Source organism: Erwinia aphidicola (assembly GCF_014773485.1).
GTDB lineage: Bacteria > Pseudomonadota > Gammaproteobacteria > Enterobacterales > Enterobacteriaceae > Erwinia > Erwinia aphidicola.
On sequence record NZ_JACXBP010000002.1, the window covers coordinates 1 to 57,671 of the forward strand.

Below are 57,671 nucleotides of genomic sequence, written 5' to 3' on the forward strand. Positions count from 1 at the left end.
AACGTCATAATGAATTTCATTATGTGTTCACTCGTGAGGCTTGATATTTTTTACGTCCGGAGACGTTGATATCAATCCTGCGAGTGCCCACACAGATTGTCTGATAAATTGTTAAAGAGCGTTGCGAGCAGTGCCGAAGCATCCTGTCGCGAGGTGGCGTATATTACGCTTTCCTCCTTCGGAGTCAACTTCTTTTTGAGAAGTTTTTCCGGCGGTTCAGATACTTCCTGAACCTCCTGAGTCGCTGGCCTGTAAGCCGTTGTGCCGTCTCAGTGGTTGCGCATTATAGACAGGCTCTTCGGGAACGCAAGCAGTAATCTTAACTTTTTTACTGCCTGCTGAAAGTTCACGCGAAACGCTGCTTTTTAGCCCTGTTTGATACGTGCCGGCAGCTCTTTCAGGCTATTTAGCACCCAATCGGCTGCGGCTTCGCCTTCAGCAGTGACGGGCTTACCGCTACGCACTAATACTTTTTTACCCACTCCAGCAGCTTTTGCCGCCAGCATGTCTTCAATCTTGTCGCCAACCATATAAGAAGAAGCCATATCAATGTTCAGCTCCTGCTGAGCAGTGAGCAACATTCCCGGCTCTGGTTTACGGCAGTCACAGGACTGGCGTAACTCTTCTACTATTGCTTCGGGATGATGCGGGCAGAAATAGATACCGTCGAGGTCGACATCGCGGTCGGCCAGTGACCAGTCCATCCATTCGGTCAGCTGCATAAACTGATCTTCACTAAACATGCCACGGGCAATACCGGACTGGTTAGTCACCAGCACCAGCGCAAAGCCCATCCTCTTCAGTTCACGCATGGCATCAATGACGCCATCGATAAACTCGAAGTTATCGATTTCAGAGACATAACCGTGATCGACATTAATAGTGCCGTCTCGATCGAGGAAAATTGCGGGGACCTTGTCAGCCACGTAGTAACTCCTGCTACAAAATTTGCCGTAGAGTATCGCATGATTGCCTGAAAAGAGAGAATGGCAGTTTGAATGACTTCGATTGATTTAGACGTCTGGATGCCTTAACATCCACTCGCAATCCCGGAAGCGCGGGATGGATTGATCATTTACGCCACGGATAATTCCCATCACGATAATAAATAACTCAATGATAAAACTTTCAAATATCACCAAAGTGTTCCAGCAGGGTTCACGGACTATCACAGCGCTGTCGGATGTCAGCCTGCACGTTCCCGCCGGACAAATTTATGGCGTGATCGGCGCATCCGGTGCGGGTAAAAGTACCCTGATCCGCTGCGTTAATCTGCTGGAGCGCCCCACTTCCGGTAGCGTGCTGGTTGATGGTCAGGACCTGACTACCCTTTCAGAAGGGCAGCTCACGCTGGCACGCCGCCAGATTGGTATGATCTTCCAGCACTTCAATCTGCTGAACTCACGCACCGTAGCCGGCAACGTCGCGCTGCCGCTTGAGCTGGGAAATCTGTCCAGAACCGAAATTAAAGCGCGCGTCAGTGAGCTGCTGGAGCTGGTCGGCCTGTCAGACAAGCATGACACCTGGCCAGCCAATCTTTCCGGCGGCCAGAAACAGCGCGTGGCCATTGCTCGTGCGCTGGCCACCAATCCCAAAGTGCTGCTGTGCGATGAAGCCACCAGCGCGCTGGACCCGGCAACCACGCGCTCAATCCTCGAACTGCTGAAAGATATCAACCGTCGTCTGGGCATTACCATCCTGCTGATCACCCATGAAATGGATGTGGTGAAACGCATCTGCGACTGCGTGGCCGTCATCAGCAATGGCGAACTGATTGAGCAGGATACCGTCAGTGAAGTGTTCTCCCATCCGAAGACGCCACTGGCGCAGCAGTTTATTCAGTCAACGTTGCATCTGGACATCCCGGAGGACTACCTCAAGCGCCTGTCGCCAGAAGCGAGTGCGACCACCGTCCCTCTGCTGCGCCTGGAGTTTACCGGTCAGTCTGTCGATGCGCCGCTGCTTTCTGAGTCAGCACGCCGTTTTAACGTTAACAACAATATTATTAGCGCGCAGATGGATTACGCCGGTGGTGTGAAGTTCGGCATCATGCTGGCGGAGATCCACGGTGAGGCAGCCGACACCCAGGCCGCCATCGCTTTCCTGCACGAGCATCATGTAAAGGTAGAGGTATTAGGTTATGTCTGAGGCAATGATGTGGTTACTGGGCCGGGGCATTTGGGAAACGCTGATGATGACCTTTGTCTCTGGCTTTTTCGGCTTCGTGTTGGGCCTGCCAACAGGCGTTCTTCTCTATGTCACTCGCCCGGGTCAGATTGTGGCGAATGCCAAACTCTATCGCGTGCTCTCCGCTGCGGTAAATATCTTCCGCTCGATTCCGTTCATTATCCTGCTGGTCTGGATGATCCCGTTCACGCGCATTATCGTCGGCACCTCCATTGGTTTGCAGGCCGCTATCGTGCCGCTGACCGTTGGCGCTGCCCCCTTTATTGCCCGCATGGTGGAAAATGCGCTGCTTGAGCTGCCAACCGGACTGATCGAAGCTTCCCGCGCAATGGGGGCCACCCCATTACAGATCATCCGCAAGGTTCTGCTGCCGGAAGCACTGCCGGGTCTGGTGAATGCCGCTACTATTACTCTGATTACCCTCGTCGGCTACTCAGCAATGGGTGGCGCCGTCGGCGCAGGCGGTCTGGGTCAGATTGGCTATCAGTATGGCTATATCGGCTATAACGCCACCGTGATGAACACGGTATTAGTCCTGCTGGTTGTTTTGGTGTATTTGATTCAGTTCTGTGGCGATCGCATTGTTCGTGCGGTCACCCACAAGTAAACACAACAGTAATTTCTCTCTATTTAAGGAAGGGATATGTCTTTTAATCTTAAAACGTTTGCCGCAGTAGGCGCTCTGATTGGTACCCTGGCATTAGTTGGATGCGATCAGAAAGAGAAAGATCCAAACCACATCAAGGTTGGTGTGATCGTTGGTTCTGAGCAGCAGGTTGCCGAAGTGGCAGCCAAAGTGGCGAAAGAGAAATACGGTCTGGATGTTGAGCTGGTGACCTTCAATGACTACGTACTGCCGAACGAAGCGCTGAGCAAAGGCGATATTGACGCCAATGCCTTCCAGCATAAACCTTACCTCGATCAGCAGATTAAAGATCGTGGCTACAAGCTGGTTTCCGTGGGTAGCACCTTTGTTTACCCGATCGCGGGTTACTCTAAGAAGATCAAATCTCTGGACGAACTGCAGAACGGCGCACAGGTTGCTATCCCGAATGACCCCACTAACCTCGGCCGTTCCCTGCTGCTGCTACAGAAAGTGGGCCTGATCAAACTGAAAGAGGGTGTTGGCCTGCTGCCAACCTCACTGGATGTGGTTGAGAACCCGAAAAACCTGAAGCTGGTAGAGCTGGAAGCACCGCAGCTACCACGTTCACTGGACGATCAGCAGATCGCACTGGCAGTGATCAATACCACTTACGCCAGCCAGATCAACCTGACTCCAGCGAAAGACGGCATCTTTGTTGAAGACAAAGACTCCCCTTACGTTAACCTGATCGTGGCGCGCGAAGACAACAAAGACGCGGAAAACGTGAAGAAATTCGTGCAGGCTTACCAGTCTGACGAAGTCAACGACGCCGCTAATAAAGTGTTTAACGGTGGCGCAGTAAAAGGCTGGTAACCAGCCGCATGCGGGCAGCGCCAGCTGCCCGCAGCTCAATAGATATTGCCAGATGTGCCTGCCTGATGCTCTCCGCTTGTTATTTCCGTTCCAGCTTGCTTCAATAACGCCACTTTATCGATCATGAGGATTTTCCCATGCGTTTTTTACCGCTCTGTTTGTTAGCGCTGACGCTGACAGGGTGTTCGTTATTCCCTAAGCCCTATGAGCCTGTTAAACCTTTTCCGCAGTCAACGCAGACCGATGCTTCCCAGGCGAAACCTGCAGCGCGCCCTGCCCCGGTAAAACTGTATACCGATGCTGCTGACCTGGTGAGCAAGCCTTTCCGTGACCTGGGTGAAGTGTATGGCGACGATTGCCAGAGCAGCTCACAGGACTCACCGCCGAATCTCGCCACCGCGCGTAAACGTATGCAGATTCGGGCATCCGCTATGAAAGCCAACGCTGTGCTGGTGCATAAATGTGAGATCGTCACCGCTGCGCAGGGCTGCTATCGTCAAGCGATTTGCCAGGGCTCCGCACTGAAAGTCAGCAATCAATGAGTGCATTCTCCTTCTCCCAGATTGGTGTGATCCACTCTCCGTGGAAGGAAAAGTTCGCCGTTCCCCGTCAGCCTGGTTTGATTCAGGATGGCGGTGGAGAACTCCACTTCGCAGCGCCGTATAACCACCCGGAAGCCGTGCGCGGCCTGGAAGCGTTCAGCCATCTGTGGCTGCTTTTTGTCTTCCATCAAACGATGGAAGGCGGCTGGCGCCCAACGGTCAGGCCCCCGCGCCTGGGCGGTAATGCCCGCATGGGCGTGTTTGCCACCCGTTCGACCTTCCGCCCTAACCCCATCGGCATGTCGCTGGTCGAGTTAAAAGGTATTCGCGTTGAGAAGCAGCAGGTGATCCTCGAACTCGGCAGTCTGGACCTGGTCGACGGCACGCCGATCGTCGATATCAAGCCGTACCTCCCCTTCGCTGAGGCGCTGCCCGATGCTCGCGCCGGATTTGCCCAGCAGGCTCCGCAGGCGGACATGCCGGTGAGCTTTACGCCTGAAGCGCAGCAGCAGCTGGCTCTGCATCTGCGCCACTATCCCCACCTTGAGCGTTTTATTCAGCAGGTACTGGCGCAGGACCCACGTCCGGCCTATCGTAAAGGGGAAGAGCCCGATCGCGAATACGCCGCCTGGCTGCTGGAGTTCAACGTGCGCTGGCGCGTTACGCTTAGCGGCACCGAAGTAATTGCCATCGACCCACGTTAATTTCTTCCGGCATCTTTTGAGTCACCTGTCACGCTGGTACACTAGCGTCCACGTTTTTTTTGGCTCTCTGCGTTCATATGGAATCGTAACTCATGCGTACTACTCAATATCTGCTCTCCACACTTAAGGAGACACCTGCCGACGCTGAAGTGATCAGCCACCAGCTGATGCTGCGCGCCGGGATGATCCGTAAACTGGCTTCCGGCCTGTATACCTGGCTGCCGACGGGGTTGCGCGTGCTGAAAAAAGTCGAAAATATCGTGCGCGAAGAGATGAATAACGCCGGTGCGATTGAGATTTCCATGCCGGTGGTGCAGCCCGCGGATTTATGGCAGGAGAGTGGACGCTGGGAGCAGTACGGCCCGGAACTGCTGCGTTTTGTTGATCGTGGCGAGCGTCCGTTTGTTCTCGGCCCAACGCACGAAGAGGTGATCACCGACCTGATCCGCAACGAGCTGAGCTCTTATAAGCAGCTGCCGCTGAACCTGTTCCAGATCCAGACTAAATTCCGTGATGAAGTGCGCCCGCGCTTTGGCGTGATGCGTTCACGTGAATTCATCATGAAGGATGCCTACTCGTTCCACACGACCCAGGAGTCGCTGCAGGAAACCTACGACGCCATGTATCGCGCCTACAGCCAGATCTTCACCCGCATGGGTCTGAATTTCCGTGCGGTGGATGCCGACACCGGTTCGATTGGCGGCAGCGCTTCTCACGAGTTCCAGGTGCTGGCACAGAGCGGTGAGGATGATGTGGTGTTCTCTACCGAGTCAGACTACGCGGCAAATATGGAAAAAGCGGAGGCCGTTGCTCCTGCTGCTGGCCGCGCTGCTGCGACTCAGGAGATGACGCAGTTCGCTACGCCGAACGCCAAAACCATCGCTGAGCTGGTTGAGCAGTATAATCTGCCGATCGAAAAAACCGTGAAAACGCTGATGGTAAAAGCCACCAAAGAGAGCGGCCATACGCTGGTTGCCCTGCTGCTGCGCGGCGACCACGAGCTGAATGAAATCAAAGCTGAGAAGATTGATATCGTTGACGCGCCGCTGACTTTCGCCACGGAAGAAGAGATCCGTGCGCTGGTCAATGCAGGTCCAGGTTCACTCGGCCCGGTCGGTCTGAATATGCCGATCGTTGCGGACCGTACCGTTGCGGCAATGAGCGACTTCAGCGCGGGTGCCAATATTGACGGTCAGCACCTGAAAGGCATCAACTGGGAACGCGACCTGCCATTACCACGCGTGGCCGATCTGCGTAACGTGGTTGAAGGCGATGCCAGCCCGGACGGAAAAGGCACGCTGCTGATCAAACGCGGTATCGAAGTGGGCCATATCTTCCAGCTCGGGACGAAGTATTCCGAAGCGATGAAAGCCTCGGTACAGGGTGAAGATGGCCGTAACCAGATTATGACCATGGGCTGCTACGGTATTGGTATTACCCGCATCGTGGCCGCTGCCATTGAGCAGAATCACGACGAGCGCGGCATCATCTGGTCCCCGGCGCTGGCACCTTTCCAGGTAGCTATCCTGCCAATGAACATGCAGAAGTCGTTCCGCGTCAAAGAGCTGGCGGAAGAGCTGTACAGCACGCTGCGTGCCAAAGGTATTGATGTGATTCTGGATGACCGCAAAGAGCGTCCGGGCGTGATGTTTGCCGATATGGAACTGATCGGCGTGCCGCACACCATCGTCATCGGCGACCGTAATCTCGACAGCGAAGAAGTGGAATACAAATCACGCCGTGAAGGTGAGAAGCGTATGATCAAAACCAATGAAATCGTTGATTTCCTGGTGAGCGAGCTGGCGGTTTAAGATTCCCCCCCGCTGAGCCACACGTTCAGAGATAAAAAAGCCACCGCATGCGGTGGCTTTTTCTTTTTAGCTGAGCGCTGTCAGAGCCTGGTCTTGCTCCTGTAGCGCCCGCATCGTCTGATGGCGCTGCCAGTAGTGACTCAGGGTGTATTTAAACACCTCAATATCCTTCTTCAGGCCAGGCAGACGGATCTCACTGCGTTTTTTACCCGCTGCATTAGGCTGAACGTGTTGCAGGTACAGCACGTCAGTGCCAAAGCGGCGAATCACATTGATATTTTTGATGTTATCCCACGGCAACAACTCGGCGGTCAGTGGCTTTATAATCCCCTGATATGCGATCTCAATCTGGCTACCATCTTTCAGCGTCCAGGCAACCGGCGGGAAATGCTTCAGCACCAGCGCCGTCTCTTCCTCTCCCTCAGGCAAATAACGCCATGCCAGGCTGACTTCATGGGCGGAAGAGAAGTCACGCTCATATTTCTGCCACAGATGTTGCTCAATCTCTGCCGCTACCGGCATCAGGTCAACCCAACTCTCCGTCGGTAATTGCGCCGCGATCGCGGCGTAGCCGGTTTCATCCACCGTATAGCCGACGTTGCGCATACGCTCTGCCAGCGGTGGGTGTGAATCAAACGGGTGCGGCACATTCTGTTCACGCATCATGCCGATAAAATCCGGTGAACTGACGTGCTGTGGCAGGCCCTGAGCAATCGCTTTGCTGATACCCAGTTCATTCTGATGCAGGGTTTTATTATCAAACAGGGTCTGCTCAACTTCGCTGCGATAGCTGGCATAAGCAGAGATTTTAATCAGGGACTCAACAATCGCCGCAGGGGCAATCAGGCTGGCGGCATTACGGTCGGCAACGAATTCACGCTGGCGGCTGTTGCGCTGCCACGCCAGTTCAAACAGCATGCGATAGAGGCAAAGGGGATAATAGACCACCACCGTAGAGATATCTTTTCTCATCAGATGGAGGTACTGATCAAAACGATGGAGCTTCGGCCCCAGTAAGGCACCTGATGCCGTATCGCCTGCATGCAGATGGGTTAACTCATGCACCATGACGCCATCAGCCTGCGCGGTAGTCAACTGGCGCAGCAACGGGATGCTGACATACAGCTTGCGGCCGTCAAGGGCCTCTCCTTCGAGGCTCAAAGGCGCTTCGGTCACATAAAAGTTGGTATCGATACCGGCAATAATATGGTCCGGTGGTGCCGTTCCGACCTGCGAGGCCAGCGTATCAATGCGCGCCCACAGGGCCGGCGCTGCCTCACGCGTCACCACATCGCCTTCAACATCCTCTTCCGGCGGCAGCTTTTTGAAGATGCCCCTGATCATATAGTACATCGCGACCAGCACCAGCAGCCCCATCGCCATCACCAGCTTCGGATAATAGGTTTGGGTAAAGAATGCCGTTCCCCAGAAGGAGAGCCAGACCAGCATTCCCCCCTGAACCAGCACTTCCAGTGCACTCGCCAGCATCAGGAACGGACGTGCCAGCGTCAGGCTTTGCAACTGACCCTGACGACTTTTAAATGCCAGCATGCTGAACAGCACAATCATGCCCAGCATGACGACGCCGCCCACCAGCGTCCAGAAGGCCACTTTATCGATCATCCAGAACTGCCACAGCTCTGATTTCTCCGCACAGACGGCACTCTTATAGTCGAGCAGATCATCCGGCACTGGGCCACACGCGCTGGACGGCGGGTTCTGTTGCAGGAAAGTGGTGAGTTTATTGACGTCCTGGCCCTGACCACGTGCATCATCAATAAAGAGCGCACTGTATTCCTGATCCAGTTGACGCGTGCCATATTCGGCAAACAGCAGCGTAATAGTGGGGATGAGAAAAAGCGTGACTAAAAGCCAGAGGAATACCCGGGTATATCCTTTTTTCAATGCCGTTAATTCGTTCAAGATAATAAACTCGCAATTTGTGTGTTAAAAGAAAAAGCTGCTTATATCAGGCAATAGCGAAAGAGAGATCTCTCTGCAGAATGAAAAATGGCGTGAGATCCTTCTCTGGTCATGCGTCAGCTATATTAAAACTTAGGGGAGTCAACACGACCATAAGACAATATTTTAACAGGTGCAACAAGAGGTTAACGTTGCTTTAGGATTATTTACCTGGCGCAGGAAAACAGTGCCGTTGCAGAACGGGGAATACTCTGCAACGGAGGAGATTAATTTGAGTTAATTACAGATAAGACCTTTTAAATCACCCGGTATTATTGGCGGAATACCGTTCCGGCATTGACAGTAACTTGCGGTTATTCGCCGTCAGATGATTGAGAACAGCAGCTTTCAGCGTCGCTGCGGCAAAAAAATAAACAACTCAGTCGCCGCGCACTTTGCCGCGCAGCGATTTGGTCGAAGCTTTGCGTGCTTTGCCTTCCAGCCGACGTTTTTTGGACGCCATCGTCGGGCGCGTTGCCCGGCGAGTCTTCTCCACCACGGTGAGTTCAACAATCAGATTTTCCAGCCTTTTCAGCGCGGCTTCACGATTCATCTCCTGGCTGCGATACTCCTGGGCCTTAATAATCACCACCCCTTCCGGGGTGATCAGATGGTGGCTAACCGCCAGCATACGCTGCTGATAAAACTCAGGCAGGCTGGAAGAGCGAATATCGAAGCGCAGGTGGATCGCCGTCGAACTCTTATTCACGTTCTGGCCACCGTTGCCCTGCGCTCTGATCGCGGTGATCTCGATTTCGGCATCCGGAATAGTGACGTTACGTGATAAAACAATCATGTGCGCTTTCCGGCATCCAGCCACTGCTCGAACTGAATTTCCAGATGATGACTGTTATCTGACAACCAGATAGTGCCATCCTGAATAGTGGCCTGCAGCGTCATCGAACGCGAGGCCAGCTGCACCAGGGCGCTGAGCTGCTCGTCGCTGATATAGCGAATGGTCAGGTTATCATGCTGGGTCAGCTTATTCTGGTTCTGCTGCCACCACGGCTGAGCGGCGCGACCGTTGTAGGTATACAGCCAGACGTGCTGCGAGCGGCTACAGGCCTTTTTGATTCGGCGCTCTTCCGGCAGGCCGAGATCAACCCAAACATCAATGCCGTTATGGTCGTTCAGCTGCCAGATTTCCGGCTCATCTTCCGCGCTCAGGCCGCGGGTGAAGGTCAGGCGTTCGTTGGCATGAACCAGCCATGCCAGCAGGCGCAGCATCAGCCGCTCTTCCGTTTCCGAAGGGTGACGTGCCAGCGTCAGCGTGTTGTCGATAAACACGTTACGGTCCATGTCGGCGACATTGACGGTAGCTTTATAAATCGTAGCTTTAAGTGCCATGAGGTTCCTTATTTCAATTCGCGCCTATTGTAACCTGATGAGTGAGCAAATCACCCGCTTGCGGGCTGATTTCCGATAAATGGCTGTGCTATAGTCGGATAATCGCCAGAGAAAACTCTGAAGGAGGTGCATGTGCCAAAGTATTGTGAGTTAGTTCGCCAAAAATATGCCGAGATAGGCAGTGGCGATCTGGGATACGTGCCGGACGCATTAGCGTGCGTGTTGAAAGCACTTGATGAGGTAGCGGGTAATCCTGAGCTACACTCTTCCATCAGGGAACAGGCAGCCTTTGCTGCCGCAAACTTATTGGTGAGCGACTATGTTGACGAACGAAGCGTATAAACCGATCAACTGTGATGACTACGACAATCTGGAACTCGCCTGCCAGAACAGCTGGCCCCTGTCGCTGACGCTGAAAAATGGCGAACAGCTGACGGCCAAAGCTAAAGATATGGTGTCGCGCAAAAACGTTGAATACCTCAGCATTGAGATCAATGGCGAGGAGCGCCAGCTGCGCCTCGACCATATCGACACCTTTAGCCACCCTGACCTGGGTACTGTAAAGGTCAGCGAGTCCGATTAAGCCCCGTTTTAGCCTGGCGGATCGACGATCCGCCTCTTCATCCTAAGGTTTCAACCCCGCGTAATACGCCGCCAGATCGGCTATATCCTTATCGCTTAGCCCGGCAACGAAGGCCTTCATGACTTCCGCCTGCCCGCCGCTGCGCGCACCGCTTTTGTACGCCTGTAAAGCCTGTTCAAGATACGCCTCATGCTGCCCGGCAAGGTTGGGATAGACTGGCGCAGCCGCTTTGCCGTCGGCGCCGTGGCACGCCATGCAGCGGGCTGATTTCTCCTGCCCGGCGCTGCTGTTGCCCGCGCCGAGCGCAGGCAGGCTGCACGCCAGCAGCATCAGCGCCAAAAGTCGGGTACTCATCATTGATCTCCAGTCAGTTATTTTAGCGGCACCAGTGCAGATGCCAGCAGGCTTCATTTTCCAGCGGCGCGCCCTCGCGGGTGACAAACACGCCAATGGCGGCAATCAAACGATCGCCATAAAAAAGTAACGGGGTGCGCTCACGCAGCCAGGGCGCAACGGCCAGCTCCTGCCACAGCTTTTTCAGCGGGCGGCTGCCTGCACGCCCCTGGATGTGAAAAGCCCCCTGCGCCTGAAAACGGATAGTGACCGCTTCAGCGGGCTGCGGCGCACGCAGCGCAATGCCATGCGCCCCCAGCTGCAGCTGGCCCAGCCCGTCGGGCAGCGCTAATGGCTGCCACGGTGCCGGCCAGTTCAGGCGGATCTCACGCAGCGGCGGGTAAAGCGGTAGCCAGTAGAGGCGATCGCGGAAGCGGCGGATTTGATGGCTGCCCAACCGCAGGCGCGGCTCTGCATCCTCACGGCTGCATGCCACTTCCTGCCAGAGCCGCTGTAATGCCTCGCGCGACGGCATGCTGGCATGATGAGTGGCGATCCAGCGCCGCAGCAGCGCTGCCCGCCGTGCATCGCTGATCTCCAGCAGCGGCGCAATCGACAATGCCCCCTGCTCGTCCATCAGCAGGGCCAGCGATTCGGCCAGCAGCTCGTCAAGCAGCTGCTCCTGCTCGCCGCACAGCGCGGCGCTGCGTGCCACGGCGCTGGCAAAATGCGGCCAGCGGTCATTGAGTAACGGCAGCACCTTTAAACGCAGAAAGTTGCGGTCATAGCGCGGGTCCTGATTGCTGTCATCCTCAATCCATGACAGCTGGTGATGCTGCGCCCACGCTTCCAGCTGGCTGCGGCTTACTGCCAGCAGCGGCCGCAGATGGCGATGTTGCCCCAACCAGTGCTGCTGGGGCATCGCGGCCAGACCCGCCGGGCCGCTACCGCGCTTCAGGGCCAGCAGCACCGTTTCACTTTGGTCATCAAGGTGCTGGGCGGTCAGCAGCGCCTCGTCCGGCAGCAGCAGCTGGCTGAACGCGTCGTAGCGCGCGGTGCGGGCCGCGGCTTCGATCCCGCCTGCGCGCGCATCAATCTGCACTCTCACCACCTCAAGCGGCACCTGCCACTGCGCGCACTGCTGCTCACAGTGTGCCACCCAGCTATCCGCCAGCGGATTCAGCCCGTGATGGATATGAACCGCCCGCAGCTGCAGCTCCGGCCGCTGGTTTCTCAGCAGCACCAGCTGATGCAGCAGCACGCTGGAATCCAACCCACCGCTGTAGGCCAGCAGCACAGCAGGCTGTGACGCAAGTGCGCGTTCAAGATGGGCGATGGCAGACATGGGCGTTCCTGCAATAATGAAAAGGCTTAAATTACCGAATAATTGGCGCCCCTCGGGGGCCGACTTTGGCTGCAGCAAGGCAGCAAGTCAATGACAAATCGGTCAGGAACGGATTTGAACAGCACGGGTGCTGCCCGCAGGGTCAGCCCCAGGGAAGAGGCTTATTCATCTCCGGGAGCTTACGCCAGTGAGTGACCGGGTTGAATGCACGCAGCTAACGCAGCTGCGGCTTCAAGAATGACGGCTATTTTAAGCCTGGTAGAGCTCCAGCGGCAACCCATCCGGATCGTTAAAAAAGGTAAAACGCTTATCGGTCAGTGGGTCGACGCGGATCTCCTCACAGCGCACGCCGTGAGTTTCCAGATACTGCTTTGCGGCGTCAATATCATCGACGCTGAAGGCCAGATGGCGCAGACCACAGGCTTCCGGCTGCGTCGGGCGCGCGGGCGGCTGCGGGAAGGAGAACAGCTCAATCGTATAGTCACCGTTCAGCGCCAGATCCCCTTTCCACGAATCACGCGCCTCACGGTAGACTTCTTCCATCAGGGTAAAACCGAGGATATTGCAGTAAAAATCGCGGCTGGCCGGATAATCCCGCGCAATAATCGCGATGTGGTGCACTTTTTTTAACTGTAAACCTGACATACCTGCTCCTGTTAAACACTTCTCCGTCACGTTATCCGGCCCCCTTCGATAGCGCAATGGCATGATTCTGGAAAGCGATATCAGATAATGGCGTCCGCTTTCAGCACACGCACCAGATACTGCCCCTCGTCGGTCAGCGTCGCGCCGTGAATATCGGTTTCAAAGCCCGGATAGTGCTGCCCAATGGTACAGAGCATCAGCAGGAAATCGAGCACCGCCCGGCTCTGTTCGGTAATCACCTCCCCTGGCATTACCACAGGCACGCCCGGCGGGTAAGGCAGGATCATATTGGCCGAGATGCGCCCGACCATTTCGCTCAGCGGCACGGTCTCAACATTGCCCTTCACCTGCTGCTGGAAAGCCTGATGCGGCGTCAGCTTCATCTCCGGCAGCGTGGCAAAGGCCTGCAGCATCAGGCGCGGCAGATCGTGCTGGCGGATCAGGCTATGGATCCCCTGCGCCAGATCCTGAATGCGCGTATGACGGTAGAAGTCCGGATCCTCAGCATACAGATCCGGCAGCATATTCTTCACCCGCAGGTTGAGATCGTACGCGCGTTTGAACTCGGTCAGCCCGCGCAGTACGCTCATTGCCTTGGTTTTATCAATGCCGATGCTGAACAGGAACAGCAGATTGTACGGCCCGGTTTTCTCCACCACCACGCCGCGCTCATCGAGGAACTTCGCCACCAGCGCCGCCGGGATCCCCTGTTCCGCCATCTCGCCCAGCTCGCTCATACCCGGCGTCAGGATCGTCACCTTGATCGGGTCGAGGTACATATGGTCGGCATCAGCATCGCGGAAGCCGTGCCACTCCTCTTCACCGGGCTGAATAGGCCAGCATTCCGGTTCATCAACCCCTTCCGGCTGCCAGATATCAAAGAACCAGCCGTCCGACTCTTCACGCAGGCGCTGTACTTCGCGGCGGAAATGCAGCGCCCGCTCCACGGAACGGTTAATCAGGCGCTTGCCGGGATTGCCGCGCAGCATCGCGGCGGCAGTCTCTATCGAGGCGACAATCGCATAGTTTGGCGAGGTGGTGGTGTGCATCATGTAGGCTTCATTAAAGGTCTGTTCGTCGTACTCGCCTTTAATGTGGATCAGCGAAGCCTGCGAGAACGCCGCCAGCAGCTTATGCGTCGACTGCGTTTCGTAGATCACCTTGCCCGGCGTGCGCTCGCCGCTCATGCCGCTCAGCCCCTGATAGATCGGGTGGAAGTTGGTGTACGGCACCCACGCAGAATCGAAGTGGATCGACGGCACGTCCAGCGTCTCTTTAATGTACTGCGTGCTGTACAGCAGCCCGTCATAGGTGGAGTTAGTGATTACCGCATGCACCGGCCAGCTGGCGCGCGGCGTTTGCGCCACTTTCAGCGCGATACTCTCTTTGGTGAATTCGCGTTTGGGGATGCCGCCGAGGATGCCGAGCGCGTTACGCGTCGGTTTTAGCCAGATAGGAATAATGTCGCTCATCATTAGCAGATGAGTCAGTGATTTGTGGCAGTTGCGATCCACCAGCATCGTGCTGCCCGCCGGAGCAGCGTACATGCCGACGATTTTGTTCGACGTTGAGGTACCATTTGTCACCATATAGCTCTGCTCCGCGCCGAAGGTACGGGCAACATACTCCTCAGCCTCAAGATGCGGGCCGGTATGATCGAGCAGCGAACCCAGCTCGGTGACGGAAATAGAGATATCTGCTTTCAGCGTGTTCGCGCCAAAAAAGTCATAAAACAGGCTACCAACCGGGCTTTTCTGGAAGGCCGTTCCCGCCATATGCCCCGGGGTACAGAAGGTGTACTTGCCCTCTTTGACATAGGTAAATAGCGCTTTGGTCAGCGGTGGCGTAATGGTATCGATATATTCATCGGTATAGAGGCGGATACGCTGCGAGATCTCTTCGGCGGCGCTCAGCGCATACTCGAAGAACCACAGGGTCATGCGCATTTCGTTAATGCTGACGTCCATCGTCGAATGAGTATTGATAAAGGCATACAGCGGCAGGTATTCATTTAGCTGGTTGATTTCGCTGCACAGTTCGAGGCTGTGCTCGTCCCAGTCGAACACCACGCCGCAGATACGCGGATTATGCTCAATCAGTTTTAGCAGGTCGCTGGCATCGTGCGGATAGATGGTCTGAAAGCCCTGGAGTTTTAATGCGGCGTCAAGCTCTCGGATGGGTTCATCTTTATAAAAGGCGTTTTGCGGTCCCACGATCGCGATAATATTCAATGCTTATCTCCTGCTGTAGGGACGAGGCACGCCTCGTCCGATACATAATCAAAACATAAGCATAGCGGATTTAGCCCTGCGGGTAAGCCTTCGCAATGTTTGCCTGCGCACTCATCGCCAGCTGGGCGGCGACATCCTGCAGCACATAGAGGTCGCGGCGACGCGTCCAGCTCTGGTCAGAGTGCACATCGTACCAGGCTGGCAGGCCAATGCCCCTCGGAGCAAACCCCTTCACCTTGCGCCCGGCACAGGTGAGAATGCAGCGCTTAACGTGGTCGCGATGACCGATCACTGCGGCCTTGCCCATCGAAGCCGGATCGTTGTGGTAATACTTCTCGACGATCTCCTGCACCACGCCGTCAGTGCTCAGGTACACCAGCTTGCCTGTGTCATCCCAGTAGGGTTCGATCGAGATAATATCTTTACGCGGGATGTACGAAAACTCCGGCTCATACAGGCAGCGGGCAATTTCCCACTGCACAAACATCGGCAGGTGTTTTTTATGCCAGACGGCAGCACAGCAGCGCGCCAGCTCTCTATTCATCGGCCCCGGCAGCGCCAGCTTGTCAGGATCATGCTCGGCGTTTGGACGGTTACCAAAGGCAAAAGCAATCAACAGGCTGGCCTCATGAATAAAGCCTGAAGGCGGGGTCATATTAAAACCGGCATCGGTGATAAACGGCGCCAGAATCTCTGCGGTACGGCGATCGCACAGCTGCTCGCTAAGCTTATGGATGGCCTCGTGTTCAAAGTTAGCGCACTGAGAGGCACAATGGGTGAGAGGTTGATTTTCCATCTTATGTTTCTTCCTGTGGTTGAGAGGAAACCTAAGACTAAAGTAAGGAGGGGCAGGCAACCACGCGCCAGGAGATGGCACAACGTAAAGCAGGGGCGCGGTGTGCCGCGCCCCACAGAATCAAGCGTAACCGTAGCTCATCAGACGCTGGTAACGACGGTCCAGCAGTTCGGCTTTGGTCAACTTATCCAGCTCGGCCAGGTCGGACAGCAGCTGAGCCTTCATCGTTGCGCCAATCGCCAGCGGGTCGCGATGCGCGCCACCTAATGGTTCAGGCAGCACGGTGTCGATCAGCTTCAGCTCTTTCAGGCGCGGGGCGATAATGCCCATCGCTTCCGCCGCCAGCGGTGCTTTATCTGCGCTTTTCCACAGAATAGAGGCACAGCCTTCCGGCGAGATCACCGAGTAGGTGCTGTACTGCAGCATGTTGACTTTGTCACCCACGCCGATAGCCAGTGCACCACCGGAGCCGCCTTCACCGATAACGGTACAGATCACCGGAACCGTCAGGCCAGACATCTCACGCAGGTTACGGGCGATGGCTTCAGACTGACCGCGCTCTTCTGCACCGACGCCAGGGTAAGCACCCGGGGTGTCGATAAAGGTGATGATCGGCATGTTAAAACGCTCGGCCATCTCCATCAGACGCAGCGCTTTACGGTAGCCTTCTGGCGCTGGCATACCGAAGTTACGACGGATCTTCTCTTTGGTTTCACGCCCTTTCTGATGACCAATGATCATCACCGGACGGCCTTCCAGACGCGCAATACCTCCGACGATAGCTTTATCATCAGCGTAGGCACGGTCGCCCGCCAGTTCGTCAAAGTCGGTAAACACATTGCGGACATAGTCCAGCGTATACGGGCGCAGCGGATGACGCGCGAGCTGCGCGATCTGCCAGGCACCTAAATCGGAGAAGATTTTACGTGTCAGCTCCACGCTTTTATCGCGCAGACGCTGAACTTCTTCATCCAGATTAATATCCAGTTTTTCATCGTGACGGCCAACCGACTTAAGCGAATCGATCTTCGCTTCAAGTTCTGCGATTGGCTGTTCGAAATCCAGGTAATTAAGACTCATAATAATCCTGTTTTAGTCAAACTCCAGTTCCACCTGCTCCGATCCTATCAACGACCGAAGATCGTTCAGCAAACGATCGCTCGGCGACACGCGCCAGGTTGCACCGAAGCGCAACTTCGCCCGCGCATCCTCTCTCTGATAGTAGAGATGTACCGGAATTGTCCCCGAACGATGGGGTTCCAGGGATTGACGGAGACGGTTCAAAAGCTGGTCATCAATTTGCCTGTCCGTCAGCGAGATAGCAAGCCCGCGCGCATATTTTTCGCGTGCTTCATCAATGTCCATCATATCGCGGGCCATCATTTTAAGCCCGCCGTTGAAGTCATCGAAGCTGACCTGCCCGCTAACGATCAGGATACGGTCCTTCTCCAGCATATGCTGGAACTTATCTAACGCATCTGTAAATAACATCACTTCCAGACGACCGGAACGGTCATCCAGCGTGCAGATGCCAATACGGTTGCCGCGCTTTGTCACCATTACGCGGGCCGCCACCACCAGACCGGCTGCGGTGGTCATTTTACCACGCTCGGTCGGGTGCATGTCTTTCAGGCGCTGTCCACCGACATAGCGCTCAATCTCTTTCAGATACTGGTTGATGGGGTGGCCGGTCAGGTAAAGCCCTAACGTCTCACGCTCCCCATCCAGCTGAATCTGTTCCGGCCACGGCGTGACGTCGGAATAGGATTTCTCGACCTGCTCTGGCGCTTCGGCCAGCACACCGAACATATCGGCCTGGCCAATCGCTTCCGCTTTCGCGTGCTGATCGGCGGCTTTCAGCGCATCGGGCAGCGCACTCATCAGCGCCGCACGGTGCGGGCCTAAGCGGTCAAACGCCCCGGACATAATCAGCTTTTCCAGCACCCGCTTATTCAGCTTTTTGGTGTCGGTACGCGCACAAAGGTCAAACAGCTCGCGGAAATAACCGCCTTCGTTACGCGCTTCGATTATTGCCTCGATCGGGCCTTCACCGACGCCTTTAATTGCGCCGATGCCGTAAACAATTTCGCCGTTCTCGTTGACGTGGAACTGATACTGCCCGGAGTTAATATCCGGCGGCAGCACCTTCAGCCCCATGCGCCAGCACTCATCCACCAGCCCGACCACCTTCTCGGTGTTGTCCATATCGGCGGTCATTACCGCTGCCATAAACTCGGCCGGGTAGTGCGCTTTCAGCCACAGCGTCTGATAAGAGACCAGCGCATAGGCGGCAGAGTGCGATTTGTTAAAACCATAACCGGCGAATTTCTCCACCAGGTCGAAAATCTTGATCGCCAGCTCACCGTCGATGCCGCGCGCTTTCGCGCCGTCTTCAAAGCCGCCACGCTGCTTAGCCATCTCGACCGGGTTCTTTTTACCCATCGCACGGCGCAGCATGTCCGCACCGCCCAGGCTGTAACCCGCCAGCACCTGAGCAATCTGCATCACCTGTTCCTGATACAGGATAATGCCGTAGGTCGGCTCCAGCACCGGTTTCAGCGACTCGTGCTGCCACTGAATGTCCGGGTAGGAGATCTCTTCACGCCCGTGCTTACGGTCAATAAAGTTATCTACCATGCCCGATTGCAGCGGACCGGGGCGGAACAGGGCGACCAGGGCGATCATATCCTCGAAGCAGTCGGGCTTCAGGCGTTTGATCAGATCTTTCATGCCGCGTGATTCGAGCTGGAACACCGCTGTGGTTTCCGAGCGTTGCAGCATATCGAAACTTTTTTTATCTTCAAGCGGAATCGCCGCGATATCGATCGGCGGCTCGCCCTCTTTTTCACGCCTGGCGTTAATCATCGCCAGCGCCCAGTCAATGATGGTCAGCGTTCGCAGCCCCAGGAAGTCGAACTTCACCAGCCCGGCATATTCCACATCATTTTTATCAAACTGGGTAACCGGATGATTACCGTTTTCGTCACAGTAAAGCGGGGCAAAATCGGTAATTTTAGTCGGCGCGATCACCACGCCGCCGGCGTGTTTACCGGCGTTACGCGTCACGCCTTCCAGCTTGCGCGCCATGTCGATCAGCGCCTTAACCTCTTCATCTGCCTCATAAATTTCCGGCAGCTGTGGTTCAGCAGCAAAGGCTTTTTCCAGCGTCATGCCCGGGTCAGGCGGCACCAGTTTCGAAATGCGGTCGACGAATCCGTACGGGTGCCCCAGCACGCGCCCTACGTCGCGGATGACCGCTTTCGCCGCCATGGTCCCGAAGGTAATAATCTGCGATACCGCCTGGCGACCGTACATATCGGCCACGTGCTCAATCACCAGATCGCGCTTCTCCATGCAGAAGTCGACGTCAAAGTCGGGCATCGAAACACGTTCCGGGTTGAGGAAACGTTCGAACAGCAGGTCAAACTCCAGCGGGTCGAGGTCGGTAATTTTCAGTGCGTAGGCCACCAGAGAACCGGCACCGGAACCACGTCCCGGCCCCACGGGCACGTCGTTATCCTTCGACCACTGGATGAATTCCATCACGATCAGGAAGTAGCCCGGGAAGCCCATCTGGTTGATCACGTTAAGCTCAATTTCCAGACGTTCATCATATTCTGGCCGCTTTTCGCGGCGTACCTGCTCGTCCGGGAACAGGAACGCGAGGCGCTCTTCCAGCCCCTCGCGCGATTTCATCACGAGGAAATCTTCGGTGCTCATTTCCCCGGTCGGGAACTGCGGCAGGAAGTATTCGCCAAGGCGAATGGTGACATTGCAGCGGCGGGCTATCTCAACGCTGTTTTCCAGCGCTTCAGGGATGTCCGAGAACAGCTCGCACATCTCCTCTTCCGTGCGCATATACTGCTGCGGGCTGTAGCTGCGCGGGCGTTTCGGGTCGTCAAGAGTGAAACCATCATGAATGGCAACGCGTATTTCATGCGCGTCAAAGTCTGACTCCTGCAGGAAGCAGACCTCGTTGGTGGCCACCACCGGGATGCCGTTGGCAATCGCCAGCTCCACCGCGGCGTGCAGATAGGTCTCTTCGTCCTGACGACCGGTACGGATCAGCTCAAGGTAGTAGCGATCGGCAAAATGTTGCTGATAAAACGCCAGACAGTCGGCAACCAGCGCCGTGTTGCCGCGCAACAGCATTTTGCCAACATCGCCACGACGCCCGCCGGACAACAGAATAATCCCCTGCTGATGTTCAACCAGCCAGTCGCGATCGATCGTTGGGCCTGCCGGACCATAGCCGCGCTGGTAGGCGCGCGAGATCAGCAGCGTCAGGTTTTGGTAGCCTTCGTTATCCGCTGCCAGCACGGTGATATGCGACAGCTCGTCACCCATCGCTTCACTGGCAACATTAAAATCAGCGCCGATAATCGGCTTCATGCCCTGGCCGTGAGCGGTGCCGTAAAACTTCACCAGGCCGCACAGGTTGGTGAAGTCGGTAATCGCAATCGCCGGCATTCCCAGTTTCGCTGCGTTTTTCACCAACGGGCCCGTTTTGGCTAGCCCATCGATCATGGAGTAGTCGCTGTGAACGCGTAAATGAATAAAACGAGGTTCGGCCATCTGGGATTCCGTTAAAACTAGGGATGAAAATTACAGCGTGCGGACTACCGACGCGCTGACTTCGGCATCCAGCAGCGCATTGCGCACCGGGGCAAAACTGCGGCGATGCTGCGGAGTCACGCCATGCTGCGTCAGTTTTTCCATATGCAGAGCGGTTGGATAACCTTTGTGCTGAGCGAAGCCATATTCAGGATACAGCAGATCGAGCTGTGCCATCTCACGGTCGCGCGTCACTTTTGCAATAATCGAGGCGGCGCTGATTTCGCGCACCAGACTGTCGCCCTTCACCACGGCCTGGCTCGGCATCGGCAGCGGTGGGCAGCGATTGCCGTCAATCAGCACAAAGTCCGGCGTCAGGTGCAGCCCGGCAACCGCACGCTGCATTGCCAGCATGGTGGCGTGCAGGATATTGAGCTGGTCAATCTCTTCCGGCTCGGCACGGCCCAGACTCCAGCTTAACGCTTTCTCGACGATCTCATCAAACAGCGCCAGACGGCGTTTTTCCGACAGCTTTTTCGAATCGGCGAGCCCGATAATCGGACGAGCCGGATCGAGGATCACCGCGGCGGTGACCACGGCGCCCACCAGCGGACCACGCCCTACCTCATCAACGCCGGCAATCAGCGCAGCATTAGGGTAAATAAATTCACTCACGGGCATAACTCCAGTACGGCGGCGGCTGCCTGTTCGTCGGCATTCCAGCGGATCTGGTGGTGCAGCTCGGCAAAGGTTGCCAGCAGCCGATCGCGCGTTTCACCGGCAGCCAGCAATGGCTCTAACGCAGCGGCCAGCTGCTCAGGCTGGCACTCATCCTGCAGCAGCTCTTTCACCAGTTCGCGCCCGGCCAGCAGGTTCGGCAACGAGACATAATCGGTTTTCACCAGACGTTTCGCCAGCCAGAAGGTAAACGGCTTCATGCGGTACCCCACCACCATCGGGCATTTTGCCAGCATGCACTCCAGCGCGGCAGTGCCGGAAGCCAGCAGTGCGGCATCGCTGGCCACCATTGCGGCGCGGCCTTTGCCGTCCAGCAGGTGCATGGGCAGATCGGGGGCAACTTCGGCTTTAATCGCTTCAAACTGCTCGCGCCGCTTAGGGTTCACCAGCGGCACGACGATCTCCAGCTGCGGATATTTCGCCCGCAGCAGCATCGCCGTCCGCAGGAAGTCAGCGCTGAGCATTTCAACTTCTGCCCCGCGACTGCCCGGCAGCAGAGCCAGGCATACTGCATCTGACGCAATCCCCAGCTCGCGGCGTGCCGCCTGTTTATCCGGTTCAATCGGCATCGCATCAGCCATGGTATGGCCGATAAAACGACAGGGAACGTTGAAGCGATCGTAGAAGGCTTTTTCAAACGGCAGGAACGCCAGCACCAGATCGGTGGAGCGGCCAATTTTGAACACGCGCTTCTGGCGCCACGCCCAGACCGAAGGGCTGACGTAATGAATGGTACGAATACCCTGCTGTTTCAGCTTCCCTTCGAGAGTGATATTGAAATCAGGGGCATCAATGCCGACGAAAACATCCGGCTTCAGGGCGGTAAAGCGGCGGGTCAGGTCGCGGCGGATGTGCAGCAGGCGACGCAGACGGCCCAGCACCTCAACGATGCCCATAACCGCCAGCTCTTCCATCTCATACCAGGCTTCACACCCTTCGGCCTGCATCAGCGGGCCGGCAACGCCGACAAAACGTGCGTCAGGATGCTTCTCTTTCAGCGCGCGGATAAGACCGGCACCAAGAATATCGCCGGAGGTTTCTCCGGCGACAAGGGCAATCGTTAAGGGATGCTTTGGCATGAGTTAACGAATCAGACCCCTTGTGGAGCGGGCAAAAAAGTCATAAAACGGCTGAACTTCCGGATGCGCTTTGGCGATTTCAGCAATCTCCGGCTTCACTTCATCCAGCGTCTTGCCGCTGCGGTACAGCAGCTTATATGCTGCAGTAATCGCATGCAGTGCCTCTTTGCTGAAGCCACGGCGCTTCAGGCCCACCAGGTTAACGCCGAACGGCGTGGCATGGTTGCCCTGAGCAATGACGTAAGGAGGAACATCCTGCGCCACACCGGAGCAGCCGCCGACCATCACGTGCGCGCCGATAACGCAGAATTGATGCACCGCCGTCATACCACCAATGATGGCATGATCGTCCACTGAAACATGGCCCGCCAGCGTCGCGTTGTTGGCCAGAATACAGTGATTACCCACCACGCAGTCGTGCGCCACGTGCGCATTCACCATCAGCAGATTGTCGTTGCCGACTTTCGTCAGCCCTTCAGCCTGTGAGGTGCCACGATGAATGGTCACGCTTTCACGAATGCGGTTACGGTCGCCAATCTCAACCCGGGTAGGTTCACCCGCGTATTTCAGATCCTGATTAGCTTCACCGATCGAAGCAAACTGGTAGATGGTGTTGTCTTTACCTATTGAGGTGTGACCATTGACCACTACATGAGATTTCAGAACGGTGCCTTCACCGATCGAGACGTTCGCACCCACGGTACAAAACGGACCAATCTGGACACCCGCACCAATAATGGCGCCTTCTTCTACGATCGAGCTGGGATGAATTACGGCGGTGCTATCAATCACGAATTAAGCCTCCCGGCTGCGGGCACACATCATCGTTGCTTCGCAGACAATTTTTCCGTCAACGGTGGCCACGCCTTTAAAGCGGGTTACACCACGGCGGGTTTTCTCGAAGGTGACTTCCATGATCATCTGGTCGCCAGGTACCACCGGGCGCTTGAAGCGCGCTTCGTCGATACCGGCAAAGTAATAAAGTTCGCCCGGTTCCAGTTTTCCAACGCTTTTAAACGCCAGAATACCCGTTGCCTGTGCCATTGCTTCCAGAATCAGCACGCCCGGGAAAATCGGTTTACCAGGGAAATGGCCCTGGAAAAACGGTTCGTTAACCGAGACGTTCTTTACTGCACGCAGAAACTTGTTTTCTTCGAAATCAAGTACGCGGTCGACCAGCAAGAACGGGTAACGGTGCGGTAAAAGTTCAATAATCTCTTCAATCTGCAGAGTATGAGTTTCAGTAGTCAAAATACTCTTCCTGTCCTAAAAATTCTGATGGCATCAATAACACGGCCTGCAACAATCTGTCGATCGTCTGCAGGCCGCAAATCATGTTCTGTACGCTTAGCTTTAGCTTTCCCTGCTAGCATATTGTATTTATGAAAGCCGGGCAGCGTGGTGCGATCGCTTAGTCTTTACTGACTTTACGCTCGATGGCTTTTAAGCGTTTGCTTATTTCATCGATGCTCAGCACCAGAGCTGCAGTTTTGCGCCAGGTTTTGTTGGGCTGTAACGGAATGCCGGAGGAGTATACTCCAGGTTCAGTGATAGGTCGCATCACCATTCCCATCCCTGTGACGGTAACTTTGTCACAAATTTCCATGTGGCCATTAATCACGCTGGCCCCACCAATCATGCAGTAGCGGCCAATTTTAAGACTGCCCGCCATGATGACGCCACCCGCAACCGCGGTATTGTCACCAATCACGACGTTGTGTGCAATCTGGCATTGGTTATCTATGATAACACCATTCCCGATTTGGGTGTTATCCAGCGCACCGCGATCGATGGTCGTGCAGGCGCCAATCTCAACGCGGTCACCAATGATGACGGTGCCAAGCTGCGGGATCTTCACCCAATTGCCACGATCGTTAGCGTAACCGAAGCCATCAGCGCCGATCACTGTGCCTGACTGGATCAGACAGTCGCGACCAATCTGCACTTCATGATAGACAGAGACGTTGGCCCACAGGCGGCTGCCTGCGCCAATCTGCGTCTTTTTACCGATGAAGCAGCCCGGGCCAATAACCACGTTATCAGCAAGTACTACATCAGATTCGATCACCGCGTTAGCGCCAATCGAGACGTTACTCCCCAATTTTGCGCTCGCATCAATCACGGCACTTGGGGCAATGTTTTGGGCTGGCTGCGGCGTGGTGTCCAGCAGTTGCGCCATACGGGCGTAGGTCAGATACGGGTTTTTAACCACCAGCGCTGCGCCAGGGAAAAATTCACGGTCCGCTTCAGAGAGCACCACAGCGGAAGCCTGACAGGCTGCGAGCTGCTCACGGTAACGGCTGTTTGAGAGAAACGTGATCTGACCGGTTTGGGCGGATTGCATAGAAGCAATGCCGGAGATGGCGATATCGCCATCTCCGTGCAATTCTGCATCCAACTGCTGGGCTAAATCAGCCAGTCGAATTGAAGGCATGGCTTATTTAACCTGTTTCAGAACATCAGCAGTGATGTCTTTAGATTTAGCAGCATAAGCAACCGCGTTCTGATCGATAACAACGTCATAACCTTCGTCATCAGCAACTTTCTGCACGGCGTCCTGGATACGGCTCAGGATTTTATTACGCTCTTCCATCTGACGACGGCGGTTGTCCTGCTCGAAAGCCTGAGCTTTCGTGGAGAAGGCTTCACGCTGTGCCATCACGTCTTTTTCCATCTTGCTGCGATCGCTCGCCTTCATGGTCGAGCCGTCACGCTGCAGACGCTGCATTTTGGCTTGCAGATCGCGTTCCATACCCTGCAACTCGGTTGCACGGCCTTTGAACTCGTTTTCCAACTGTTTCGCAACGGTCGCACGCGCTGGTAACTGTTGGAAAATGCTGGAAACGTTCACCACTGCAATTTTATCAGCAGCCTGAGCACCGGCGGAAACCGCCAGAGCAATACCCAGACCTGCGGCACACAACAACTTTTTCACTATAAAACTCCTTACCATCAACGTTTGTGTCACGGACACATGTGTTGCGCTTTATCGTGGCCCGCGTACGGGCCAGGATTAAACAGCGCGATACTCTCTTGCTACGCTTCCGTGCAAAGGCGAATTACCAGGTTTTACCAATGTTAAACTGGAACTGTTCGGCCTTATCTCCGTCATACTTTTTGAATGGCTGAGCGTATGAGAACACCAGCGGCCCCAGCGGCGACATCCATTGCAGTGCCAGACCGGCTGACATACGGATGTTGCTTGGATCGCTATAGTCTGGGATACCCGCCGCACGAGTTTCGGCAGTGTTTTCCCATTTGGTATCCCAAACGGTACCCGCATCAACAAACAGCGAGGTACGGACTGAGTTAGCATACTTCTCACTCAGGAACGGCGTTGGTGTAATCAGCTCGGCGCTGGCAACAGCCATCGCGTTACCGCCGATAGCATCATCGGAATTACATACCGGGCTGCTGCCAGAACAATCGGAAGAACCGTTGTTCAGGTAAGCCGCTTTCGGGCCGATGTTGTTAGAACGGAACCCACGTACGGAGCTGGAACCACCGGCGTAGAAGTTCTCGTAGAACGGCATCTCTTTACCGTTCAGACCATCGCCATAGCCTACGCGACCACGTCCCAACAGCACCCAGGTACGATCCTGATTCAGCGGCAGATACTGTTGTGTATCCAGCGTAGCCTTGTAGAAGGCATTATCAGAACCCGGAATAGTCACTTTACCATTCAGGTTAGTACGGTTACCTGACGTTGGGAAGAATCCGCGGTCAAGGGTGTTGTACGTCCAGCCGTAGTTAAAGGTGAAGTCATCCGCCGAGAAATCTTCATCGCCGGTCAGCGATGGGTTTTTCCCGACAGAGCGCAGGTAACGCCACATGGCGATCTGCGGCTGCATGTTGGAGAGGCTGTTATGCACATAGCCCAGACCCACACGCAGGGTGTTATTTTCATTGACCGGGAAGCCCAGCGTGCCGTCTACACCGTAACTCTTGTTGGTATAGTCAGACAGATCGGCATCATCCGCTTTAAAGTCGTTATAGAAAACACGACCGCCCAGGCTGACACCGTCGACCGTGAAGTACGGGTCGGTCAGTGAGAATTCAGCATAGGTCTGATAGTCATTCTTGGTTCCGCTGATGCCAACGGTATTACCGGTGCCGAGCCAGTTATCCTGGGTCACGCCAGCCTGGAAGCTGACGCCGCTTTCGGTACCGTAACCGACGCCGAAGTTCAGCGTACCGGTGTTACGCTCTTTCACCTTGTAGACCACGTCAACCTGGTCAGGTGAACCCGGCACACGCTGGGTTTCGGTATCAACGGTTTCGAAGTAGCCGAGGCGATTCAGACGTTCTTTACCCTGCTCAACCAGATTGCTGCCTAACCAGGCACCTTCCATCTGGCGCATTTCACGGCGCAGTACGGAATCTTTCGAGGTATCGTTGCCCTCAAAGCGCACTTTACGCACGTAGTAACGGTTACCGGCGTCCACGTTGATACGCAGTTTAACGGTCTTGTTCGCGTCGTCGATTTCAGGCTGCGTCTGTACGCGTGGATACGCGTAGCCGTAACGGCCCAGCAGCTTCTTGATATCGTCTTCAATGCGCGTCACTTTCGAGCCGTTGTAAAGCTCACCCGGGGTGATTTTGCTCAACGTTTCGATTTCGGCAGAGTGCCCCGCCAGGTTACCGCTAACGGTCACACCTGAAAGCTTGTACTGATCGCCTTCGTTGATGTTCACCGTGATGTAGATACCCTTTTTGTCCGGCGTCAGGCTGACCTGCGTCGAATCAATGTTGAAACGGGCATAACCGCGGTCCAGATAGAAGCTGCGCAGAGTTTCAAGGTCACCGGCCAGTTTTTGCTTCTGGTACTTACGGTCACCCACCACGTTCCACCATGGCACCTCATCACGCAGCTGGAAGCGGGAGATCAGTTCATCGGAGCTGTAGGCCTTGTTACCGACGATATTGATCTGCTGGATCTTCGCAGAAACCCCTTCGGTAAACACCAGCTTCAGGTCAACACGGTTACGCGGCAGCGGAGTAACAACGGCTTTGACGCTGGCGCTGTATTTACCCACGCTGTAGTAGAAGTCTTCCAGGCCTTTCTCAATGGAGGAGATCGTGGTGCGATCCAGTGCTTCACCCACGCGCACGCCAGAGGCTTCGAGGTTCTGCTTGAGCATATCTTCTTTCACCGCTTTGTTGCCGGAGAAAGTGATGCTGGCAATCGTTGGGCGCTCTTTCACCTGAACGATCAGCGTGCCGCCGTCGCGCAGGACCTGAACATCCTCAAAATTCCCGGTCGCAAACAGCGCGCGAATGGTGTTACTGAGATCTTCATCGGAGACAGTGTCCCCAACGCGGACGGGCATACTGAGCAATGCCGCACCGACGGCGACTCGCTGCAGGCCTTCGAAATGAATATCCTTCACTACGAATCCGTCTGCACCGTATACGGTAGCGCTGCTAAGCAGCAGCGACGCTATGAGCAACTTTTTCATCGCCATCGTGTTTATGCATTCTTCCTAACTGGTTCTCGCGAATAGTTTGCCTGCTGGCAGACTATAGCCTTGAGAAATCATTGAATAGCGCAAGCCCCATTAACAGCACCAGCACAATCGAGCCGATACGATAACTGAAGTCCTGAACTCGCTCGGACACCGGCCCTCCCTTGATCTTTTCGATCAGCAGGAACAGCAAATGACCACCATCTAACACCGGCAGTGGGAACAGATTGATAATCCCCAGGTTCACGCTAATCAGAGCGAGGAACATCAGGTAGTAAATCAAACCATATTCCGCTGACATCCCAGCTCCCTGCGCGATCGAAATCGGGCCGCTGAGATTGTTCAACTTCACATCACCGACAATCAGTTTGCCTAGCATGCTTACCGTAAGCTTCATCAGCTGCCAGGTTTTTTCACTGGCCTCACCGATTGCTGCAAACGGGCCATACTGACGCACCGTTCTGTACTCATCTGGCAGAGGGACAATGCGCGGGATAACGCCGGCAAACCCTTCTGCTTTGTTACGAGGATTTACGTCCGGCGTCAGCGTCAAATCGACGGTGCTGCCCTGACGTTCTACCTCCAGCGCAATTTCTGTACCTGGATTGTCACGCACGGTGGCAACAAAACTTTGCCACTGGTCCAAAGGCTGACCATCGACTTTAACGATCCTGTCGCCCGCTTGCAAACCTGCCTTGCTGGCAGCGGAGTTCTTCTGCACCTGCGCCAGCACCGATTCGATCTGCGGGCCGCGCGGCTGGATGCCCAGTGAAGCCACCGGATCCTGCTTGTCTGGCTCAAAGTGCCAGTTGCGCAGGTTCACGGTTTTATCACGGGTCTGCTCGCTGCCAAATGGGGCGACGGTAACGACGGTACTCTCGTCGCCAATTCTCGCCACCAGCGCCATGCGCACAGCATCCCAATCAGGCGTTTCGATACCGTCAACGGCTTTAAGTTCCGTTCCTGGCGCAATTTGAGCTTCTGCGGCAGGTGAACCGCTCACTATTTCGCCAACCACCGGGCGCACGCCAGGTACGCCGATGATAAACACCAGCCAGTAAGCAAAAATGGCAAAGATGAAATTCGCTATCGGGCCAGCGCTGATAATCGCGGCACGTTGCAAAATGGTTTTATTGTTGAAGGCCTGATGGCGCAGTTCCGGCGGCACGCTCTCGACGCGCTCATCCAGCATCTTGACATAGCCGCCGAGCGGGATCAGTGCGATAACATACTCGGTACCCTGCTTGTCAGTGCGCCGCCACAGCGCTTTGCCAAAGCCAATCGAAAAACGTTCGACTTTTACGCCACAGCGGCGGGCCACCCAAAAGTGGCCGAACTCATGCACGGTGATTAAAATCCCCAGCGCAACGATAAATGCAGCAAAACTCCAGAGTACGCTCAGCATAGTGTTTCCCTACAGCGTCCCAAAGACCAGCAACAGCAGGCAGGCAAATACCGGTACCGCAGCGGTGAGGCTGTCAATACGGTCGAGAATGCCGCCATGCCCGGGGATCAGGCTCCCGCTATCTTTGATGCCCGCTTCACGCTTGAACATACTCTCGGTCAGGTCACCCAGCACCGAGGCCAGCGCGGCGATAATCGAGCAAATCAGCAGTGTTGCAAGCGATACCTGCAGCGGGGCAAACACGCTGAACAGCCAGGAGATCAGTGCCGACGTCGCCAACCCGCCGAGGAAGCCTTCCCAGGTTTTGCCCGGTGAGACTTTTGGTGCGAGTTTGTGCTTGCCGAACAGCTTGCCAAACATATAAGCACCGGAGTCCGCTCCCCATACGAGAACCATCACGTACAGCAGCCACCAGGCGCCGGCAAAGTGGTCTTCCTGGTAGTGATACTGGCGCAGCGCCAGCATGCCCCAGAAGAACGGCACGATAGTCAACAGACCGAATATCAGGCGAATGGCGCGTGAATGGCGCCAGAAGGTAGCAGAATGGGGATAGAACAGCACCAGCGCCAGCGCGACGATCCACCAACCGAGGGAAGCCCAAAGTGGGCCGCCAATCTGTGGCAGATGCACGGAGTGCTGGTAAGCAGGCAGTGTGAACAGCATAAAGGCCAGCAGCAGTCCGCACAGCAGCGCCAGCCAGACGCGCTGTGAGCGCGCTGCAAAGCCTGCCAGCTGGCCCCATTCCCATGCGGCCAGCATGCAGATCGCTAACAGGGTGATGGCAAACCCTAACGGCGGCAGCAAGAACAGCGCTGCAATGACGATGGGAATCAATATAAACGCGGTAATCAGGCGAGACTTTAACAAAGATTACCCCCAGTGCGCTTATGCGCCGCCGGGTGCTGCGCCGCCAAACCGGCGCTCTCGTTGTGCAAACGCATTCAGTGCACCTTCAAAAACTTGTTCATCAAAATCAGGCCAAAGAGTATCGGTAAACCAAAACTCTGCATAGGCGACTTGCCACAGCAGGAAGTTACTGATCCGATGCTCTCCCCCGGTCCTTATTACCAGATCCACAGGCGCCAGTTCATTCAGGCAGAGATGCGGTGCCAGGCTCTCTTCTTCGATCTGATCCGGTCGAAGAAGCCCTTCCTGGACCTGCTCTGCAATTTTTCTGACGCCATGGATAATATCCCAACGACCGCCATAATTTGCGGCTATGTTGAGCGTTAGTCCATTATTTTGTTGAGTAAGTTCCTCAGCACGGCGAATACGCTCCTGTAAACGAGCATTAAATCGGCCGATATCGCCGATAATTTTCAACCGGACATTGTGCTTGTGCAGACTTTTAACTTCGCTGTCGAGTGCCCAGACGAACAACTCCATCAGCGCTAAAACTTCCTGCTGTGGACGATTCCAGTTTTCGCTACTGAAGGCATAAAGCGTGAGCGCATCCAGCTTATTGCTGACGGCAAAACTCACGGCGCGGCGCACGGATTTCACTCCCGCTTTATGACCAGAAATACGCAGCTTGCCCTGGTTTTTAGCCCAGCGGCCATTGCCATCCATAATGATGGCCACATGGCGGGGACCGTTCCCCTGCTGGTCATCGGTTTTTAATTGATTTTCGGACGACATAACGCGTAACTATTTCCTTATTCAGAAATACAACGGCTTCTGAAATATCTCACCCGCCCGGCGCAAATGAACCGTACAAATACGATTCGCTTATCCGCTTTATCACGTCGCTGGCTCTGGACGGTGGGGCAAGACTATACCACCTCCGCCCAGCGCTCACAAATGGCGGCGCGTTAAAACGCGCTGACTCGCCCTGCCGCAAAACGTGGCAGCAGCGCTGTCGCTGCTGCGCGTGCCTCGCCGTCAATGGCAATCACCGCCTCAACGCTTTGCGGTTCATGACACTGCAGCGTTTCCAGCACCGCCACATTCAGCGCGGCGATATCGGTAAAGCGGATTTCAGACGCGAGGAAAGCGGCCACCGCAATCTCATTTGCCGCATTCAGCGTGGTGGTCGCCGCCTGCCCGGTGATACTGGCATCAATCGCCAGCTTCAGGCAGGGGTAACGTGCGTAATCAGGTTCAGCAAAGGTCATTGCCGACATGCGCGTAAAATCGAGTGGTTGGGCACCTGAGTTTACGCGCTGCGGCCAGGCCATGGCATGAGCGATTGGCGTACGCATATCCGGCGAACCGAGCTGGGCAATGACGCTGCCATCACGGTAGCGCACCATCGAATGGATCACCGACTGCGGATGCAGAATGACTTCCATCTGGGCGTCTGTGGCATTAAACAGCCAGCGGGCTTCGATATATTCCAGGCCTTTATTCATCATGGTGGCCGAATCAACGGAGATTTTTCTCCCCATCGTCCAGTTAGGATGCGCACACGCCTGGTCGGGCGTCATATGGCTTAATTCAGCCAGCGGCGTGTCACGAAACGGGCCACCTGACCCCGTGAGGATAATGCTATCAATGCCATTATCCTCCAGAGAAGCGTACCCTAACTGCTGCTGGAGGGAAGCAGGCAAACTCTGAAAAATGGCGTTGTGCTCGCTGTCGATGGGCAACAGCTGGGCGCCGGAAGCGCTCACCGCCTCCAGAAAAAGGCGGCCGCAGGTGACAAGCGACTCTTTATTCGCCAGCAGCACCTGTTTTCCCGCGCGAATTGCGGCCAGGGTAGGCAATAATCCTGCCGCGCCGACAATTGCCGCCATCACCTGGTCAACATCATCCAGCGCGGCCAGATCGCAGACCGCCTGCTCGCCGCTCATGACTTCGGTCGCCAGATTGAGCTCTTTCAGACGAAGTCGCAGAGCGGCGGCCGCCCCGCTGTCTGACATCGCGGCATAAGTCGGGCGAAATTCAACGCACTGTTCAACCATCAGTTCGACGTTACGCCCGGCAACCAGTGCTTTAATGGCGAACAGATGGGGGTTAGCGCGCACGACGCCAAGCGTACTGGTACCAATAGATCCGGTTGAACCGAGGATGGTCAATTGCTTCATGAGGTTGCTCTGTATAAACCCGCTCAGGAGAAGAATCACCCTCTGCCGGGAAAGTTAACAAACGCAAAACGCCGCCAGACTGACCCTTCATACGAACGGTAATCTGTGCGGCGTTTCATCGGATTATGATGGGATCAGAAGTCCATCAGCTCCGCTTCTTTCTCTGCCAGCGCAGCATCAATTTTCTTGATACCGACGTCGGTCATTTTCTGGATCTCTTCCTGTGAGCGACGATCGTCGTCTTCACTGATCTCTTTGTCTTTCAGCAGCGCTTTCACTTTGTCGTTAGCATCACGACGCACGTTACGCACGGATACGCGGCCCTGCTCGGCTTCGCCGCGCACGATCTTGATCAGATCTTTACGACGCTCTTCGGTCAGCGCTGGCAGCGGGACGCGAATATCGGTGCCCGCTGACATTGGGTTCAGGCCCAGGTCGGAAGACATGATCGCTTTTTCAACTGCGTTGCTGATAGAACGGTCAAACACGTTGATTTTCAGCGTGCGGGAGTCTTCTACCGTGACGCTTGCCAGCTGGCGCAGCGGAGTAGCAGAACCGTAGTAATCAACCATGATACCGTCGAGGATAGCCGGAGATGCACGGCCAGTACGGATCTTGCTGATGTTGTTTTTGAATGCTTCTACGCATTTTTCCATGCGTACTTCTGCATCTTTCTTGATGTCGTTAATCACGTTGAAACCCTTGGATTCTGTTTGATCCACCAGCTTTCGACAGTGCCGAAAGCCGTTCAAATGCATTTAAAGATAACTCTGAGAGGCAGTATACTCTAAATATTTCGAGTCCCCTCATGGGGCCTACTGTTGGTGCAGGAAGGCGGCAAGTTCGTGAATCGCCAGCAGCATAGATCACTATGTGACTGGGGTGGACGAGCGTAGCCAACGCACATGCAGCTTGAAATATGACGAGTAATATACCTTATTTTAACCGCAGACTGATATCAATGCGTAATCAGCGTGCCTTCTTTTTCACCCATCACAACGCGACGCAGTGCGCCCGGCTTGTTCATATTGAACACGCGGATAGGCAGTGAATGGTCGCGAGCCAGCGTAAAGGCGGCCAGATCCATCACTTTCAGCTCTTTTTCCAGCACTTCGCTGTAGGTCAGCTGTTCGTGCAGGGTTGCATCCGGGTTCTTCACCGGGTCGGCAGAGTAAACGCCGTCAACCTTGGTCGCTTTCAGCACCACATCGGCTTCGATTTCGATGCCGCGCAGGCAGGCTGCGGAGTCAGTGGTAAAGAATGGGTTACCGGTACCGGCGGAGAAAATCACCACGCGGTTGTTGCGCAGCAGGCTAATAGCTTCAGCCCAGCTGTAGTTGTCGCACACGCCGTTCAGTGGAATAGCGGACATCAAACGGGCATTGACGTAGGCACGGTGAAGTGCATCACGCATCGCCAGGCCATTCATCACGGTTGCCAGCATACCCATGTGGTCGCCGACAACGCGGTTCATGCCTGCCTGCGCCAGGCCAGCACCACGGAACAGATTACCACCACCGATCACCACACCTACCTGAATGCCCAGCTCTACCAGTTCTTTGACTTCCTGAGCCATGCGATCCAGCACGCTGGCATCGATGCCAAAGCCTTCAGCGCCTTGCAGGGCTTCGCCACTCAGTTTCAGAAGAATACGTTGATATACAGGTTTTGCATTGGTCGCCATGGTTTTTTTCCTGGAAGCTATGTCGAAAAGGGGTGTTGACTGTGTGCGGTATCATCCTAAAAGCGCCAGAGAAATGCTATTGGGATGAGACTGAAAATGCGCTGTCGAAAGACAGGCAAAAAAGAACCGCCGTTTGGCGGTTCTTTTAGAGCAATTAAGACTGCTTGGACATCGCCGCAACTTCTGCTGCGAAATCGGTCTCAGCTTTCTCAATGCCTTCACCCACTTCGAAGCGGATGAAGTTAGTGACGTCTGCATTTTTCTCTTTCAGTGCCTGACCCACAGTTTTTGATGGGTCAATAACGAAAGGCTGGCCAGTCAGAGAAACTTCACCGGTGAATTTCTTCATGCGGCCTTCAACCATTTTCTCAGCGATCTCTTTTGGCTTACCAGACTGCATCGCGATGTCCAGCTGAACCTGGTACTCTTTCTCTACCACTTCAGCAGACACGTCTTCTGGCTTAACGAATTCTGGCTTGCTCGCGGCAACGTGCATAGCCAGCTGCTTAACCAGCTCTTCATCAGCATTGGTAGCGGCAATCAGAACGCCGATACGCGCGCCGTGCAGGTAGGTACCCAGCAGGTCGCCTTCCAGGCTTGCAACGCGACGAATGTTGATGTTCTCACCGATTTTAGCAACCAGTGCAACACGCTCTTCTTCGAACTGGGCTTTCAGCACTTCAACATCAGTGATTTTACCGGCAACAGCCGCGTCCAGCACTTTGTCAGCGAATGCCTGGAAACCAGCATCTTTAGCAACGAAGTCAGTCTGGCAGTTAACTTCCAGAATCACACCGTAGTTGCCTTCGATTTTGGTTTTGATCACGCCGTCAGCAGCCACGTTGCCTGCTTTCTTAGCCGCTTTGATTGCGCCAGATTTACGCATGTTCTCAATGGCCAGCTCGATGTCGCCATTGGCTTCAGTCAGCGCTTTCTTACAATCCATCATGCCAGCGCCAGTGCGCTCGCGCAGTTCTTTTACCAGAGCAGCGGTAATATCAGCCATTCTCTAATCCTCGGTTAGCTCAGCATCTGCAATTACAGAAGCCTTAACGGGAAACATTCTGCCCCGCTGAATTTTCTTTCAGCAAAGCGAACTCGAAAAAATAAAGGGGCCACAAAGGCCCCTTACAGATTCACATCTGATTTTTAAGGGCTCTTAACAGAGCAAGCCTTATTACTCAGCTTCAGCGAAGGTTTCTTCTGCCTGCTGAGCCAGGTCCTGAGAGCGACCTTCACGTACAGTGGTAGCCACTGCAGTCAGGTACAGGCTAACAGCACGGATTGCATCGTCATTACCTGGGATAATGTAGTCAACACCGTCTGGATCAGAGTTGGTATCAACGATAGCGAACACTGGGATACCCAGGTTGTTTGCTTCTTTGATAGCAATGTGTTCGTGGTCTGCATCGACAACAAACAGTGCGTCTGGCAGGCCGCCCATGTCTTTGATACCGCCCAGGCTGTTTTCCAGCTTGGCCAGTTCACGAGCGCGCATCAGCGCTTCTTTCTTAGTCAGTTTGTCGAAGGTGCCATCCTGAGACTGAGTTTCCAGATCTTTCAGACGTTTGATTGACTGACGAACGGTTTTCCAGTTAGTCAGCATACCACCCAACCAGCGGTGATTAACGAAGAACTGGTCGCAGCTCAGAGCGTGCTCTTTTACCGCTTCGCTTGCAGCGCGCTTAGTACCAACAAACAGAATCTTACCTTTACGGGAAGAGATCTTGCTCAGCTCAGCCAGGGCTTCGTTGAACATTGGTACAGTTTTCTCAAGGTTGATGATGTGAACTTTGTTACGCGCGCCGAAGATGAATGGCTTCATTTTCGGGTTCCAGTAACGGGTCTGGTGACCGAAGTGTACACCGGCCTTGAGCATGTCGCGCATGGAAACAGTTGCCATGATTACCTCTATAGATATAGTTTGGGGTTAAGCCTCCACGTATCCCGTACAACCGACCCATCGGCTCTTTCGAACCAGCAAGGCACCCCGGCGTAGGTGTCGATACGTGTGTGTTATTTACACATAGTGAGATTTATGCGTTTCTCAATCTGGCGAAGAGACTCACCGAACAGAGAATCGTCGGCGCGCTTTATACCATAAAGCCGCAGCTGTAGCCAACTATTGTTACCCTTGCGGCCCGAATTAAATGACTGCCGCAGGCCACAGCATGGCTGAGACCACAAACTGCAATTGGCAGCGTCGGGGCAGGCTGATACCATTGCAGCACTTTCTTTATATTATTGTCGACAATGACGACAAATGTGGACCGAATGAATGGCTATCTCAATTAAAACCCCTGAAGAAATCGAAAAAATGCGCGTTGCCGGTCGCCTGGCGGCTGAAGTGCTTGAGATGATTGAAGAGCACGTCAAGCCTGGCGTCAGCACCGGTGAGCTGGACCGTATCTGCCACGATCACATCGTCAACAAGCAGCATGCGGTCTCCGCCAGCCTCGGCTATCACGGCTTCCCGAAATCCGTCTGTATTTCGGTCAATGAAGTGGTGTGCCACGGTATTCCGAGCGACGAAAAAATTCTGAAGGATGGCGATATCGTCAATATCGACGTCACCGTAATCAAAGATGAGTATCACGGCGATACCTCAACCATGTTTATCGTGGGTAAACCGACGATTCAGGGCGAGCGCCTGTGCCGCGTCACCCAGGAGAGCCTCTACCTGGCCCTGCGTATGGTGAAGCCGGGTATCCGCCTGCGCACTATCGGTCGTGAGATCCAGAAGTTTGTAGAGGCGCAGGACTTCTCCGTCGTGCGTGAGTACTGCGGCCACGGTATCGGTAAAGGCTTCCACGAAGAGCCGCAGGTACTGCACTACGACGCAGATGACGGCGGCGTGGTGCTGCAGGCCGGTATGGCCTTTACCATCGAACCGATGGTTAACGCCGGTGATTACCGTATCCGCAGCATGAAAGATGGCTGGACCGTAAAAACCAAAGATCGCAGCTTGTCCGCACAGTACGAACACACTATTGTGGTAACGGAAAACGGCTGCGAAATTATGACGCTGCGTAAAGATGACACCATCCCGGCGATTCTGGTTGCGGAATAGTTACAGGGGCTGACCTTCTTTTCCCGGTTAGCCCGCATGCAGAATACCAGGCCGGCGCAAGCCGGTTTTTTTATGTCTTAGGGGCGGTGAAATGAATAAAGATGTAACTGAAGCCAGCATCCTGAAAAAGCTCACCAAAGCGCCACGACGCTGGGAAGACCGCGAGCTAAATCGCGATACGCTGAAGCATCACCTTGATGTTTTCCAGCAGCATCTGGCCGCCGCGTTCGACGCCGGGCAGGACGTGGAAAGCCTGATCGATGCGCGCACCCTGTTTATTGACCGCCTGCTGCGGCGGCTGTGGCGCTTCTTTGGCTTCCCGGAAAAAGAGGGCGTCGCGCTGGTCGCCGTTGGCGGCTATGGCCGTGGCGAGCTGCACCCGCTCTCCGATATTGACGTACTGATCCTCAGCCGCAAACCGCTGTCAGACGAAGATGCCCAGCGCACCAGCGATCTGCTAACCCTGATGTGGGACCTGAAGCTGGAAGTTGGCCACAGCGTGCGCACCCTCGAAGAGTGCCTGCTGGAGGGGCTGTCCGACCTCACCGTCGCCACCAACCTGATTGAATCGCGCATGCTGACCGGCGACCTTGCGCTATTCCTCGAGTTGCAGAAGAACATTTTCAGCGATGGCTTCTGGCCTTCTGACCGCTTCTTCGCCGCCAAAATCGAAGAGCAGCAGGAGCGCCACCAGCGCTACCACGGCACCAGCTACAACCTGGAGCCGGATATCAAAAGCAGTCCCGGTGGCCTGCGCGATATCCACACGCTGCTGTGGGTCGCCCGCCGCCACTTCGGCGCCACTTCGCTTGACGATATGGTTGGCTTTGGTTTCCTGACCGAAGCCGAGCGTAATGAACTCAACGAATGCCAGAGCATGCTGTGGCGTATCCGCTTCGCCCTGCACCTCACCCTCACCCGCTACGACAACCGCCTGCTGTTTGACCGCCAGCTCAACGTGGCCCAGCGTCTTAACTATCAGGGTGACGTCAATGAACCTGTCGAGCGCATGATGAAGGACTTTTTCCGCGTCACGCGCCGCGTCGGTGAACTCAACCAGATGCTGCTGCAGCTGTTTGATGAGGCTATCCTCGCGCTCGGCACCGACGAGAAACCGCGGCCGATGGATGAGGAATTCCAGCTGCGCGGCACCCTGATTGACCTGCGGGATGAGACCCTGTTCGCCCGGCAGCCGGAAGCGATCATGCGCATGTTCTGGGCGATGGTGCGCACGCCGAAAATTACCGGTATTTACTCCACTACCCTGCGCCACCTGCGCCACGCGCGCCGCAATCTGACGCAGCCGCTCTGTACCATCCCGCAGGCGCGTGAGCTGTTCCTGTCGATCCTGCGGCACCCAGGCGCGGTGAGCCGGGCACTGGTGCCAATGCACCGCCACAGCGTGCTGTGGGCCTACATGCCGCAGTGGAGTAACATTGTCGGCCAGATGCAGTTTGACCTGTTCCATGCTTATACCGTTGATGAGCACACCATTCGCGTGCTGCAAAAGCTGGAAAGCTTTGCCGACGAACGCACCCGCCCGCGCCACCCGCTGTGCGTGGAGCTGTGGCCACGCCTGCCGCAGCTGGAGCTGCTGCTGATGGCGGCACTGTTCCACGATATCGCCAAAGGGCGCGGCGGTGACCACTCGATCCTCGGCGCGCAGGACGCGCTGGAGTTCGCCGAAATGCACGGCCTGAATTCACGCGAAACCCAGCTGGTTGCCTGGCTGGTGCGCCACCACCTGCTGATGTCGGTGACCGCCCAGCGCCGCGATATTCAGGACCCGACGGAGATCCAGCAGTTCGCTGAAGTGATGCAGAACGAAAGTCGCCTGCGTTACCTGGTGTGCCTGACGGTGGCGGATATCTGCGCCACCAATGAAACGCTGTGGAACAGCTGGAAGCAGAGCCTGATACGCGAACTGTTCTTCGCCACCGAGAAGCAGCTGCGGCGCGGCATGGAGAACAGCCCCGACCTGCGCGAGCGCGTACGCCACCACCGCCTGCAGGCGCTGGCGCTGCTGCGCATGGACAACATCGATGAAGAGGCCCTGCACCGTATCTGGGGCCGCTGCCGCGCAGACTATTTCCTGCGCCACACGCCTAACCAGCTGGCCTGGCATGCGCGCCACCTGATGAATCACGACCTCAGCAAGCCGCTGATCCTCGTCAGCCCGCAGGCGACACGCGGCGGCACCGAGATCTTTATCTGGAGCCCGGATCGTCCCTACCTGTTTGCCACCGTAGCCGGGGAGCTGGATCGCCGTAACCTCAGCGTTCACGATGCGCAGATCTTTACCAGCCGCGACGGCATGGCAATGGATACCTTTATCGTGCTGGAGCCGGACGGTAGCCCGCTGGCGCCGGATCGCCATGAGATGATCCGCCAGGCGCTGGAGCAGGCGATCTGTCAAACTCACTGGCAGCCGCCGCGCATGCGCCGGCAGTCGGCAAGGTTGAAGCATTTTAGCGTTGATACCGCGGTGAATTTCTTACCCACACATACTGACAGACGAACGTATCTGGAATTAGTGGCGCTCGATCAGCCCGGGTTACTGGCACGCGTTGGCGAAGTGTTTGCCGACTTAAACGTGTCGCTGCACGGCGCGCGCATCAGCACCATCGGCGAACGCGTCGAGGATTTATTTATCCTCGCCAACAGCGATCGTCGGGCATTAGACGCAGATTTGCGCGAAGTGCTGCAACAACGGTTGACAGAGGCCCTTAATCCAAACGATAAAGTGTGACCCAGATTTACTTTTTATCAGTGCCAGCGCGTGATTCTGCCGCAGCGGAATCGTTTTCGTTGAATATGCGTCGGCAAAACCAGGAAGAGACTAACTATGCAACAGTTACAGAGTGTTATTGAGGCTGCTTTCGAGCGCCGTGCGGACATTACCCCAGCCAACGCGGATACCGTTACCCGTGAAGCGGTTAACCAGGTTATTGCCCTGCTCGACAGCGGTGCCCTGCGCGTGGCTGAGAAGATCGACGGTCAGTGGGTGACTCACCAGTGGCTGAAGAAAGCGGTGCTGCTCTCTTTCCGCATCAATGACAATCAGGTAATGGAAGGCGCTGAAAGCCGCTACTACGACAAAGTCCCGATGAAATTCGCCGACTATGACGAAGCGCGCTTTAAGAAAGAGGGCTTCCGCGTGGTGCCACCTGCCGCCGTGCGTCAGGGTGCATTTATCGCCCGTAACACCGTGCTGATGCCTTCTTACGTCAACATTGGTGCCTATGTTGATGAAGGCTCGATGGTGGATACCTGGGCGACCGTGGGCTCCTGTGCGCAGATTGGTAAAAACGTGCACCTGTCCGGCGGCGTGGGCATCGGTGGCGTACTGGAGCCTCTGCAGGCCAACCCGACAATCATCGAAGACAACTGCTTTATCGGCGCCCGTTCTGAGATCGTTGAAGGCGTGATCGTGGAAGAAGGCTCGGTGATCTCAATGGGCGTTTATATCGGCCAGAGCACCAAAATCTTTGACCGCGAAACCGGCGAAGTCCACTTCGGTCGCGTTCCGGCGGGTTCAGTAGTGGTTTCCGGCAACCTGCCATCCAAAGACGGTACCTACAGCCTGTACTGTGCGGTGATTGTGAAAAAGGTTGACGCCAAAACCCTCGGCAAAACCGGCATCAACGAACTGCTGCGTACCATCGACTAATCTCGTCTGCGGGCTGCCACGGCGGCCCGCCCTCTCCTGTAACGTTAACTTTACGTTTCTTCTACGAACTACCTCTTTCACGCCGCGAAACAAGTGATGCTATTGCGCACAATCTGAGCCATAATCCGCGCCAGAAAAATCCTGTTCTTAAATTAACCGATCCTTTTCCGTTTTTCGGATAGCGACTACATTGATCGCATCTGGATCGAGTGTCTCCTTAAAGGAAAATGCTATGTACGATAATTTGAAAGGTCTGGGCATTGCAACGCCGGAAGATATCGACCGTTACAGCCTGCGTCAGGAAGCGAACAACGACATCCTGAAAATCTATTTCCGCAAAGACAAAGGCGAGTTCTTTGCCAAGAGCGTGAAATTTAAATATCCGCGTCAGCGTAAAACTGTGGTGGCTGATAATGCCAGCCAGGGTTACAAAGAAGTGCAGGAAATTAGCCCTAATCTGCGCTATGTGATTGACGAACTGGATCAGATTTGCCAGCGCGATCAGGTAGAAGTCGATCTGAAACGTAAAATTCTCGACGACCTGCGTCATCTGGAAAGCGTTGTTTCAAATAAGATCGCAGAAATTGAATCAGACCTGGATAAACTGACCCGCAACGGTCGTTAAAATAAATAAGGGGTGACCAGAAAAAAGGTCTCCCCTTACGCTTAAAGTCCAGTGTAAGGGCGGCCCCTCTTTTTCGGTCCGCCCTTTTCGACATCATTTACTGCATCAGCAGGTAAATGCTGCTGTCGCCACGCTGAATATTCAGCGCCAGTACCGATGGCTTAGTATCCAGGATTTTGCGCAGCTCACCCAGATTAGCAATTGCCTGCTGGTTAACGCCCAGGATCACATCGTCTTTCTTCAGACCGATGCGCGCCGCCGCAGAACCGGCCTTCACGCTATCCACCTTCACGCCTTTGGTTCCCTTCGCATCGTAGTTGCTCAGGTTAGCGCCTTCAATACCGGTGTAGATAGTACCGGAATCGACCTTGGCTGCGGTGCTCTGCTGCAGCGCCACGTTAACCTTCATCGGCTTACCGTCGCGGATCAGGCCCAGCTCCATTTTGGTGCCAACCGGCAGCGAGCCGACTTCAGCACGCAGCGCCGCAAAGCTGGAAATTGGCTTGTTGTTGAGAGAAACGATCACGTCCCCGGCTTTAATGCCCGCTTCCGCAGCGGAAGATTTAGGCAGCACCTGGCTGACAAATGCACCGCGCTGCGCGTCGACCTTCATCGCTTTCGCCAGCTCAGAGTTCAGCTCGGTGCCCATAATCCCCAGCTCGCCGCGTTTCACTTGGCCATACTCAACCATCTGACCGGTCAGGTTTTTCACCATGTTACTTGGGATAGCAAAGCCGATACCGATGTTGCCGCCGTCTGGCGCCAGGATCGCGGTATTAATCCCGATCAGCTCACCGTTCAGGTTCACCAGCGCACCGCCGGAGTTACCGCGGTTGATCGCCGCATCGGTCTGGATAAAGTTTTCGTAGTTTTCCACATTCAGGCCGCTGCGGCCAAGCGCAGAGACGATCCCCGAGGTGACCGTTTCACCCAGGCCGTACGGGTTACCGATCGCCACGGTGTAGTCACCCACGCGCAGCGCATCTGAATCGGCAATTTTAATCGCGGTGAGACCTTTGGCATCTTTCAGCTGAATCAGTGCGATATCGGAACGCGGATCTTTACCAATCACTTTGGCGTCAAATTTACGCCCGTCGCTCAGCTGCACCTGAATTTTGGTGGCGTTATCTACCACGTGGTTATTGGTGACCACATAGCCTTTAGCGGCATCAATCACTACGCCAGAGCCGAGCGCTTTGAATTTCTGCTGCTGGGTATCTGCTCCGCCGTTGCCTTCCGCCCCGCCGCCCTGACACATTGGTGAGGACTGGAACGGCGAACCGTCCTGACAGAATGGCGAGTTGTCGCCGAAGAACTGCTGGAACTGCTGCGGCATACGCTGCGTGCGCACCGTGGTGCTGCCTTCAACATTGATACTGACCACCGACGGCATCACTTTTTCCAGCATCGGTGCCAGGCTTGGCAACTGCTGAGTGGGCGTAGAAGATGAGGCGGTTTCAGCAGCGCTGGCAGATAACGGGCTCATTGCCAGCCCAATGCTCATGGCAAGGGCACTTAATACTAACGTGGTTTTTTTCATTAGATGGATTCTCAAGTATTCAGTTAAATAACCATTGCTGTGGTTGTGATGATGAGATTAACTTTTTAGCGCTAAGTTCATGTTTAAATATTAGGGAAAGGTAAAAAAGTATTGGCTCCCTTTACAAAACTCAGCACAGCTTATTCCACGGCCATCAGACGCCGATACTCATCCCAGGCGTACAGATCGGTCATCCCGCTAATGTAATCCTGTAACAGGCGCGCGCGATAATAGTATTCCCAGATAGCCTCTTCGTTTGGCGTTTTATCCAGTTTTTCCACGGCTTCACTGTAGGCGAGGCGAAAACGCGTTGAGAGTTTGTGAAACAGCCGCGTTTCAATCGGATACCCCTTCAGATAATCCTTCTCATTCAACTCGCTAAATTCTTCGCGCGTTAACAGCAGCAGCGGGCGGTATATATCCAGCAGGCCGCTGATAACCCGATACCCCTGCAATTCCAGCTGCTCAACTTCCGGATGATTAAATACGTGGCGGAAGGCGACTTTTTTGAAAATATCCAGCAGCAGGCTGTGAGGACTGCCATCTTCCAGCAGCGCCTCGTTGAAATCACCATGATAGACCGCGGGCAGATGATCGATGAAACGGCTGGCGGCGTGCGGCACGAGCTCCGCGACAGTATTGACGCGCAGATACATAAAGAACTGATCCTCGCGACTGAGGTTGGTCTGGCGGCTGCGTGATTTCTCCAGCGCGGTGGTCACCACCGTGGCAAACAGATCGCCCTGCTGATGATTCGGCCAGAGCTGGGACAGATGTTCATACAGCTGCTCAACGCTGAAGATTTTTTTCTCCACGGCATCTTCCAGATCCGCCACGCAGTAGGAGATATCGTCGGCCGCTTCCATGATATAGGTCAGCGGAAAACGGCTGTGCGGCTGCAGATCCAGCTGCTCGCGCAGGCGGCTGACATACTCCTCTTCCGCCAGATAGTAGCCGGGCTTTTTCATTAAATAGCTGTGGCTGTCCGGAACCGGACCGCTGTGCCAGGCCGGGCGAGTGTATTTCAAAATGCAGCCCACCTGCGCCCAGGTCAGATTCATCTTCATCAGCGTGTGCACCATGCGGATCGCCTGCGCATTGCCCTCGAAGTGCGACAAATCCTGACGAATATTTGCACGCAGCTCGTTCAGCCCATCGTCGCAGTGACGCAGCACCTCGGGCACACAGCGGTCGGGGCGCTGGCTCTCCGGCTGCCAGCCCGCATCCAGCTGCTGACGGAACCAGTCGTTGATCGCCGACTCGCCGAAATGACCAAACGGCGGATTGCCGATATCGTGCATCAGGCAGGCCATCTCGACGATGCTTTCAAACGGCGCGGTCAGCTGCGCCAGCCCCAGCGCGGCCAGCTGGCCCTGCTCCTGCAGGCGCGTCAGCACCTCTTTGGCGATATAGCGCCCAACCTGCTGCACTTCAAGCGAATGCGTCAGCCGGGTACGCACGGCGGCATTGCGCTCCAGCGGGAAAACCTGGGTTTTCTGCTGCAGGCGGCGGATCGCCGCAGAGTTGATAATCCGCCCGCGATCGCTCTCAAATATGCGCAGAATTTCATGCTCATCCTTCGGCCCCTGATACGGACGATAGCGACGCTGCCAGTTAATTTTCGTGCGAAAGTCTATCGCGCTCATGCCTGTTCCCTCGGGTTAACGGTACGCATCACCGTCAGACGGATTATCACTGTAATGCTGCCATGATAGACTATGCGCCGAAATCATTGGCAAATTCTACAATTTTAGCGGGTATCCCTATGAAAGCAGGCATTATTGGTGCGATGGAACAGGAAGTTACGCTGCTGCGTGACAAAATTGAAAACCGTCAGACTCTGACCCTGGCGGGCTGTGAAATTTATACCGGAACGCTGAACGGTGTTGACGTGGCCCTGCTGAAATCCGGCATTGGTAAAGTCTCTGCCGCACTTGGCACTACCCTGCTGCTGCAGCTGTGCAAGCCGGACGTGGTAATCAATACCGGTTCCGCCGGTGGTCTCGCCTCCACGCTGAAAGTGGGCGATATCGTGGTGTCAGACGAAGTGCGCTATCACGATGCCGACGTGACCGCCTTCGGTTACGAGCCAGGCCAGATGGCCGGCTGCCCGGCGGCGTTTAAAGCTGACGACAAGCTGATTACCGCCGCAGAGCAGTGCATTGCTCAGCTGGGCCTCAACGCCGTGCGCGGCCTGGTGGTGAGCGGTGATGCCTTTATCAACGGCGCTGCCCCGCTGGCACGCATACGCAGCACCTTCCCGCAGGCGGTGGCCGTGGAAATGGAAGCGACCGCCATCGCCCACGTCTGCCATCAGTTCAACACGCCGTTCGTCGTGGTACGCGCCATCTCTGACGTAGCCGATCAGGAATCCCACCTCAGCTTTGACGAGTTCCTGGTGGTCGCCGCTAAGCAGTCTTCATTAATGGTGGAAACCCTGCTGGCCCAGCTGGCTCGTGGCTAAACGCGTTCTCCCCCTGCTGCTGCTGTGGCTGGCCTGTGCCGCCACGGCAGCGCCGCGCGTGGTTACGCTGGCCCCCAACCTGACCGAACTGGCCTTTGCAGCGGGCATTACTCCGGTTGGCGTCAGCGCATTCTCTGATTATCCGCCTGCGGCGCAGCAGATCCGCGAAGTGGCAAACTGGCAGGGGATCAATACGGAGAAGCTGCTGGCGCTGAAGCCCGACGTGGTGCTCGCCTGGCGCGGCGGCACGCCGCAGCGCCAGGCTGACCAGCTGCAGTCGCTGGGGGTGAAGGTGGTGTGGCTGGCGCCGGACTCTATCGCTGAGCTGGTCTCCAGCCTGCGCCAGCTGTCGGTTTACAGCCCGCAGCCACAGCAGGCCGAACAGGCGGCAGATCGCCTGCAGCAGCAGTTTGCCGATCTACGCCTGCGCTATGCCCGGCAGCAGCCAAAGCCGGTTTTCATGCAGTTTGGCATGCGACCGCTGTTTACGGCAGCGGGCCATACTTTGCAAAATGAAGTACTGCAGCTGTGCGGCGGGGAGAATATCTTTGCCGATGCACGAGTGCCGTGGCCGCAGGTCAGCCGCGAACAGGTTTTAGTCCGCCAGCCGCGGGCAATTGTCATCCCCGGCGATGAGGCACAGGCGCAGCAGGTGGCGCAGTTCTGGCGCCCGCAGCTTGCGGCAACGGTGATTGCTATCAATGATGACTGGCTAAGCCGCGCCGGACCGCGTATGATTCTGGCTGCGCAAAAACTGTGCAGCCAGCTATCGCTAGCCGGCAAGCCCGGAGAACGAAAAATCACCGCTATGCGTGATTAAAGATCCGGCAATATTGGCCGTTAACTAAATAACGAGGCAGCGAAATCCGTACATAATCCGCCGCCCGTTTTATTGCTTTGAGTTAATTCCCCGGTTTACACCACCAGGAAATCGTCATATGAAATCCGTTTATCTGGCTCTCGGGCTGATGATGACGGGTCATGCCTTTGCCGCTTCAACAACCGGCAGCATTGGCGTGAAATTAACCATCTACACGCAGTGCCGCGTTGATGGCAGCGCTGTTTCTGCCAGCCGCCAGCCGGATATTGCCTGTGGAGTACAGCCTGATGCCCAGCCGAAAATTACGCAAAACGTAGTTGAGGACAGTGCGGCTCAGAAAGTAAGGTTAGTTACCGTCGAATGGTAAAATTATCGAATGTAAAAAAAAGCCTCCCGGATGGGAGGCTTTCTTTAAGCGGGATCAGATGCTGAAGGAAGAACCACAACCACAGGTGGTTTTCGCATTGGGGTTGGTCACGATAAAGCGTGAACCCTCCAGCCCTTCGGTGTAATCCACCGAACCGCCCACCAGATATTGCAGGCTCATCGGGTCCACCACCAGTGCCACGCCCGATTTCTCAATCGTCATGTCACCGTCGTTAATCTTGTCGTCAAAGGTAAATCCGTACTGGAAACCGCTGCAGCCACCGCCGGTGATATACACACGCAGTTTCAGCTCCGGGTTGTCCTCATCGGAAATCAGGTTTTTGACTTTACTGGCCGCCGCATCGGTAAATTGCAGGGGCAGTGCTACATCGTCGCTCATGTGATACTCCAGTATGCTTTCAGGCCGGGTGCCTGACAGGTCACAAATCGACCATAATTGTTGTCATTATCTTACACACGGGTAGAGCAATCAAGCTCAGGCTGTACCACCCTGTGCGGTGGCATTGGCCGCTTCCTGTTTCTGCTGCTTAGCCAGAGTGCGGGCAAGCAGGGAGGAATACAAGGGCTGGCCGCCAAGAAACTGCGCCAGCAGCGTCGCCCCCAGGCAGGTAATAATCATCGGCAGGATCAGCTGGTAGTTGTCCGTCATCTCCAGCACCAGCACAATGCCGGTCAGCGGTGCGCGCACCGACGCAGCAAATAGCGCCCCCATTCCGGCAATAGCGAAGGTCGCCGCCTGCAAGTGATACTCCGGCAGCAGGGCCGCGCTGACAAGGCCAAACGCCGTGCCAAGCACCGTGCCGAGCGCCAGCATCGGGGCAAAAATCCCGCCGGGCGCGCCGGAGCAGAAACAGAGCAGCGTGGTCGCCAGACGAATGATAAAAATAAACAGCAGCGTTCCGGCGGTGTAATTTCCTGCCGCCACCAGCGGGATCAGCCCGGAGCCGCCGCCGGAAGCCGCAGGCATGACCAGCCCCAGCACGCCGCAGATGCCCCCCAGCAGCGCCCCGATCAGCAGCACCTTACTCATCCTGCCACCGTGCAGGCGTTGAAACAGATCCTGAATGCGAAAGATCAGCTGATTAAACGTCACGCCCACCACGCCAATGACCATCCCCAGCAGCAGGTAGAGCCACAGCGTATTCACCGGCGCATCCGACAGCCGCCCCACTTCGATCACCGCCCGGTCGCCGTTAAACACCCGGAACACGATGCTCGACATAATCACCCCGATAAACACCGCCTTAATCGAGATCAGGCTATAGCGAAACTGCAGGCGCATCTCTTCGATAATAAACAGGATACCGGCCAGCGGTGCGTTAAACGCCGCCGACAGCCCCGCCGCCGCCCCCGTCGCCAGCAGCGAGTGCCGCGCTTCGGTACTCTTCATGCGGAAGATATCCAGCAGCATACGGCCGATATTGCCACCCAACTGCACCGTCGGGCCTTCCCGACCCAGCACCATCCCGGCGCCGAGCGTCCCCATCCCGCCGATAAACTTCACTGGAATGACCCGCCACCAGCGCACCGGGCGCAGCTCCTCCAGCGCACCTTCGATTTCCGGGATCCCGGAACCTGCGGCTTCAGGGGCGAACGCGCGCACCAGACCATAGCCAACCGCCGCCAGCAGGGCGGACATGATAAACGCCAACGGATACATCACCAGCGGATGCTGGCTGAATGACGCCAGCAGCCCGACGCGCTGGCCGATAATCCAGTTCACCGCGTGTTCAAAGCCAACGCCGACCAGGCCGGTCAGCGTTCCGGCAATTCCGGCCATCACCAGCACCGCCAGCGGCGTTTTATCGCGCCGCAGCAGCAGGCGCAGAAAATCGCCGCGCCGGGCAGGCACCACGTGCAAATCATCAGTTGAGGTGGAGTGCTGAGTCATAGGCCATTCATTTTATTGTAAAGATTGGTCAATATCTTACCTGTTCTCGCCAGTAAAGCCCGCGCTTAATTTCTCTCTAATCGTGTCAGAATCAGCAACAGCCTTTGGCTGACTCGCGAAGTTACCTTAGAATAGACGGGTTTTTTAATGAATGATCAGGAGCGGTTCCATGAGTAAGTCTGAAAACCTGTACGCTCAGGCGCAGCAGTTAATTCCCGGCGGCGTCAACTCGCCAGTGCGAGCCTTTAACGGCGTGGGTGGCGTACCGCTGTTTATCGAACGCGCTGACGGGGCTTATCTGTTTGATGCAGACGGTAAAGCCTATATCGACTATGTCGGCTCCTGGGGCCCGATGGTACTGGGGCACAACCACCCCGCCATCCGCAACGCGGTGATTGAAGCGGCTGAACGCGGCCTGAGCTTCGGCGCTCCCACCGAGATGGAAGTGAAAATGGCGGCGCTGGTCACCGAGCTGGTGCCGACCATGGATATGGTGCGCATGGTGAACTCCGGGACTGAAGCCACCATGAGTGCGATTCGTCTGGCGCGCGGCTTTACCCATCGCGATAAAATCATCAAGTTCGAAGGCTGCTACCACGGCCACGCTGACTGCCTGCTGGTAAAGGCGGGTTCCGGCGCCCTGACTCTCGGCCAGCCTAACTCCCCTGGCGTGCCGGCGGACTTTGCCAAACATACGCTGACCTGCACTTACAACGACCTCGACTCCGTACGCGCGGCCTTTGAGCAGTATCCGCAGGAAGTGGCCTGCATCATCGTTGAGCCGGTCGCCGGCAACATGAACTGCATTCCGCCGCTGCCGGAGTTCCTGCCGGGCCTGCGTGCGCTGTGCGATGAGTTTGGTGCGCTGCTGATCATCGATGAAGTCATGACCGGCTTCCGCGTAGCGCTGGCGGGGGCGCAGGCTTATTACGGCGTGGAGCCGGACCTGACCTGCCTCGGCAAAATCATCGGCGGCGGCATGCCGGTAGGTGCCTTTGGCGGCCGTCGTGAAGTGATGGAAGCGCTGGCGCCTGGCGGCCCGGTTTACCAGGCGGGTACGCTGTCCGGCAACCCGATCGCCATGGCCGCAGGCTTCGCCTGTCTGACCGAAGTGGCGCGCACCGGTACGCATCAAACCCTGACCGAGCTGACCACCCGGTTGGCTGACGGCCTGCTGGCGGCAGCGAAAGAGGAGAATGTCCCGCTGGTGATTAACCACGTTGGCGGCATGTTCGGCCTGTTCTTCACCGACGCCGACAGCGTGACTCATTATGCCGACGTGCAGAAGTGCGACGTTGAGCGCTTTAAGCGTTTCTTCCATCTGATGCTGGAGGAGGGAGTTTATCTGGCCCCGTCCGCATTTGAGGCCGGCTTTATGTCGCTGGCGCACAGCCCGGAAGATATTCAGCGTACCATCGACGCGGCACGTCGTAGCTTCGCGAAACTGTAAACCACAATGCCATGGGCCGCTGGGCTCAAACGCTAATCTCCGGGCGGGGCATGCTCCGCCCGGACAACATCCGAAAAGGTCAGGCAGCCTGACCTTTTTTTATACCTTGCGCAACAGATAGATAAAGTAAGGCGCGCCGATAAAGGTCGCCAGCAATCCGGCCGGGATCTGATCCGGGAAGGAGAGCATCCTGCCGCACCAGTCTGCCGCCACCATCAGTCCACCTCCCAACAGCGCCGCCATCACCTGCTGCGGCAGCGCCCGGCGGAAGCCGAGCATGCGCGCAATATGCGGGGCCATCAGGCCGACGAAACTCAGCGGACCGATAGTCAGCGTGGCCGCCGCCGTCAGGCAGGCCGCCAGCAGCAGCAGTGCCAGGCGCGAGGGCGTCAACGCCACGCCGACAGCGCGTGCCGTCGCCCCGCCAAGCGGCAGAATGGTCAGCCAGCGGCGGCACAGCGGCACCAGCGCCAGCAGGATGGCGGCAATGATCAGCGTTCGCTTCGCCTGCAGCGCATCGATTTGATAGGTCGAACCGGAAATCCACGTCAGCAGGCCAGCCATCCGCGGGTCGCCGCTTGCCAGCAGCAGCATCAGCAGCGTGGCAAACGCCGTGCTCAACGCCATCCCGGCCAGCAGCATGCGCTCGGGGGAGAAACCGCCGCGTCCGGCGGCAATCGAGATAATCAGCAGCGTCACTGCCGCGCCGAGGCTACCGGCCGGCAGCAGCCAGCCAAAGGCATCACCCGGCACGATAAACAGCATAATCACCACGCCAAACGCCGCGCCGGAGCTGATGCCCAGCACTTCCGGGCTGGCCATTGGATTACCGGTCAGGCGCTGCACCACGCAGCCCGCCACGCCCAGCATCATCCCGGTGGCCAGCGCCGCCAGCATACGCGGCCCGCGCCACGGCAGCAGCTGATGCCACAGTTCCCCGCTCGCCCACACCCAGCCGTGCGCGTCGCGGCCAAAGCTCAGCGCCACCGCACTCAGCAGCAGCAGTACGCCGCCGCCCAGCAGCGCCCACCACAGCACGCGGTGGCGCTCGGCAGGAACGTTATCACCCTGATTCATCGCCGGCGGCAGCGAAGCGGTGCGCAGGCGCGGCAATAGCCACAGCAGCAGCGGCGCCCCGATCACCGCCGTCACCGTGCCGGTGGAGATCTCGCCCATTTTATCCGCCAGCCACAGCACGCTCTGGTCCGCCAGCCACAGCAGCAGCGCACCAATCAGCGGCGCCACCAGCAGGCGACCAATCAGACGGCGGAAGCCGAGCATTTTCGCCAGCAGCGGCGAGAAAAGGCCGATAAAGCCGATAATCCCGGTGGCATTAACCAGCGAGGCACTGATCAGGATAGCCAGCGCCAGCACCGCAAAGCGCGCCAGCGAAATCCCCAGGCCAAGATTTTTCGCCACGCCGTCGTCCAGCCCCATCAGGGTCATCGGGCGCAGCAGCAGCAGCGTCAGCAGTACACCGCCCAGCAGGCGCGGCCAGAGGAACTCGACGTTGCTCCAGTCCATCTGATTCAGCGATCCGGTGCTCCACAGAAACATGTTTTGCAGCTGGTCATGATTGAAGATAGCGAAGATCTGATTCACCGCGCCGCAGTAGAGAGACAGCACCAGCCCGGCGAGGATCAGCGTTACCGGCGACATCCGTTTGCCCCACGCCACACCAAACACCACCACGCCAACCGCGATGGCACCAAAGGTCGCCGCCAGCTGCTGCGTCAGCATGCCGCCCGGCACGCTCCACAGCGTCACCACGGTAATGCCCAATTGCGCCCCGCTCGCCACGCCCAGCGTCGCCGGTTCCGCCAGCGGATTGCGCAGCACCTGCTGGAACAGCAGCCCCACCAACCCCAGCCCGGCGCCGGCCAGCAGCGACAGCGACAGGCGCGGCAGCAGGCTGTAGTGGAATACCATCTGCTCGATATTGTTCATATCCGGCGCGCGCAGCGCCGTCAGCCACTGTTCGGCAGGAAGCTGATGTTGCAGGTTGGTGAGCGTCAGCGCCAGCGCGGCGATAAACAGCAGCAGCAGCAGCGCGATCGGTAAACGGTACTGGCGCATCACTCCCCTCCCAGCACGCGGTCAAGCGTGTAGAGCAGCTGCATCGCCGAGAGCGTCGCGCCATAGAACCAGACGCGCGGCACTTCGGTGAAGCGCTGCGCGCGCACAAAGGGCATCGAACGCCACAGGTCGGAGGCGGTCACCTGTTTCATCAAATTTGCATTGCCGTGCTCGAAGCAGATCGCCTCAACATCGTGCTGATCTGCCAGTCGTTCAATTCCAATCACCGCACTTCCCCAAAAGGTGGTCTCCCCCTGCCATGCATTCACCAGCCCCAGCGCATCCATCACCTGCTGGAACAGGCCATTGGCGGTGAAGACAATCGCATGACGCGGGTCGAGAATAGACATCAGCAGCAGCGGCCGCTGCTGCCGGCGGGCCAGGCGGGCCTTCACGCGCTCGATCAGTGCATCCAGTTCGGCCAGATGGGCTTCAGCCTGCGGCACGCGGTTGATGCGCTGCGCCAGCGCCATCAGCGACTGACGGGCGCTGGTCAGCGGCTTGCCGTTACCGTCGTTAAAGGTGAAGCCCATGCCCGGCGCGATGCGCTGAAAACGTGTCGGATCCGGGCCATAACCTTGTGAAAAGAGGATCAGCGAGGGCTTCAGCTGAGTGATTAGTTCAAGGTTAGGTTCGCTACGCAGCCCCACATCCACCACCGACGGCGGCAGGACCGGCTCCCCCACCCAGTTGCGATAACCGTGCAGTTCAGACGCGCCAGTGGGCGTCACGCCAAGCGCCATCAGCAGCTCGAGCGGTAGCCACTCCAGCGCAATAATGCGCTGCTCATCAGCAGCATATGCAGAGCGGGGAAGCTGGGCCAGCAGCGGGGAACAGGCCAGTGCCGTCAGCAGACGGCGACGCGAAATATCCGGCATCACAACATCCAATCCTTAGTAAACAAAACTCACCGGCGCGCCGCCATTCGGGTGCGGTAAAATACCCATCGGGATACCATAAATCTCCCCCAGCACGTCACCCTGCATGATCGCCTGCGGCTCGCCCTGGGCGATCATCTCACCGTGGCGCAGCGCCACCATATGATCGCAGTAGCGGGCCGCCATATTGAGATCGTGCAGCACCGCGATCACCGTCAGGCCCCGTTCACGGCTGAGACGCTGGATCAGCGCCAGCACGTCAACCTGATGGGCGATGTCCAGTGCCGAGGTCGGTTCATCCAGCAGCAGACAGCGGCTGTTCTGCGCAACCAGCATGGCAATCCATGCGCGCTGACGCTCGCCGCCGGAGAGACTGTCGACCAGACGGCTGGCCAACGGTTTCAGGCCGACCAGCGCAATCGCTTCATCAACACGCTGACGATCCTCCGCGCCATAGCGCCCTAGCGCGCCGTGCCACGGATAACGTCCAATCGCCACCAGCTCGCGTACCGTCATCCCTTCCGCAGCGGGAAGCTGCTGCGGCAGATACGCCACTTCTCGGGCAAAGGCTTTACTGCTCCAGCTGTCGAGCGGCTGCTGGTTAAGTCGCACCTGCCCTGCTGATGCCGCATGGTGGCGACCGAGCATTTTTAACAGCGTCGATTTTCCGGAGCCGTTATGGCCGATCAGGCCACACACTTTTCCGGCGGGAAAGGCCAGCGACAAGGGCTGTAACAGGGTTCTGCCCGGTACGGCAAAGCTGACGTTATCCAGGGTGAAGGTGGTTTCTGTAGCAGACTGATGTGGCATGGTTTTCTTCTGATTGGCGGGCGCAGCGTACCGCGCCCGATGAGAGAGTTAGAAACGGAAGGTGGCGGTACCCACAATCTGACGTTCCGCGCCCCAGTAGCAGGCGTGCTCGCGGTAGCAGCTGGCCACATACTCGCGGTCAAACAGGTTATTGACGTTAACCCCCACCGATGAACCCGGCAGGCCAAAGCGTGCCAGATCGTATTTCACGACCGCATCCACCAGCGTATAGCCCGCGACGTCGAAGTTCTGATCCTGGTTAGCACCGTTGCTCTCCTGGTGGCGATACAGACCTTTGCTCTCACCGACGTAACGCAGACCGGTACCCAGCGTCAGGCCGGAGAGCGCCGTTTCGTGGAAGGTGTAATCACCCCACAGTGACGCCATATGCTTCGGCACCTGCACCGGGGTTTTACCACGCAGATAGTTGTCTTCGGTGTATTCCGCATCGGTATAGCTGTAAGAAGCCGTCACGTTGACGTTGGCATTGACGGCGGCCTTGGCTTCAAATTCAAAGCCGCGTGAGCGGATTTCGCCCCCCTGTACGCTAAACAGCGGTGCGGTCGGGTCACCCATCAGATTGTTGTTTTTGGTCAACTGGTAGATCGCCCCGGTCAGCACAATCGGGCGATCTTTCGGTACGTATTTCACCCCGGCTTCATACTGTTTGGCGCGCGATGGCTGGAAAGTTTCGCCGCCGAGCGTGGTGCCGGTATTCGGGATAAATGACTCGCTGTAGCTGAAGTAAGGGGCAATGCCGTTATCGAAGACGTAGTTAACGCCGCCGCGCCAGGTGAAGGCCTGGTCGTGGGTTTTATTCTCGCTGCCGTTACGGTCAAAGGCGGACATGGTGAGGTAATCGTAGCGCCCGCCCAGCGTCAACACCCAGCGGTCCCACTCCATCTGATCCTGCGCGTACAGACCGGTCTGTTCCTGTTTGTTCAGATACTGGTACGGGTTATACAGCGCCGTTGGCTGGTCGTTACCATACACCGGATTGAGCGCATCCAGCGGGGCAGCAGCGCCAAAAATGGCATCGATATCGTTACGCGAACGCTGGTAATCCACGCCCATCAGCAGCGTATGCTCCAGCTGCGCGGTAGCAAACTTCGCCTGTGCCTGGGTATCCACGGCAAACTGGTTCAGCTTTTCCTGCGAATGTGCGTAACCGCGGTCGATAGTGTTGTTTGCCGTATTCAGGCCGTTGCCATAGATGCTGAGGTAATCAGTTCGCATCTGTGCGTAACGCAGGTTCTGGCGCACGGTCCAGGTATCGTTGAACGCGTGGTCAAAGCTGTAGCCCACCATTTTGGTGTTGCGCGAGATTTTATTGCTCGCTTCACCCTCATCAAAATCGGTTGGCAGCTTATGCTGATTGCCGTTGGCATCGGTAATGGGCACTACCGTGCCTTCACGCGGCAGCCAGCCGTAGTAGCCGGTTTCCGGCTCGTTCTGGAAATAGCTCAGGAAGGTGAAATGGGTGTTTTCATCCGGCTGCCAGCTAAACGATGGCGCAATGGTGTAGCGCTTCTCTTTGTTCATCTGCTGCTGCGCATCGGCGCTGCGCGCCAGGCCGGTCAGGCGGTAAGAAAACGCTTCGTTATCATCCAGCGCACCGCCGAAGTCAAAGCCGGTGGAAAACAGGTTATCGCTACCCATCTGGAACTGCACTTCACGCAGGGTCTCCGTGGTTGGCCGCTTGCTGACCATTGCCACGATACCGCCCGGGTTACTTTTTCCGTACAGCACCGAGGTCGGTCCGCGCATCAGCTCGACGCGCTCAAGGAAGTAAGGGTCAATGGCAAATTCAGAGTAGTTATCACCCTGCAATTTCAGGCCGTTCAGATACTGGTTGGTATTGGTTTCGCTAAAGCCGCGAATAGAGAGCGCATCAATCACGTTGGAGGCACCGCGGTTACCCACCATTACGCCGGTGGTGTAGCCCAGCGCTTCTTTCACCGACAGCGGCTGATGCGTCTGCATCTCCTGGCTGGTGACCACGGAAACCGACTGTGGGTTTTTCTCAATTGGCGTCGCAGTTTTGGTAGCGGTGGCGCTGGTTTTAGCGGCGATGGTTGGCGCTGGCCCCCACGGACTCTCCTGCGGCGCGCTGCTGGCATTAGCGTTTACGGTAATGGTGTCGTCAGCGGCAAAGGCAGCGCCGCTGGTCAGGGACAAGGCAACCAAGACTGCCAGCTGGCGTTTCGCCGTCTTTACGGTATTGAAATCAGTGGAAAAATTGCGCGTGTTGGCCATTGAGCTTTCTCTGAACAAGGATTGTTGAATGTGAAACGAAACGATAATTATTATTATAACGCTCGGATAATATGCGAAACGAAGCAGCTTTCGCAAGGGAAAAGCCACGCCCGGCGCGGCTGCGGGCAGAGTTTACCCGTCAGCGGCACGCGGAATTTTGCGCAAGGTCAGGAATTATTTAATAGCGGAAGGTCATGGTGGCGATGATACGGCGGTCTCGACCCCAGTAGCAGGCATAGCCAGACATGCAGCTTGCCACATAATGACGATCGAGTAAGTTATTAATATTTAACGCTACATTTGAACCCGGTAAGCCAACACGCGCCAGATCGTAGCGCATTACCGCATCCACCAGCGTGTAGGGTTTAACCTTGAAGCTGTTGGCCGTATCGCCCCAGCTGCTGCCGACATAACGCACGCCGCTGCCCAGCGTCAGGCCGCTCAACGCCGTCTGATGGAAGGTATAGTCAGCCCATAAAGAGGCCATATTGGCGGGTATCTGATACGGGCGGCGGTCTGACTGCTCGCTGCCGTCTCGCGCGTAGCGCACGTCAGTAAAGGTATAGGAGGCGCTCAAATTGAGGTTGAGGTTTACCGCCGCTTTAGCCTCAAGCTCCAGGCCGCGCGATCGCGTTTTACCCGCCTGCTTGCTGAAAGACCCCATCCCCATTCCGGCACCGACGCTGGTATCCACCACCAGATTTTTATTTTTCACCAGCTGAAACAGCGCCGCCGTCAGCACAATCGGGCGATCCTGCGGCACAAACTTCAGGCCGAGCTCATACTGCTTGCCGCGTGAAGGTGAAAAGGTCTGATGATGGACATCGCTGCCGGATGTCGGTTGAAAAGACTCGCTGAAGCTGAAGTAAGGTGCAATACCGTTATCAAACAGATAATTCACGCCGCCGCGCCAGCTAAACTGCTTATCGTGACGACGGTTGGTGCTGCGCGCAACTCTGTCAAAGGCTGAGGTCATTGCCCAGTCATAACGTCCGCCTAACGTCACCACCCACCGTCGCCACTGCGCCTGATCCTGCGCGTAGATCCCGGTTTGCTGCTGGCGATCCAGCGTTTTTTGCGGCATCCGCCCAAATTCCGGGATGGTGTCATCGCCATATTGCGGGTTGAGCAGATCAAGCGGATCGGCGAGACCGTAAAATCCGTTAATATCATCGCGCATATGCATATAGTCGATGCCAAACAGCAGGCGATGATCCAGCGGACCGCTGGCTAATTTCCCTTCCATCTGGGTATCGACATCAATATTGCTCAGCCGCTCGTCAAAATGCGCTGAAGAGCGCATCAGGGTCTGCGGCGCAATATAACCTATGCCGTTGAAGCCGGTGCTGTGCGAGTCCAGATGCATATAGCGCACATTCTGCCGCACCTGCCAGCTGTCGCTGAGATCGTGTATCAGGCGATAGCCAGCCAGGTTCTGCGTATGCTGATAGCGCCCGCTGCGCTCGCCATCGCTAAAGCGGGTCGACAGTTTATGCTGCTTACCATCCGCAGTGACAAACGGGTCCACCGTGCCCTGACGGGGCAGCCAGCCGTTATACCCTGACTCGGGTTCATGCTGAAATTGGGTTAACAGCGTCAGGCTGGTGTGCACATTTGGCTGCCAGCGAAAGGAAGGCGCAACCGCATAGCGCTTCTCGCGCGCATTCACCTGCTGCGCGTCGTTACTGCGGGCCAGCCCGGTCAACCGCCAGCTATAGCGCGGGTCATCATCGACAATATCGCTAAAATCGAAGCCGGTCTCATACAGATTCTGGTTACCCATCTGAAACTGGATCTCGCGCAGGCGCTCTCCCAGCGGCTGTTTGCTCACCAGCGCA

At 56.3% G+C, this 57,671-nt stretch carries 51 protein-coding genes (1 of these 51 running past the window's edge); 16 read left to right on the forward strand and 35 right to left on the reverse strand.

Annotated elements, in window-relative coordinates; genetic code table 11:
* Positions 1–365: 365 nt before the first annotated feature.
* Complete coding sequence (gmhB, locus tag ID864_RS04440) at positions 366–926, reverse strand: D-glycero-beta-D-manno-heptose 1,7-bisphosphate 7-phosphatase (protein ID WP_048915021.1); 561 nt, start codon at positions 924–926, stop codon at positions 366–368.
* Between the two features lie 190 nt (positions 927–1,116).
* Between gmhB and metN the strand changes: the two genes are divergently transcribed.
* The 6 genes from metN (at position 1,117) to proS (ending at position 6,703) form a co-directional block, all read left to right on the forward strand.
* Entirely contained in the window at positions 1,117–2,148 is a 1,032-nt protein-coding gene (gene metN, locus ID864_RS04445) for a methionine ABC transporter ATP-binding protein MetN (RefSeq protein WP_099755068.1), read from the forward strand.
* Positions 2,141–2,794, forward strand: a complete 654-nt coding sequence (locus ID864_RS04450; RefSeq protein ID WP_048915019.1) for a methionine ABC transporter permease MetI — start codon at positions 2,141–2,143, stop codon at positions 2,792–2,794. The genes metN and ID864_RS04450 overlap by 8 nt, the downstream gene beginning before the upstream one ends.
* 36 nt (positions 2,795–2,830) lie before the next feature.
* The gene (locus ID864_RS04455) at positions 2,831–3,646 is read left to right on the forward strand and encodes a MetQ/NlpA family lipoprotein (protein WP_048915018.1); all 816 of its coding nucleotides are present in this window, start codon (positions 2,831–2,833) and stop codon (positions 3,644–3,646) included.
* Between the two features lie 137 nt (positions 3,647–3,783).
* Complete coding sequence (gene rcsF, locus ID864_RS04460; protein WP_048915017.1) at positions 3,784–4,188, forward strand: Rcs stress response system protein RcsF; 405 nt, start codon at positions 3,784–3,786, stop codon at positions 4,186–4,188.
* Positions 4,185–4,892, forward strand: coding sequence for a tRNA (N6-threonylcarbamoyladenosine(37)-N6)-methyltransferase TrmO (tsaA, locus tag ID864_RS04465; RefSeq protein ID WP_048915016.1), 708 nt, complete (start codon positions 4,185–4,187; stop codon positions 4,890–4,892). Before rcsF ends, tsaA begins: the two co-directional genes overlap by 4 nt.
* A gap of 92 nt (positions 4,893–4,984) precedes the next feature.
* Positions 4,985–6,703 (forward strand): proline--tRNA ligase, encoded by a 1,719-nt coding sequence (gene proS / locus ID864_RS04470; RefSeq protein ID WP_191149489.1) that lies wholly within the window; start codon positions 4,985–4,987, stop codon positions 6,701–6,703.
* A gap of 66 nt (positions 6,704–6,769) precedes the next feature.
* Here proS and ID864_RS04475 read toward each other — a convergent pair whose 3' ends face one another.
* The 3 genes from ID864_RS04475 to ID864_RS04485 all read right to left on the reverse strand — a co-directional run bounded on the left by ID864_RS04475 (position 6,770) and on the right by ID864_RS04485 (position 10,012).
* Positions 6,770–8,626, reverse strand: a complete 1,857-nt coding sequence (locus ID864_RS04475) for a M48 family metallopeptidase (RefSeq protein WP_191149490.1) — start codon at positions 8,624–8,626, stop codon at positions 6,770–6,772.
* Between the two features lie 418 nt (positions 8,627–9,044).
* Positions 9,045–9,461 carry an alternative ribosome rescue aminoacyl-tRNA hydrolase ArfB gene (arfB, locus tag ID864_RS04480; RefSeq protein ID WP_048915013.1) on the reverse strand — a complete coding sequence of 139 codons (417 nt, stop codon included), beginning with the start codon at positions 9,459–9,461 and terminating at the stop codon, positions 9,045–9,047.
* Positions 9,458–10,012, reverse strand: coding sequence for a YaeQ family protein (locus ID864_RS04485; protein ID WP_048915012.1), 555 nt, complete (start codon positions 10,010–10,012; stop codon positions 9,458–9,460). The genes arfB and ID864_RS04485 overlap by 4 nt, the downstream gene beginning before the upstream one ends.
* A gap of 132 nt (positions 10,013–10,144) precedes the next feature.
* Between ID864_RS04485 and ID864_RS04490 the strand changes: the two genes are divergently transcribed.
* Both ID864_RS04490 and rof read left to right on the forward strand, forming a co-directional pair.
* A complete protein-coding gene (locus ID864_RS04490) occupies positions 10,145–10,354 on the forward strand; it encodes a YaeP family protein (RefSeq protein ID WP_099754171.1) in 210 nt (69 codons plus the stop codon).
* Positions 10,332–10,595 carry a Rho-binding antiterminator gene (gene rof, locus ID864_RS04495; RefSeq protein WP_048915011.1) on the forward strand — a complete coding sequence of 88 codons (264 nt, stop codon included), beginning with the start codon at positions 10,332–10,334 and terminating at the stop codon, positions 10,593–10,595. Before ID864_RS04490 ends, rof begins: the two co-directional genes overlap by 23 nt.
* A gap of 42 nt (positions 10,596–10,637) precedes the next feature.
* Here rof and ID864_RS04500 read toward each other — a convergent pair whose 3' ends face one another.
* The 22 genes from ID864_RS04500 to rpsB all read right to left on the reverse strand — a co-directional run bounded on the left by ID864_RS04500 (position 10,638) and on the right by rpsB (position 35,799).
* A complete protein-coding gene (locus tag ID864_RS04500) occupies positions 10,638–10,952 on the reverse strand; it encodes a c-type cytochrome (RefSeq protein ID WP_048915010.1) in 315 nt (104 codons plus the stop codon).
* A gap of 19 nt (positions 10,953–10,971) precedes the next feature.
* Complete coding sequence (tilS, locus tag ID864_RS04505; RefSeq protein WP_191149491.1) at positions 10,972–12,273, reverse strand: tRNA lysidine(34) synthetase TilS; 1,302 nt, start codon at positions 12,271–12,273, stop codon at positions 10,972–10,974.
* Positions 12,274–12,522: 249 nt separating this feature from the next.
* A complete protein-coding gene (locus ID864_RS04510) occupies positions 12,523–12,918 on the reverse strand; it encodes a VOC family protein (RefSeq protein ID WP_191149492.1) in 396 nt (131 codons plus the stop codon).
* Between the two features lie 80 nt (positions 12,919–12,998).
* Positions 12,999–15,149: a lysine decarboxylase LdcC gene (locus tag ID864_RS04515; protein WP_099754167.1), complete on the reverse strand. Its 2,151-nt coding sequence runs from the start codon at positions 15,147–15,149 to the stop codon at positions 12,999–13,001.
* Between the two features lie 70 nt (positions 15,150–15,219).
* Entirely contained in the window at positions 15,220–15,945 is a 726-nt protein-coding gene (locus ID864_RS04520; RefSeq protein ID WP_222941245.1) for a hypothetical protein, read from the reverse strand.
* 120 nt (positions 15,946–16,065) lie between these two features.
* Positions 16,066–17,025, reverse strand: coding sequence for an acetyl-CoA carboxylase carboxyl transferase subunit alpha (gene accA, locus ID864_RS04525; RefSeq protein ID WP_048915006.1), 960 nt, complete (start codon positions 17,023–17,025; stop codon positions 16,066–16,068).
* A 12-nt stretch (positions 17,026–17,037) separates the two neighbouring features.
* Positions 17,038–20,520, reverse strand: a complete 3,483-nt coding sequence (dnaE, locus tag ID864_RS04530) for a DNA polymerase III subunit alpha (RefSeq protein WP_062818111.1) — start codon at positions 20,518–20,520, stop codon at positions 17,038–17,040.
* 30 nt (positions 20,521–20,550) lie between these two features.
* Positions 20,551–21,174, reverse strand: coding sequence for a ribonuclease HII (gene rnhB, locus ID864_RS04535; RefSeq protein ID WP_099754172.1), 624 nt, complete (start codon positions 21,172–21,174; stop codon positions 20,551–20,553).
* Complete coding sequence (gene lpxB / locus ID864_RS04540; RefSeq protein ID WP_048915004.1) at positions 21,171–22,316, reverse strand: lipid-A-disaccharide synthase; 1,146 nt, start codon at positions 22,314–22,316, stop codon at positions 21,171–21,173. Before lpxB ends, rnhB begins: the two co-directional genes overlap by 4 nt.
* A 3-nt stretch (positions 22,317–22,319) precedes the next feature.
* A complete protein-coding gene (gene lpxA / locus ID864_RS04545; protein WP_048915003.1) occupies positions 22,320–23,108 on the reverse strand; it encodes an acyl-ACP--UDP-N-acetylglucosamine O-acyltransferase in 789 nt (262 codons plus the stop codon).
* A gap of 3 nt (positions 23,109–23,111) precedes the next feature.
* Positions 23,112–23,567 carry a 3-hydroxyacyl-ACP dehydratase FabZ gene (gene fabZ, locus ID864_RS04550; protein ID WP_048915002.1) on the reverse strand — a complete coding sequence of 152 codons (456 nt, stop codon included), beginning with the start codon at positions 23,565–23,567 and terminating at the stop codon, positions 23,112–23,114.
* Between the two features lie 160 nt (positions 23,568–23,727).
* Positions 23,728–24,750 (reverse strand): UDP-3-O-(3-hydroxymyristoyl)glucosamine N-acyltransferase, encoded by a 1,023-nt coding sequence (gene lpxD, locus ID864_RS04555; RefSeq protein WP_191149493.1) that lies wholly within the window; start codon positions 24,748–24,750, stop codon positions 23,728–23,730.
* 3 nt (positions 24,751–24,753) lie between these two features.
* Complete coding sequence (gene skp / locus ID864_RS04560) at positions 24,754–25,251, reverse strand: molecular chaperone Skp (RefSeq protein WP_048915000.1); 498 nt, start codon at positions 25,249–25,251, stop codon at positions 24,754–24,756.
* A 124-nt stretch (positions 25,252–25,375) separates the two neighbouring features.
* A complete protein-coding gene (bamA, locus tag ID864_RS04565) occupies positions 25,376–27,781 on the reverse strand; it encodes an outer membrane protein assembly factor BamA (RefSeq protein WP_048914999.1) in 2,406 nt (801 codons plus the stop codon).
* Between the two features lie 55 nt (positions 27,782–27,836).
* Positions 27,837–29,186 (reverse strand): sigma E protease regulator RseP, encoded by a 1,350-nt coding sequence (gene rseP, locus ID864_RS04570; RefSeq protein ID WP_048914998.1) that lies wholly within the window; start codon positions 29,184–29,186, stop codon positions 27,837–27,839.
* Between the two features lie 9 nt (positions 29,187–29,195).
* Positions 29,196–30,053 carry a phosphatidate cytidylyltransferase gene (cdsA, locus tag ID864_RS04575; RefSeq protein ID WP_099754165.1) on the reverse strand — a complete coding sequence of 286 codons (858 nt, stop codon included), beginning with the start codon at positions 30,051–30,053 and terminating at the stop codon, positions 29,196–29,198.
* Between the two features lie 18 nt (positions 30,054–30,071).
* The gene (gene ispU / locus ID864_RS04580) at positions 30,072–30,824 is read right to left on the reverse strand and encodes a (2E,6E)-farnesyl-diphosphate-specific ditrans,polycis-undecaprenyl-diphosphate synthase (protein WP_048914996.1); all 753 of its coding nucleotides are present in this window, start codon (positions 30,822–30,824) and stop codon (positions 30,072–30,074) included.
* Positions 30,825–30,997: 173 nt separating this feature from the next.
* Entirely contained in the window at positions 30,998–32,212 is a 1,215-nt protein-coding gene (gene ispC, locus ID864_RS04585; RefSeq protein WP_048914995.1) for a 1-deoxy-D-xylulose-5-phosphate reductoisomerase, read from the reverse strand.
* 134 nt (positions 32,213–32,346) lie between these two features.
* Entirely contained in the window at positions 32,347–32,904 is a 558-nt protein-coding gene (gene frr / locus ID864_RS04590; protein WP_048914994.1) for a ribosome recycling factor, read from the reverse strand.
* Between the two features lie 266 nt (positions 32,905–33,170).
* A complete protein-coding gene (gene pyrH, locus ID864_RS04595) occupies positions 33,171–33,896 on the reverse strand; it encodes a UMP kinase (protein ID WP_048914993.1) in 726 nt (241 codons plus the stop codon).
* 154 nt (positions 33,897–34,050) lie between these two features.
* On the reverse strand, positions 34,051–34,902 hold the full coding sequence (gene tsf, locus ID864_RS04600) for a translation elongation factor Ts (RefSeq protein WP_048914992.1): 852 nt from the start codon (positions 34,900–34,902) through the stop codon (positions 34,051–34,053).
* A 171-nt stretch (positions 34,903–35,073) separates the two neighbouring features.
* Positions 35,074–35,799 (reverse strand): 30S ribosomal protein S2, encoded by a 726-nt coding sequence (rpsB, locus tag ID864_RS04605; protein WP_048914991.1) that lies wholly within the window; start codon positions 35,797–35,799, stop codon positions 35,074–35,076.
* A gap of 375 nt (positions 35,800–36,174) precedes the next feature.
* On the opposite strand from rpsB, the gene map reads away from it, so the two are divergent.
* From map to ID864_RS04625, 4 genes are all read left to right on the forward strand, one after another.
* The gene (gene map / locus ID864_RS04610; RefSeq protein ID WP_099754164.1) at positions 36,175–36,966 is read left to right on the forward strand and encodes a type I methionyl aminopeptidase; all 792 of its coding nucleotides are present in this window, start codon (positions 36,175–36,177) and stop codon (positions 36,964–36,966) included.
* A 91-nt stretch (positions 36,967–37,057) separates the two neighbouring features.
* On the forward strand, positions 37,058–39,715 hold the full coding sequence (glnD, locus tag ID864_RS04615; protein ID WP_048914989.1) for a bifunctional uridylyltransferase/uridylyl-removing protein GlnD: 2,658 nt from the start codon (positions 37,058–37,060) through the stop codon (positions 39,713–39,715).
* A 96-nt stretch (positions 39,716–39,811) separates the two neighbouring features.
* Positions 39,812–40,636, forward strand: coding sequence for a 2,3,4,5-tetrahydropyridine-2,6-dicarboxylate N-succinyltransferase (gene dapD, locus ID864_RS04620; RefSeq protein ID WP_048914988.1), 825 nt, complete (start codon positions 39,812–39,814; stop codon positions 40,634–40,636).
* A 232-nt stretch (positions 40,637–40,868) separates the two neighbouring features.
* Positions 40,869–41,261: a DUF3461 family protein gene (locus tag ID864_RS04625; protein ID WP_048914987.1), complete on the forward strand. Its 393-nt coding sequence runs from the start codon at positions 40,869–40,871 to the stop codon at positions 41,259–41,261.
* 97 nt (positions 41,262–41,358) lie between these two features.
* Here ID864_RS04625 and degP read toward each other — a convergent pair whose 3' ends face one another.
* Positions 41,359–42,801: a serine endoprotease DegP gene (gene degP / locus ID864_RS04630; RefSeq protein WP_048914986.1), complete on the reverse strand. Its 1,443-nt coding sequence runs from the start codon at positions 42,799–42,801 to the stop codon at positions 41,359–41,361.
* Between the two features lie 140 nt (positions 42,802–42,941).
* A complete protein-coding gene (dgt, locus tag ID864_RS04635) occupies positions 42,942–44,447 on the reverse strand; it encodes a dGTPase (protein ID WP_048914985.1) in 1,506 nt (501 codons plus the stop codon).
* A gap of 119 nt (positions 44,448–44,566) precedes the next feature.
* Between dgt and mtnN the strand changes: the two genes are divergently transcribed.
* From mtnN to ID864_RS04650, 3 genes are all read left to right on the forward strand, one after another.
* Entirely contained in the window at positions 44,567–45,265 is a 699-nt protein-coding gene (gene mtnN, locus ID864_RS04640) for a 5'-methylthioadenosine/S-adenosylhomocysteine nucleosidase (RefSeq protein WP_048914984.1), read from the forward strand.
* Positions 45,258–46,085, forward strand: coding sequence for a vitamin B12 ABC transporter substrate-binding protein BtuF (btuF, locus tag ID864_RS04645; protein ID WP_048914983.1), 828 nt, complete (start codon positions 45,258–45,260; stop codon positions 46,083–46,085). The genes mtnN and btuF overlap by 8 nt, the downstream gene beginning before the upstream one ends.
* Before the next feature lie 118 nt (positions 46,086–46,203).
* Complete coding sequence (locus ID864_RS04650; RefSeq protein ID WP_048914982.1) at positions 46,204–46,452, forward strand: hypothetical protein; 249 nt, start codon at positions 46,204–46,206, stop codon at positions 46,450–46,452.
* Positions 46,453–46,506: 54 nt separating this feature from the next.
* Here ID864_RS04650 and erpA read toward each other — a convergent pair whose 3' ends face one another.
* A complete protein-coding gene (gene erpA / locus ID864_RS04655; RefSeq protein WP_048914981.1) occupies positions 46,507–46,851 on the reverse strand; it encodes an iron-sulfur cluster insertion protein ErpA in 345 nt (114 codons plus the stop codon).
* Positions 46,852–46,947: 96 nt separating this feature from the next.
* A complete protein-coding gene (gene clcA / locus ID864_RS04660; protein WP_048914980.1) occupies positions 46,948–48,363 on the reverse strand; it encodes a H(+)/Cl(-) exchange transporter ClcA in 1,416 nt (471 codons plus the stop codon).
* A gap of 169 nt (positions 48,364–48,532) precedes the next feature.
* On the opposite strand from clcA, the gene hemL reads away from it, so the two are divergent.
* Positions 48,533–49,813: a glutamate-1-semialdehyde 2,1-aminomutase gene (gene hemL, locus ID864_RS04665; RefSeq protein WP_191149494.1), complete on the forward strand. Its 1,281-nt coding sequence runs from the start codon at positions 48,533–48,535 to the stop codon at positions 49,811–49,813.
* A 99-nt stretch (positions 49,814–49,912) separates the two neighbouring features.
* Here hemL and fhuB read toward each other — a convergent pair whose 3' ends face one another.
* The 5 genes from fhuB to fhuA (ID864_RS04690) all read right to left on the reverse strand — a co-directional run.
* Complete coding sequence (fhuB, locus tag ID864_RS04670) at positions 49,913–51,889, reverse strand: Fe(3+)-hydroxamate ABC transporter permease FhuB (protein WP_191149495.1); 1,977 nt, start codon at positions 51,887–51,889, stop codon at positions 49,913–49,915.
* Entirely contained in the window at positions 51,889–52,767 is an 879-nt protein-coding gene (gene fhuD / locus ID864_RS04675) for a Fe(3+)-hydroxamate ABC transporter substrate-binding protein FhuD (protein WP_048914977.1), read from the reverse strand. Before fhuD ends, fhuB begins: the two co-directional genes overlap by 1 nt.
* Positions 52,768–52,782: 15 nt before the next feature.
* On the reverse strand, positions 52,783–53,577 hold the full coding sequence (fhuC, locus tag ID864_RS04680) for a Fe3+-hydroxamate ABC transporter ATP-binding protein FhuC (protein WP_048914976.1): 795 nt from the start codon (positions 53,575–53,577) through the stop codon (positions 52,783–52,785).
* Between the two features lie 48 nt (positions 53,578–53,625).
* Complete coding sequence (fhuA, locus tag ID864_RS04685; protein WP_062818107.1) at positions 53,626–55,833, reverse strand: ferrichrome porin FhuA; 2,208 nt, start codon at positions 55,831–55,833, stop codon at positions 53,626–53,628.
* A 178-nt stretch (positions 55,834–56,011) separates the two neighbouring features.
* Positions 56,012–57,671 carry the 3' portion of a ferrichrome porin FhuA gene (fhuA, locus tag ID864_RS04690; RefSeq protein WP_191149496.1) on the reverse strand. It continues 506 nt past the right edge of the window, so only the last 1,660 of its 2,166 coding nucleotides appear in the window; its start codon lies off the right edge, out of view; the stop codon is at positions 56,012–56,014.

Coding starts and splice junctions, on each gene's coding strand:
- ID864_RS04450 (WP_048915019.1), top strand. CDS start 2,141: ATGTCTGAGGCAATGATGTGGTTACTGGGCCGGGGCATTTGGGAAACG.
- ID864_RS04455 (WP_048915018.1), top strand. CDS start 2,831: ATGTCTTTTAATCTTAAAACGTTTGCCGCAGTAGGCGCTCTGATTGGT.
- rpsB (WP_048914991.1), bottom strand. CDS start 35,799: ATGGCAACTGTTTCCATGCGCGACATGCTCAAGGCCGGTGTACACTTC.
- proS (WP_191149489.1), top strand. CDS start 4,985: ATGCGTACTACTCAATATCTGCTCTCCACACTTAAGGAGACACCTGCC.
- rseP (WP_048914998.1), bottom strand. CDS start 29,186: ATGCTGAGCGTACTCTGGAGTTTTGCTGCATTTATCGTTGCGCTGGGG.
- mtnN (WP_048914984.1), top strand. CDS start 44,567: ATGAAAGCAGGCATTATTGGTGCGATGGAACAGGAAGTTACGCTGCTG.
- tilS (WP_191149491.1), bottom strand. CDS start 12,273: ATGTCTGCCATCGCCCATCTTGAACGCGCACTTGCGTCACAGCCTGCT.
- metN (WP_099755068.1), top strand. CDS start 1,117: ATGATAAAACTTTCAAATATCACCAAAGTGTTCCAGCAGGGTTCACGG.
- tsaA (WP_048915016.1), top strand. CDS start 4,185: ATGAGTGCATTCTCCTTCTCCCAGATTGGTGTGATCCACTCTCCGTGG.
- tsf (WP_048914992.1), bottom strand. CDS start 34,902: ATGGCTGATATTACCGCTGCTCTGGTAAAAGAACTGCGCGAGCGCACT.
- lpxB (WP_048915004.1), bottom strand. CDS start 22,316: ATGCCAAAGCATCCCTTAACGATTGCCCTTGTCGCCGGAGAAACCTCC.
- arfB (WP_048915013.1), bottom strand. CDS start 9,461: ATGATTGTTTTATCACGTAACGTCACTATTCCGGATGCCGAAATCGAG.
- rcsF (WP_048915017.1), top strand. CDS start 3,784: ATGCGTTTTTTACCGCTCTGTTTGTTAGCGCTGACGCTGACAGGGTGT.
- dapD (WP_048914988.1), top strand. CDS start 39,812: ATGCAACAGTTACAGAGTGTTATTGAGGCTGCTTTCGAGCGCCGTGCG.
- fhuD (WP_048914977.1), bottom strand. CDS start 52,767: ATGCCGGATATTTCGCGTCGCCGTCTGCTGACGGCACTGGCCTGTTCC.
- ispC (WP_048914995.1), bottom strand. CDS start 32,212: ATGAAGCAATTGACCATCCTCGGTTCAACCGGATCTATTGGTACCAGT.
- lpxD (WP_191149493.1), bottom strand. CDS start 24,750: ATGCCTTCAATTCGACTGGCTGATTTAGCCCAGCAGTTGGATGCAGAA.
- degP (WP_048914986.1), bottom strand. CDS start 42,801: ATGAAAAAAACCACGTTAGTATTAAGTGCCCTTGCCATGAGCATTGGG.
- ID864_RS04625 (WP_048914987.1), top strand. CDS start 40,869: ATGTACGATAATTTGAAAGGTCTGGGCATTGCAACGCCGGAAGATATC.
- clcA (WP_048914980.1), bottom strand. CDS start 48,363: ATGACTCAGCACTCCACCTCAACTGATGATTTGCACGTGGTGCCTGCC.
- ID864_RS04485 (WP_048915012.1), bottom strand. CDS start 10,012: ATGGCACTTAAAGCTACGATTTATAAAGCTACCGTCAATGTCGCCGAC.
- accA (WP_048915006.1), bottom strand. CDS start 17,025: ATGAGTCTTAATTACCTGGATTTCGAACAGCCAATCGCAGAACTTGAA.
- map (WP_099754164.1), top strand. CDS start 36,175: ATGGCTATCTCAATTAAAACCCCTGAAGAAATCGAAAAAATGCGCGTT.
- bamA (WP_048914999.1), bottom strand. CDS start 27,781: ATGGCGATGAAAAAGTTGCTCATAGCGTCGCTGCTGCTTAGCAGCGCT.
- hemL (WP_191149494.1), top strand. CDS start 48,533: ATGAGTAAGTCTGAAAACCTGTACGCTCAGGCGCAGCAGTTAATTCCC.
- pyrH (WP_048914993.1), bottom strand. CDS start 33,896: ATGGCGACCAATGCAAAACCTGTATATCAACGTATTCTTCTGAAACTG.
- glnD (WP_048914989.1), top strand. CDS start 37,058: ATGAATAAAGATGTAACTGAAGCCAGCATCCTGAAAAAGCTCACCAAA.
- ID864_RS04510 (WP_191149492.1), bottom strand. CDS start 12,918: ATGTCAGGTTTACAGTTAAAAAAAGTGCACCACATCGCGATTATTGCG.
- rof (WP_048915011.1), top strand. CDS start 10,332: ATGTTGACGAACGAAGCGTATAAACCGATCAACTGTGATGACTACGAC.
- erpA (WP_048914981.1), bottom strand. CDS start 46,851: ATGAGCGACGATGTAGCACTGCCCCTGCAATTTACCGATGCGGCGGCC.
- fhuA (WP_062818107.1), bottom strand. CDS start 55,833: ATGGCCAACACGCGCAATTTTTCCACTGATTTCAATACCGTAAAGACG.
- fhuB (WP_191149495.1), bottom strand. CDS start 51,889: ATGCGCCAGTACCGTTTACCGATCGCGCTGCTGCTGCTGCTGTTTATC.
- dgt (WP_048914985.1), bottom strand. CDS start 44,447: ATGAGCGCGATAGACTTTCGCACGAAAATTAACTGGCAGCGTCGCTAT.
- fhuC (WP_048914976.1), bottom strand. CDS start 53,577: ATGCCACATCAGTCTGCTACAGAAACCACCTTCACCCTGGATAACGTC.
- ID864_RS04500 (WP_048915010.1), bottom strand. CDS start 10,952: ATGATGAGTACCCGACTTTTGGCGCTGATGCTGCTGGCGTGCAGCCTG.
- ispU (WP_048914996.1), bottom strand. CDS start 30,824: ATGTCGTCCGAAAATCAATTAAAAACCGATGACCAGCAGGGGAACGGT.
- dnaE (WP_062818111.1), bottom strand. CDS start 20,520: ATGGCCGAACCTCGTTTTATTCATTTACGCGTTCACAGCGACTACTCC.
- ID864_RS04520 (WP_222941245.1), bottom strand. CDS start 15,945: ATGGAAAATCAACCTCTCACCCATTGTGCCTCTCAGTGCGCTAACTTT.
- ID864_RS04650 (WP_048914982.1), top strand. CDS start 46,204: ATGAAATCCGTTTATCTGGCTCTCGGGCTGATGATGACGGGTCATGCC.